The 56881-nt window shown below is 62.8% G+C and carries 55 protein-coding genes and 1 other RNA gene (1 of these 56 only partly in view); 18 read left to right on the top strand and 38 right to left on the bottom strand.

Annotated elements, in window-relative coordinates; all coding sequences use genetic code 11:
- Window positions 1-5: 5 nt before the first annotated feature.
- From argJ to QD172_RS05215, 3 genes are all read right to left on the bottom strand, one after another.
- Window positions 6-1229, bottom strand: a complete 1224-nt coding sequence (argJ, locus tag QD172_RS05205; protein WP_279855178.1) for a bifunctional glutamate N-acetyltransferase/amino-acid acetyltransferase ArgJ — start codon at window positions 1227-1229, stop codon at window positions 6-8.
- Between the two features lie 116 nt (window positions 1230-1345).
- The gene (gene secA, locus QD172_RS05210) at window positions 1346-4108 is read right to left on the bottom strand and encodes a preprotein translocase subunit SecA (RefSeq protein WP_279855179.1); all 2763 of its coding nucleotides are present in this window, start codon (window positions 4106-4108) and stop codon (window positions 1346-1348) included.
- A gap of 170 nt (window positions 4109-4278) precedes the next feature.
- Window positions 4279-4659: a hypothetical protein gene (locus QD172_RS05215; RefSeq protein ID WP_127736140.1), complete on the bottom strand. Its 381-nt coding sequence runs from the start codon at window positions 4657-4659 to the stop codon at window positions 4279-4281.
- A gap of 62 nt (window positions 4660-4721) precedes the next feature.
- Between QD172_RS05215 and QD172_RS05220 the strand changes: the two genes are divergently transcribed.
- A complete protein-coding gene (locus tag QD172_RS05220; RefSeq protein ID WP_279855180.1) occupies window positions 4722-5204 on the top strand; it encodes a DciA family protein in 483 nt (160 codons plus the stop codon).
- Between the two features lie 203 nt (window positions 5205-5407).
- Here QD172_RS05220 and lpxC read toward each other — a convergent pair whose 3' ends face one another.
- The 17 genes from lpxC to rsmI all read right to left on the bottom strand — a co-directional run bounded on the left by lpxC (window position 5408) and on the right by rsmI (window position 25874).
- Window positions 5408-6319, bottom strand: coding sequence for a UDP-3-O-acyl-N-acetylglucosamine deacetylase (lpxC, locus tag QD172_RS05225; protein ID WP_065392615.1), 912 nt, complete (start codon window positions 6317-6319; stop codon window positions 5408-5410).
- A gap of 458 nt (window positions 6320-6777) precedes the next feature.
- Window positions 6778-7947: a cell division protein FtsZ gene (gene ftsZ / locus QD172_RS05230; protein WP_077371697.1), complete on the bottom strand. Its 1170-nt coding sequence runs from the start codon at window positions 7945-7947 to the stop codon at window positions 6778-6780.
- Between the two features lie 40 nt (window positions 7948-7987).
- Complete coding sequence (gene ftsA / locus QD172_RS05235) at window positions 7988-9268, bottom strand: cell division protein FtsA (protein WP_077371694.1); 1281 nt, start codon at window positions 9266-9268, stop codon at window positions 7988-7990.
- 289 nt (window positions 9269-9557) lie between these two features.
- A complete protein-coding gene (locus tag QD172_RS05240; RefSeq protein WP_077371691.1) occupies window positions 9558-10283 on the bottom strand; it encodes a cell division protein FtsQ/DivIB in 726 nt (241 codons plus the stop codon).
- Between the two features lie 3 nt (window positions 10284-10286).
- Complete coding sequence (locus tag QD172_RS05245; protein WP_240704185.1) at window positions 10287-11261, bottom strand: D-alanine--D-alanine ligase; 975 nt, start codon at window positions 11259-11261, stop codon at window positions 10287-10289.
- Window positions 11258-12670: a UDP-N-acetylmuramate--L-alanine ligase gene (gene murC, locus QD172_RS05250; protein WP_084209210.1), complete on the bottom strand. Its 1413-nt coding sequence runs from the start codon at window positions 12668-12670 to the stop codon at window positions 11258-11260. Before murC ends, QD172_RS05245 begins: the two co-directional genes overlap by 4 nt.
- Before the next feature lie 22 nt (window positions 12671-12692).
- Complete coding sequence (murG, locus tag QD172_RS05255) at window positions 12693-13769, bottom strand: undecaprenyldiphospho-muramoylpentapeptide beta-N-acetylglucosaminyltransferase (protein ID WP_279855238.1); 1077 nt, start codon at window positions 13767-13769, stop codon at window positions 12693-12695.
- 95 nt (window positions 13770-13864) lie between these two features.
- Window positions 13865-15082 (bottom strand): putative lipid II flippase FtsW, encoded by a 1218-nt coding sequence (ftsW, locus tag QD172_RS05260; protein WP_077371685.1) that lies wholly within the window; start codon window positions 15080-15082, stop codon window positions 13865-13867.
- Window positions 15075-16562: a UDP-N-acetylmuramoyl-L-alanine--D-glutamate ligase gene (gene murD / locus QD172_RS05265; RefSeq protein WP_279855182.1), complete on the bottom strand. Its 1488-nt coding sequence runs from the start codon at window positions 16560-16562 to the stop codon at window positions 15075-15077. Before murD ends, ftsW begins: the two co-directional genes overlap by 8 nt.
- A 13-nt stretch (window positions 16563-16575) precedes the next feature.
- Window positions 16576-17658: a phospho-N-acetylmuramoyl-pentapeptide-transferase gene (mraY, locus tag QD172_RS05270; protein ID WP_279855183.1), complete on the bottom strand. Its 1083-nt coding sequence runs from the start codon at window positions 17656-17658 to the stop codon at window positions 16576-16578.
- A 9-nt stretch (window positions 17659-17667) separates the two neighbouring features.
- Window positions 17668-19107 carry a UDP-N-acetylmuramoyl-tripeptide--D-alanyl-D-alanine ligase gene (gene murF, locus QD172_RS05275; protein WP_084209212.1) on the bottom strand — a complete coding sequence of 480 codons (1440 nt, stop codon included), beginning with the start codon at window positions 19105-19107 and terminating at the stop codon, window positions 17668-17670.
- Window positions 19104-20720, bottom strand: coding sequence for a UDP-N-acetylmuramoyl-L-alanyl-D-glutamate--2,6-diaminopimelate ligase (locus QD172_RS05280; protein ID WP_279855184.1), 1617 nt, complete (start codon window positions 20718-20720; stop codon window positions 19104-19106). The genes murF and QD172_RS05280 overlap by 4 nt, the downstream gene beginning before the upstream one ends.
- A gap of 103 nt (window positions 20721-20823) precedes the next feature.
- Complete coding sequence (locus tag QD172_RS05285; protein WP_077371671.1) at window positions 20824-22485, bottom strand: penicillin-binding protein 2; 1662 nt, start codon at window positions 22483-22485, stop codon at window positions 20824-20826.
- A 140-nt stretch (window positions 22486-22625) separates the two neighbouring features.
- The gene (ftsL, locus tag QD172_RS05290) at window positions 22626-22949 is read right to left on the bottom strand and encodes a cell division protein FtsL (RefSeq protein WP_077371668.1); all 324 of its coding nucleotides are present in this window, start codon (window positions 22947-22949) and stop codon (window positions 22626-22628) included.
- Window positions 22950-23276: 327 nt separating this feature from the next.
- Window positions 23277-24227: a 16S rRNA (cytosine(1402)-N(4))-methyltransferase RsmH gene (gene rsmH, locus QD172_RS05295; RefSeq protein WP_077371665.1), complete on the bottom strand. Its 951-nt coding sequence runs from the start codon at window positions 24225-24227 to the stop codon at window positions 23277-23279.
- A 305-nt stretch (window positions 24228-24532) separates the two neighbouring features.
- An RNA gene (rnpB, locus tag QD172_RS05300) (RNase P RNA component class A) lies at window positions 24533-24885 on the bottom strand.
- Window positions 24886-25001: 116 nt separating this feature from the next.
- Window positions 25002-25874 (bottom strand): 16S rRNA (cytidine(1402)-2'-O)-methyltransferase, encoded by an 873-nt coding sequence (gene rsmI, locus QD172_RS05305; protein WP_279855186.1) that lies wholly within the window; start codon window positions 25872-25874, stop codon window positions 25002-25004.
- 201 nt (window positions 25875-26075) lie between these two features.
- Between rsmI and QD172_RS05310 the strand changes: the two genes are divergently transcribed.
- The 4 genes from QD172_RS05310 to QD172_RS05325 are packed head-to-tail and all read left to right on the top strand — an operon-like array spanning window position 26076 to window position 29603.
- Complete coding sequence (locus QD172_RS05310; RefSeq protein WP_176502828.1) at window positions 26076-27977, top strand: penicillin-binding protein activator; 1902 nt, start codon at window positions 26076-26078, stop codon at window positions 27975-27977.
- A gap of 1 nt (window position 27978) precedes the next feature.
- Window positions 27979-28371, top strand: coding sequence for a YraN family protein (locus QD172_RS05315; RefSeq protein WP_279855187.1), 393 nt, complete (start codon window positions 27979-27981; stop codon window positions 28369-28371).
- Window positions 28372-28392: 21 nt separating this feature from the next.
- On the top strand, window positions 28393-28986 hold the full coding sequence (locus QD172_RS05320) for a phosphoheptose isomerase (RefSeq protein ID WP_043332512.1): 594 nt from the start codon (window positions 28393-28395) through the stop codon (window positions 28984-28986).
- A gap of 38 nt (window positions 28987-29024) precedes the next feature.
- Window positions 29025-29603 (top strand): BON domain-containing protein, encoded by a 579-nt coding sequence (locus QD172_RS05325; protein ID WP_077371653.1) that lies wholly within the window; start codon window positions 29025-29027, stop codon window positions 29601-29603.
- A 107-nt stretch (window positions 29604-29710) separates the two neighbouring features.
- Here the strand turns inward: QD172_RS05325 and QD172_RS05330 are convergent, their stop codons facing one another.
- From QD172_RS05330 to zapE, 8 genes are all read right to left on the bottom strand, one after another.
- Window positions 29711-30313 (bottom strand): ClpXP protease specificity-enhancing factor, encoded by a 603-nt coding sequence (locus tag QD172_RS05330; protein ID WP_141392248.1) that lies wholly within the window; start codon window positions 30311-30313, stop codon window positions 29711-29713.
- 199 nt (window positions 30314-30512) lie between these two features.
- Window positions 30513-31139: a stringent starvation protein SspA gene (gene sspA / locus QD172_RS05335; protein WP_077371647.1), complete on the bottom strand. Its 627-nt coding sequence runs from the start codon at window positions 31137-31139 to the stop codon at window positions 30513-30515.
- Between the two features lie 215 nt (window positions 31140-31354).
- Window positions 31355-32164 carry a cytochrome c1 gene (locus tag QD172_RS05340; protein ID WP_136938333.1) on the bottom strand — a complete coding sequence of 270 codons (810 nt, stop codon included), beginning with the start codon at window positions 32162-32164 and terminating at the stop codon, window positions 31355-31357.
- On the bottom strand, window positions 32161-33423 hold the full coding sequence (locus QD172_RS05345; RefSeq protein ID WP_077371641.1) for a cytochrome bc complex cytochrome b subunit: 1263 nt from the start codon (window positions 33421-33423) through the stop codon (window positions 32161-32163). Before QD172_RS05345 ends, QD172_RS05340 begins: the two co-directional genes overlap by 4 nt.
- The gene (petA, locus tag QD172_RS05350) at window positions 33423-34019 is read right to left on the bottom strand and encodes a ubiquinol-cytochrome c reductase iron-sulfur subunit (RefSeq protein ID WP_077371638.1); all 597 of its coding nucleotides are present in this window, start codon (window positions 34017-34019) and stop codon (window positions 33423-33425) included. Before petA ends, QD172_RS05345 begins: the two co-directional genes overlap by 1 nt.
- Before the next feature lie 241 nt (window positions 34020-34260).
- Complete coding sequence (rpsI, locus tag QD172_RS05355; RefSeq protein ID WP_043332522.1) at window positions 34261-34650, bottom strand: 30S ribosomal protein S9; 390 nt, start codon at window positions 34648-34650, stop codon at window positions 34261-34263.
- 13 nt (window positions 34651-34663) lie between these two features.
- Window positions 34664-35092 (bottom strand): 50S ribosomal protein L13, encoded by a 429-nt coding sequence (gene rplM, locus QD172_RS05360; protein ID WP_065392477.1) that lies wholly within the window; start codon window positions 35090-35092, stop codon window positions 34664-34666.
- Between the two features lie 251 nt (window positions 35093-35343).
- Window positions 35344-36501, bottom strand: a complete 1158-nt coding sequence (gene zapE, locus QD172_RS05365) for a cell division protein ZapE (RefSeq protein WP_077371635.1) — start codon at window positions 36499-36501, stop codon at window positions 35344-35346.
- A 433-nt stretch (window positions 36502-36934) separates the two neighbouring features.
- On the opposite strand from zapE, the gene QD172_RS05370 reads away from it, so the two are divergent.
- On the top strand, window positions 36935-37387 hold the full coding sequence (locus QD172_RS05370; protein WP_077371632.1) for a DUF1043 family protein: 453 nt from the start codon (window positions 36935-36937) through the stop codon (window positions 37385-37387).
- A gap of 122 nt (window positions 37388-37509) precedes the next feature.
- Here QD172_RS05370 and QD172_RS05375 read toward each other — a convergent pair whose 3' ends face one another.
- The gene (locus QD172_RS05375) at window positions 37510-38286 is read right to left on the bottom strand and encodes a Nif3-like dinuclear metal center hexameric protein (RefSeq protein ID WP_077371628.1); all 777 of its coding nucleotides are present in this window, start codon (window positions 38284-38286) and stop codon (window positions 37510-37512) included.
- A 252-nt stretch (window positions 38287-38538) separates the two neighbouring features.
- Between QD172_RS05375 and QD172_RS05380 the strand changes: the two genes are divergently transcribed.
- Window positions 38539-39858: a Do family serine endopeptidase gene (locus QD172_RS05380; protein ID WP_141392246.1), complete on the top strand. Its 1320-nt coding sequence runs from the start codon at window positions 38539-38541 to the stop codon at window positions 39856-39858.
- Between the two features lie 154 nt (window positions 39859-40012).
- Here the strand turns inward: QD172_RS05380 and hisD are convergent, their stop codons facing one another.
- The 9 genes from hisD to QD172_RS05425 form a co-directional block, all read right to left on the bottom strand.
- Complete coding sequence (gene hisD, locus QD172_RS05385; RefSeq protein WP_077371622.1) at window positions 40013-41317, bottom strand: histidinol dehydrogenase; 1305 nt, start codon at window positions 41315-41317, stop codon at window positions 40013-40015.
- 133 nt (window positions 41318-41450) lie between these two features.
- Entirely contained in the window at window positions 41451-42095 is a 645-nt protein-coding gene (gene hisG, locus QD172_RS05390) for an ATP phosphoribosyltransferase (RefSeq protein ID WP_077371619.1), read from the bottom strand.
- Between the two features lie 86 nt (window positions 42096-42181).
- Complete coding sequence (gene murA / locus QD172_RS05395) at window positions 42182-43447, bottom strand: UDP-N-acetylglucosamine 1-carboxyvinyltransferase (protein WP_077371616.1); 1266 nt, start codon at window positions 43445-43447, stop codon at window positions 42182-42184.
- A gap of 12 nt (window positions 43448-43459) precedes the next feature.
- Window positions 43460-43714 carry a BolA/IbaG family iron-sulfur metabolism protein gene (locus QD172_RS05400; protein WP_077371613.1) on the bottom strand — a complete coding sequence of 85 codons (255 nt, stop codon included), beginning with the start codon at window positions 43712-43714 and terminating at the stop codon, window positions 43460-43462.
- 189 nt (window positions 43715-43903) lie between these two features.
- Window positions 43904-44275 (bottom strand): STAS domain-containing protein, encoded by a 372-nt coding sequence (locus QD172_RS05405; protein ID WP_279855188.1) that lies wholly within the window; start codon window positions 44273-44275, stop codon window positions 43904-43906.
- A 23-nt stretch (window positions 44276-44298) separates the two neighbouring features.
- Complete coding sequence (locus QD172_RS05410; protein ID WP_084209223.1) at window positions 44299-44970, bottom strand: ABC transporter substrate-binding protein; 672 nt, start codon at window positions 44968-44970, stop codon at window positions 44299-44301.
- Window positions 44971-45022: 52 nt separating this feature from the next.
- On the bottom strand, window positions 45023-45487 hold the full coding sequence (gene mlaD / locus QD172_RS05415) for an outer membrane lipid asymmetry maintenance protein MlaD (protein ID WP_077371603.1): 465 nt from the start codon (window positions 45485-45487) through the stop codon (window positions 45023-45025).
- Window positions 45484-46287 (bottom strand): lipid asymmetry maintenance ABC transporter permease subunit MlaE, encoded by an 804-nt coding sequence (mlaE, locus tag QD172_RS05420; RefSeq protein ID WP_077371600.1) that lies wholly within the window; start codon window positions 46285-46287, stop codon window positions 45484-45486. The genes mlaD and mlaE overlap by 4 nt, the downstream gene beginning before the upstream one ends.
- Window positions 46284-47216 carry an ATP-binding cassette domain-containing protein gene (locus tag QD172_RS05425; RefSeq protein WP_077371597.1) on the bottom strand — a complete coding sequence of 311 codons (933 nt, stop codon included), beginning with the start codon at window positions 47214-47216 and terminating at the stop codon, window positions 46284-46286. The genes mlaE and QD172_RS05425 overlap by 4 nt, the downstream gene beginning before the upstream one ends.
- Window positions 47217-47499: 283 nt before the next feature.
- On the opposite strand from QD172_RS05425, the gene QD172_RS05430 reads away from it, so the two are divergent.
- The 11 genes from QD172_RS05430 to QD172_RS05480 form a co-directional block, all read left to right on the top strand.
- A complete protein-coding gene (locus QD172_RS05430; protein ID WP_084209224.1) occupies window positions 47500-48444 on the top strand; it encodes a calcium/sodium antiporter in 945 nt (314 codons plus the stop codon).
- 225 nt (window positions 48445-48669) lie between these two features.
- Window positions 48670-49638, top strand: a complete 969-nt coding sequence (locus QD172_RS05435; RefSeq protein WP_218015045.1) for a KpsF/GutQ family sugar-phosphate isomerase — start codon at window positions 48670-48672, stop codon at window positions 49636-49638.
- Window positions 49639-49764: 126 nt separating this feature from the next.
- The gene (locus tag QD172_RS05440; protein WP_077371591.1) at window positions 49765-50334 is read left to right on the top strand and encodes an HAD hydrolase family protein; all 570 of its coding nucleotides are present in this window, start codon (window positions 49765-49767) and stop codon (window positions 50332-50334) included.
- Window positions 50334-51017 carry an LPS export ABC transporter periplasmic protein LptC gene (gene lptC / locus QD172_RS05445; protein ID WP_279855189.1) on the top strand — a complete coding sequence of 228 codons (684 nt, stop codon included), beginning with the start codon at window positions 50334-50336 and terminating at the stop codon, window positions 51015-51017. Before QD172_RS05440 ends, lptC begins: the two co-directional genes overlap by 1 nt.
- 98 nt (window positions 51018-51115) lie before the next feature.
- Window positions 51116-51694, top strand: a complete 579-nt coding sequence (gene lptA, locus QD172_RS05450) for a lipopolysaccharide transport periplasmic protein LptA (RefSeq protein ID WP_279855190.1) — start codon at window positions 51116-51118, stop codon at window positions 51692-51694.
- Window positions 51691-52437, top strand: coding sequence for an LPS export ABC transporter ATP-binding protein (gene lptB / locus QD172_RS05455; protein WP_077371586.1), 747 nt, complete (start codon window positions 51691-51693; stop codon window positions 52435-52437). The genes lptA and lptB overlap by 4 nt, the downstream gene beginning before the upstream one ends.
- 354 nt (window positions 52438-52791) lie before the next feature.
- Entirely contained in the window at window positions 52792-54240 is a 1449-nt protein-coding gene (locus tag QD172_RS05460; RefSeq protein WP_077371583.1) for an RNA polymerase factor sigma-54, read from the top strand.
- Between the two features lie 598 nt (window positions 54241-54838).
- Window positions 54839-55147, top strand: coding sequence for a ribosome-associated translation inhibitor RaiA (raiA, locus tag QD172_RS05465; protein ID WP_043332555.1), 309 nt, complete (start codon window positions 54839-54841; stop codon window positions 55145-55147).
- Between the two features lie 9 nt (window positions 55148-55156).
- Complete coding sequence (locus QD172_RS05470; RefSeq protein WP_084209227.1) at window positions 55157-55627, top strand: PTS sugar transporter subunit IIA; 471 nt, start codon at window positions 55157-55159, stop codon at window positions 55625-55627.
- Window positions 55628-55723: 96 nt separating this feature from the next.
- Entirely contained in the window at window positions 55724-56638 is a 915-nt protein-coding gene (rapZ, locus tag QD172_RS05475) for an RNase adapter RapZ (RefSeq protein ID WP_077371578.1), read from the top strand.
- Window positions 56625-56881 carry the 5' portion of an HPr family phosphocarrier protein gene (locus tag QD172_RS05480; RefSeq protein WP_077371575.1) on the top strand. The gene runs 13 nt beyond the window's last position, so the window shows 257 of its 270 coding nt (coding positions 1-257); the start codon lies at window positions 56625-56627; its stop codon lies beyond the right edge, outside the window. The genes rapZ and QD172_RS05480 overlap by 14 nt, the downstream gene beginning before the upstream one ends.

Consider the following 56881-nt stretch of genomic DNA (forward strand, 5'->3'; position numbering starts at 1 on the left):
AGGCATCAGCTACGATAATCGGCATTGATCGAGACGTAATCGTGGGACAGATCCGATGTCCAGATACGCGCCTTCTGCTGGCCACGCCCCAGGCGGATACCGATCACCAGCTCTTCCTCGGCCATGGCAGCACTGCCGGCAGCCTCGGTATAGCTGGCGGCTCGTCCGCCCTGCTCGACGATGCTCACGCCGTTGAGCGTGATCGCAACGCCGTCAACCTCAAGATTCTCCAACGGCGCCCGTCCGACGGCCGCCAGAATTCGTCCCCAGTTGGCATCACTGGCGTAGAGAGCCGTCTTGACCAGTGGCGAGTGAGCCACGGTGAAGCCGACCGCACGCGCCTCTTCCACGGAGCGCGCTTCCTCCACCTCGAGGGTGACGAACTTGGTCGCCCCTTCACCATCACGGATGATGGCCTGCGCCAGCTCGAGCATGACGTCGGCCAGCGCAGCCTCGAAGGCGACCAGATCCTCACCCTCGACCCGAGCGGCCCTGGCCGTGACAGCCAGCATGCACGCATCATTGGTCGAGGTATCGGAATCCACCGTGATGCTGTTGAAGCTTCTGACCACGACCCGGCGCAGCATCTCATCCAGCGCAGACTGATCGATGGCGAGATCCGCGTCAGTGGCCACGAAGCCCAGCATGGTCGCCATGTTGGGGCAGATCATGCCAGAGCCCTTGGAAATCCCGGCAATGGTGACACACTCGCCATTGGCCAGCGTCACGCTACGCCAGCTGCCCTTGGGCCGGGTATCGGTGGTCATGATGCCGTGTGCCGCGTCGGACCAATTCCCCTTGCCCAATGCCGCGAAGGCCGTCGGCAGTGCGCCGGTCAGACGATCCATCGGCAAGGGCTCACCGATCACGCCGGTTGAGAACGGCAGAACGGCCTGTGCATCACAACCCGCGACATCGGCCAGGAACTCACAGGTAGCAAGCGCGTCTGTCATGCCCTGCTCACCTGTCCCCGCGTTGGCGTTGCCGGTGTTGATCACCAGATAGCGCGGCCCATCGATCTCGGCCTTGAGATGTCGACGCGCGACATGCACCGGTGCCGCACAGAAGGCATTGCGCGTGAAGGCTCCCGCGAGACGCGATCCTGCATCGAGCGCCATGATCACCAGATCACGTCGCCCCGGCTTCTTGATACCGGCTTCAGCAACCCCGATCTGCAGGCCGGAAATTTCCGGCATGTCTGCGGGGAAAGTGGAAGGCCCTACCGCCATCGTTCACGTCTCCAGTCGCGTTGTCCTGTCACTACACGGCATCGCGGGACAGACGGTGCTGCTCCGCGATGCATTCGATACTCAGTACTGAAAAGCTATGCTCAACGCTGAAAATCTCAGCTCAGCTTGCCATGGCACTGCTTGTACTTCTTGCCGGAACCGCAGGGGCACGGATCATTGCGGCCAACCTTGGGGACATCACGGCGCATCGGCTCATTGTCGCCCTGCGCCTGCGGTGTCGCGCCGTACTGCGCCTCGACGATCTCCTCGGCAGCCTGAACGCTCTCATCGCTGACGGTGTCATCTTCCACGCGACGCGTCTCGGCACTGGCCTGCTCGCGCTCGAGATTGGCACGCCGCTCCTCTTCCAGCGTGTCGACCTCTTCCTGACGACGTACCTGGACGTGACTCAGAATGCGCACCACGTCAGCCTTGATGTTGACCAGCAATGACTGGAACTGTTCGAACGCCTCGCGCTTGTATTCCTGCTTGGGATTCTTCTGAGCGTAGCCACGCAGGTGGATACCGCGCCGCAGGTTGTCCATCGCCTGCAGATGCTCTTTCCAACGCGTATCGAGCACCTGCAGCATGACCTGCTTCTCGAAGCGGCGCATCAGCTCGGGACCGACAGCCTCTACCTTGCCGGCATAGAGTTCCTCGTGTGCCGTCTGCAGTCGTTCGCGCAGAGTCTCTTCATGGAAGTGCTCATCCTCTTCCGCCCATTGCACGAGCGGCAGGTCGAGGTTGAAGTCCGTCTTGAGGTCATTCTCGAGCCCCGGAAGATCCCACTGCTCCGGCAGGCTCTGCGGCGGCACGCGCATGGAAATGGCGTCGTCCAGCACTTCACGGCGAATGCCGGCGATGTTCTCGGCGATCTCGTCGGCTTCCAGAATGTCGTTGCGCTGCTCGTAGATCACGCTGCGCTGATCGTTGGCGACATCATCGTACTCAAGCAGCTGCTTGCGCACGTCGAAGTTGCGACCCTCGACCTTCTTCTGCGCGCGCTCGACGGCATTGGAGACCATCTTGTGCTCGATCGCTTCGCCCTTCTCGAGCCCCAGCGCGCCCATGAGGCGCTGAACGCGATCGGAGCCGAACAGGCGCATCAGGCTGTCTTCCAGCGACAGGAAGAAGCGCGTGGAGCCCGGGTCACCCTGGCGACCGGCACGACCGCGCAGCTGGTTGTCGATACGACGCGATTCGTGACGCTCGGAGCCGATCACGTGCAGACCGCCCGCCGCCAGCACGGCTTCGTGACGCTCCTGCCAGCCATGCTTGATCTCGTTGATCTGCTCTTCGGTCGGCGCTTCCAGCTCGGCAAGCTCAGCTTCCCAGTTGCCGCCCAGCATGATGTCGGTACCACGACCGGCCATGTTGGTCGCGATGGTCACCGCGCCCGGACGACCCGCCTGGGCGATGATGGCAGCCTCACTGACGTGTTGCTTGGCATTCAGGACGTGATGCTTCACGCCAGCCTTGTTCATCATCTGGGACAGCAGTTCGGAGGTCTCGACTGACGCCGTACCGACCAGCACCGGACGGCCTTCGGCGACCTTCTCGCGGGCATCCTCGATGATGGCGTTGAACTTCTCTTCCGCGGTCAGATAGACCAGATCATTCATGTCCTTGCGCGCGATGGGCTTGTTGGTGGGGATCACCATCACGTCGAGGTTGTAAATTTGACGGAATTCGAAGGCCTCGGTATCGGCGGTACCGGTCATGCCGGCCAGCTTCTCGTAGAGACGGAAGTAGTTCTGGAAGGTGGTCGAGGCCAGCGTCTGGCTTTCCTTCTGGATCGCCACGCCTTCCTTGGCCTCGACGGCCTGATGCAGGCCCTCGGACCAACGACGACCTACCATGGTGCGGCCGGTATGCTCGTCGACGATCACCACCTCGCCGTTGTGGACGATGTAGTCGACGTCCCGCACGAACAGATTCTGGGCACGCAGCGCGGAGTGCACATGATGCAGCAGACTCAGGTTCTGGGCGGCGTAAAGAGAGTCTTCCTCGCCGAGCAATTCCTGGGCACGCAGCAGTGACTCGACCTTCTGATGGCCCTGCTCGGTCAGCTCGACCTGCTTCTGCTTCTCATCGAGAGTGAAATCGCCACTCTCCGGGTCTTCTTCGTCGGTGCATTGCACGAGCTCACGCGCCATGCGATCGATGATCTTGTAGAGGTCGGTATTCTCCTCCACCGGACCGGAAATGATCAGCGGCGTGCGCGCCTCATCGATCAGGATGGAGTCGACCTCATCGATGATGGCGTAGTGCAGCTTGCGCTGGACCTTGTCTTCCAGCGCGAATGCCATGTTGTCGCGCAGGTAATCGAAACCGTATTCATTGTTGGTGCCGTAGGTGATGTCGGCCTGGTAGGCGGCACGCTTGTCCTCGTTGTTCTGGCCGGAGAAGATGACGCCCACGCTCAGCCCGAGGAATTCATACAGCGGACGCATCCAGTTGGCATCACGCGTGGCCAGGTAATCATTGACCGTCACCACGTGAACGCCTTCACCAGCCAGGGCATTCAGGTAAACGGCGAGTGTCCCCACCAGCGTCTTGCCTTCGCCTGTCTTCATCTCGGCGATGCGCCCTTCATGCAGCGCGATGCCGCCTACCATCTGGGTATCGAAGTGACGCATGCCCATGATGCGCTTGCTGGCCTCACGCACGGTGGCGAAGGCCTCCGGCAACAGCTTGTCGAGGTTCTCGCCTTGCGCAAGGCGCTCACGGAATTCAGCCGTCTTGCCCGTCAGCGCCTCATCCGACAGTGATTCGAGACTTTCCTCGAGGGCATTGACGGCATTGACCCGCTTGCGCAGTCGCTTCACCTCACGGTCGTTCTTGGAGCCCACTACCTTGGTCAGAAATTTACCCAGCATCATCTATCCCTGTCCGTGCCCGGTGGGCACGCCTTCTAGAATCTTGAGATATACGCGTGCGCTTCACGCGCCAGAAGCATCCCGCAGATGGCAACTGGCAAACGGCACACGCGAAAAGGAAACGACATCACCATCACCGGCGCCGAGGGCCAGGTGACGGACAGATTCTCTCAGGACACCAGAGGTGGTGCGCGCGGGGACATGGCATTCGCCAATCCGCGCAGCAGTACGCGAGCACAGGAGACAAAGCGTCGTTGACGCGAAAGATTGGGACTTCTCTGAGCACCGGGACGGATGAGTCGGCGCAGTGAACGCAGGCTCTGACGGCGGCTCTCGGCGCGAATCACGCCCGGCGCCAGCAATTGGATGCTGGCCAGGGTCAGATTGACGCGCTCGACCTGCGCGGCGCTCAAGCCAGCGGGGAACAGACAGCTGATCAGCAGGCCGGCCAGCAGCCAGCGCGGTGCCGTGCGCACCGACCAGCGACGCGCGCTGCCGCTACCGGAAGCCGGCAACGGTCTCGAGCGTGCTATGGCGTCGTCATGGCTCATGCTGTTGCCGGACTCCTGCTCATGATAGATTGCCGGAAACCACTGAACCGGCATGCAAGCCCATGAGTATAAAGGCTAAGCGTTTCCGCGCCCAGCCCGCGGCGCGCCTCTTGAACGGCAAGGGCCAGCTTGGCAACGTCATGCGCCAGGCGCGAATGCTGGAGCAGGCCCAGTGGCATCTGCGTGAGGCCCTGCCCAAGGACATGCAGGAGCAGGTCTTCGTCGGGGGCTATCACGAAGGAACCCTGACCCTGATCACCAATCGTGCCTCCTGGCTGACCTGGCTACGTTATGAGCAGCGCAGGCTGATCAGCGTCCTGCGCGAGATCCCCGAGCTTGCCGCACTCACGCGCCTCAACTTCAAGGTCCGCCCCGTTCGTCCTGTCTTCGTACCGGCTCAACAGCCCAGGCATCTCCCTGCTGCGGCAGCGGAGCATCTGTTGGACTGTGCCTCCCACACCCGGGATGAACACCTGCGCCGCTCGCTTGAGCGTCTGGCAGCACATGCTGATGATCTGCAGGACACCCCGTCTGGCGACGATTGATGGTTGCGCGACATCCCTCTCTCTTGCGGGCGACCGTCGCGCCGGCGCTATTTCATGAAGACAAACAAGCGCGCCGCCCATGAGGGCGGCGCGCTTGTGATCGTTTCCATGCTTCGGCTGGCAAGGACCGAAGTCTGACATCAGGCTGGACGGGCTAGGTCACAGTCAACTTTCTTCAGGTAGTGCTTGTCACCATCTCGTGATCAGACGGCAAGTGCCGGTGAGGCGTAGGAAATCGGCATCGCTTCGGCATTGTCGAAGGTCACGATCTCGTAGCTGTCTGCATTCTCGAGCAGGGCACGGCACAGCAGGTTGTTCAGGCCGTGGCCTGACTTGTAGCCACGGAATTCCCCGATCAGGCTGTGGCCCAGCTGATACAGGTCGCCGATGGCATCCAGCACCTTGTGCTTGACGAACTCATCGTCATAACGCAGACCTTCGTCGTTGAGGATGCGGTAATCATCCACCACGATGGCGTTGTCGAGGCTGCCGCCCAGCGCGAGGTTCTGGGAGCGCAGGAATTCAAGATCACGCATGAAACCGAAAGTACGAGCGCGAGACACTTCCTTGACGAAGGAGGTCGTGGAGAAGTCGACCGTGGTGGTCTGCTTCTGCTGCTCGAACACCGGGTGATCGAAGTCGATGGTGAAGGACACCTTGAAGCCGTTGTGCGGCAGGAAGGTCGCGACCTTGTCGCCATCACGCACTTCGATCTCGCGCTTGATGCGGATGAACTTCTTGAGCGCGGACTGCTCCTGGATACCAGCGGACTGGATAAGGAAGACGAACGGACCGGCGCTGCCGTCCATGATCGGCACTTCCTGCGCGGAGAGCTCGACGAAGCAGTTGTCGATCCCGAGACCGGCGAAGGCGGACATCAGGTGCTCGACGGTCATCACCTTGTCCTGACCGTTGGAAACGGCAGTACACATGGTGGTGTCACGCACCCCCGTGGCATCGGCACGGATGTGTGCATGCGGCTCGAGGTCGGTACGCACGAAGACGATTCCCGTGTTGACCGGAGCCGGGCGCAGGGTCAGATAGACCTTGTCACCGGAGTGCAGACCAACGCCTGTTGCGCGGATCGTATTCTGAAGCGTTTTTTGTCGAATCATAGGAGATAGCCAGTCAGCCTGAATTTGGAAACAGTGTTCATGATAACAGCAAAGCAGGTATTCAACAAATTGTCACCTACCGCTGATAGGGAAATTCAACATTGCCACGGGGGCACCATTCAACCCTTCAAGACGCTGACTGGAGCCATGTTGACTATGAACGCGCAAACCCAAAACAGTTCTCACTCTCAGCGACATCAATCGATAATCGATGTGCAAGAACTGCCAGAATCCTCCCTCTCTTACGCAGGCAACCGCCGTGGCGGATGCATGCCTTTCCTCTTCAGCCTGCCTGTCATGCCATCCATCTGAATCGCCTGCAATGCCTTTTCGCGCCTCCCAGAACGACTTCACCCACCCGGGTCGCCCCGGGTGGGTGAAGAAAGGCAAAGCGCCTCTATCTGACCGCGCTGTCACCAGAAGATGTCATGGACACCCTGTCGACGTGCGCTTACCTCTCAATCCGCCTGACGGCGCAGGAAGGCCGGAATGTCGAGATAGTCATCCATGTCGCGATTCTTGCGCGGTTCTGGCTTCTTGGCTGCGGCCTGCTGCTGCTCTTCCTTGGCCTGACGGGTGACCGTCGGCGTCTGAAGGCTGCGATAATCAGCCGGCTTCTCCACCGTGCGCTTGGCCGGTGCGGTTTCACGCGCAGCCGGCTTCTCGACACGGCCATCGAGACCCGCCGCCACGACGGTGACACGCAGCTCGTCGCTCATGTCCATGTCGATGGAGGTACCCACCACGATGGTCGCGTCCGGAGAAGCGAACTCCTGCACGGTGGCACCGACATCGTTGAACTCACCGATGGAGAGGTCCGGGCCTGCCGTGATGTTGACCAGGATGCCGCGCGCGCCGTGAAGATCGATATCCTCAAGCAGCGGGCTGCGAATGGCCTTCTCGGCCGCCTCGCGAGCGCGGTTCTCACCGACGGCATCACCGGTTCCCATCATGGCCATGCCCATCTCGGACATGACGGTGCGCACGTCGGCAAAGTCGACGTTGATGATGCCCGGGCTGGTGATCAGCTCAGCGATGCCCTGGACAGCGCCCAGCAGTACATCGTTGGCCGCACTGAAGGCACTCAGCAGGCTGGCGCTCTTGCCGAGGACCGAGAGCAGCTTCTCGTTGGGGATGGTGATCAGGGAATCGACATGCTCGGACAGCTCCTTCATGCCCTGCTCGGCCGCCTTCTGACGACGCGGCCCCTCGAACGGGAAGGGACGCGTCACGACCGCGACCGTCAGGATGCCCAGTTCCTTGGCTACCTGTGCCACGACAGGAGCGCCCCCGGTACCGGTACCACCCCCCATGCCTGCGGTGATGAAGACCATGTCGGCGCCTTGCAGCAGCTCGACGATACGCTCGCGATCTTCCATCGCCGCCTGACGACCCACTTCCGGGTTGGCGCCAGCGCCGAGACCCTTGGTGATCTCGCTGCCGAGCTGAAGGACTGTCTTGGCGGCCACGCGCTTGAGCGCTTGAGCATCGGTATTGGCGCAGATGAATTCGACGCCTTCGATATTGCTCTCGACCATGTGATTGACGGCGTTACCACCGCCGCCACCAACACCGATCACCTTGATGACCGCGCTGCTGGAGGGTGCGTTATCTACCAGTTCGAACATATGCCCTGTCTCCTGGATCACAGTCTTTCTGTAATCCCTGTCAGAAATTTCCCTTGAACCAGCCCTTGATCCGCTCCAGCGTGGAGGTGTCGTGCTCATGGCCGTGAACGCGTCGTGCGGCAGATTCCTCCCTGCGCACCGCGACCGCAGTCGAGGATGGCGTATGCCGCTCCTGTTTCATCCCGTAATGTAGCAAACCCACACCCGTGGAATAAATCGGATTACGGACCACATCTGCCAGTCCACGCACATTCTGCGGGCAGGCAATGCGAACCGGCATGTGGAAGATCTCCTCCGCCAGTTCCACCACACCTTCCATGCGTGATGTACCGCCCGTCAGTACCACACCCGCTGCCACGAGATCTTCATAACCACTGCGACGCAGCTCATCGCGGACCAGGGTGAAGAGTTCCTCATACCTGGGCTCGACCACTTCCGCCAACGCCTGGCGGGACAGATCACGGGCCGGTCGATCACCGACACTGGGCACCTTGATCGTCTCGTCGCTGGACGCCAGCTGTGTCAGAGCACAGGCATACTTGACCTTTATTTCTTCAGCGTACTGGGTCGGCGTACGGAGTGCCATCGCGATATCATTCGTTACCTGATCTCCCGCGATGGGAATCACGGCCGTATGACGAATGGCTCCTTCGGTGAACACCGCGATGTCAGTCGTCCCGCCACCGATATCCACCATGCAGACTCCCAGCTCGCGCTCATCCTCGGTCAATACCGCATGACTCGAGGCGAGCTGTTCGAGAATGATATCGTCGACTTCAAGACCACAACGACGAACGCATTTCTCGATATTCTGTACGGCATTCAACGCCGCCGTGACCAGATGCACCCGCGCTTCAAGGCGCACACCGGACATCCCGAGCGGTTCACGAATACCTTCCTGACGATCGATGGCATATTCCTGCGGCAGCACATGTAGAATCCGCTGCCCCTCGGAGATTGCCCGTGCACGCGCCGAATCGATGACTCGTTCGATATCGGACGGTGTCACTTCACGATCCTTGATCGCGACCACACCATCGGAGTTCATCGAGCTGATATGACTGCCGGCAATCCCCACGTATACCGAGTGGATATCGCAGCCCGCCATCAATTCAGCTTCCTCCACCGCGCGCTGGATCGATTGCACGGTCGACTCGATATTGATGACGACACCCTTCTTCATGCCGCGTGAAGGATGTGAACCGATACCCGCAATTTCGATGCCACCATCGTCGGTCGGTTGCCCCACGATCGCGACCACCTTGGAGGTTCCGATGTCCAGCCCGACCACCATATCCTGTGATTTGGAATGTCCTGCCATAGGTCGGGCCAGCTCCTTGATTCTGGTTCGTCATGAAAAAAATAGCGCGATCGGCGGCGGCAAGAATGCCAGAAACCACCCAGTCAGGTTAACGCTCCGTTTAACCCGAAGATGAATTTGCCTTCATAGTATAGAAGTCACCACTAACGGCACACCAGCCTGAAAATACCAGGAGGCGCAAATCCCCGCTAGAATAGGCGGGATTGTCCCGAAATGAAACTGGAGATAACTCCATTTCACTAATATCAGCGCCTCAAGACCTTCGTTCTGAAGTGTCGCCGATTCTCCCTCAACCGTTGCTTTCTTCCAGTGCTGTCGTCTCGCCATGCCACGCCACGGCTACGCCGTTGGGATAGCGGAGGTCAATGTAGCGAATCTGCGACGCCTGACCACCCAATTGACGCTGCCAGGCTGCCATGAAGCGAGCCAGACGGGCCTCCCTGTCATTGCGACCCAGCATGACCCAGACGCTGTCATTGACCTGAAAACGCCAGGCGCCACGTGGCTCGAGACGCAACTGGGAGACATTGAGCCCCAGACCGCCCAACTGGCTTTGCAGCGCGTCCAGCTCGGCCAGCACCTCGGAACCGCTACCCTTGGGGCCTGCCAGATTCGGCAGATTTCCCAGCTGGGTGACAGGGGCTGCCTTGAAGGCCTCGCCTCTCACGTTGATCAACTCACCGTCATTCCAGTAGGCCACCGGCTGCTGCTCGAACAGCTCGAATTCGAGTGTATCCGGCCAGCGACGCGAAATGCTCACCTCACTCAGCCAGTCGATCGCCAGAGCGCGACGCCGAACTTCCCCCAGCGGGACAGAGAGCCAGCTTTGTCCGCGAATCAACGGCGCGATATGGCGCTGGAGATAGGCGGCGCTCACGTGTTCGAAGTCACCCTTGATGGTGACTCGCTCGATGGGGCGGTCCAGCCAGGTCCACAATGCCTGGCCACCCGCCACCATCAGTGCCGCTCCCAGCACCAGGCCGAACAGTGCACCTGCAGAGCTACGCGCCGCCATGGGTCAGTGTTCGCTCTGTGGGCAGGCGGACGCGGCGACGTCATGACGCTCGGTCAGCGTCGTGTCGAGAATCCGCAGTACCAGCGCCGTGAAATCCAGCCCCACATGCGCGGCTGCCTGTGGCACAAGGCTGTGATCGGTCATGCCCGGCGAGGTGTTGACTTCCAGCAGCCAGAAGGCGCCGTCCGCATCTTCCATCACATCGACACGCCCCCAGCCCTCGCAGCCCAGCACGTTGAATGCCTTGAGCGAGAGAGTCGCCAGTTCGGCTTCGCGCGCAGCCTCCAGACCGCAGGGCAGCAGGTAGCGAGTGGTATCGGTCAGGTACTTGGCATCGTAATCGTAGAAACCGCTGTCCGCTTCGATGCGAATGGCCGGCAACACCTCGCCGTCCAGCACCGAGACCGTATATTCCGGCCCCTTGATGAACTGCTCGGCCATGACGACACCATCGAAACGACAGGCATCCTGCCAGGCGGCCTTGAGAGCGCCAGCCTCCTCGACGATATGGATGCCCAGCGTCGAGCCTTCGTGCACCGGCTTGACCACTACCGGCGTACCGAGCGTCTCAAGCACATTCTGCCAGTCAGTGTCCGCCGCCAGCCGACAGGAGCGTGGCGTCGGCAAGCCTTCGACATCCCATAGCTTCTTGGTGCGCAGCTTGTCCATCCCCAGCGCGGAGGCCAGCACGCCACTCCCCGTATAGGGGATGCCCAGAAGCTCAAGCGCCCCCTGCAGAGTGCCGTCCTCGCCACCACGTCCATGCATGGCGATGAAGACGCGGTCTGCGCGCAGCGCCTCCAGACCGGCCAGGCCATGGGCCATGTCGTACCCCTGCACATCGAGGCCGGCCCCTTCCAGGGCCGCAAGCACCGCCGCACCACTCTTCAGCGATACCTCACGCTCGGCACTCACGCCACCGAACAGCACCACGACGCGACCATAGCGTGTCGCCATTTCCGGCTTCACCGCGGTCATAGCGCCACCTCGGAAAGCTTGAGATCCGCACCGGCCAGTGACAGGGCGATGCCACCGACATCACCCGCCCCCTGGGTGATCAGAATATCGCCCGGGCGCAGCACATTGTTGAGCAGACTCGGCAACGCACGCTTGTGCTCGACGAACAGCGGATCCACCTGCCCACGCTGACGGATCGAGCCGGCCAGAGAGCGGCCGTCAGCCCCCGGAATCATCGCCTCTCCTGCGCTGTAGACATCCAGCAGCAGCAGGGTATCGACCTCGGACAGCACTCGCACGAAATCCTCGTAGAGATCATGGGTGCGCGAGTAACGGTGAGGCTGGTAGGCCATCACCAACCGACGCTCCGGCCAGCCGGCACGCACGGCACGGATCACCATTTCCACTTCTCGCGGGTGATGGCCATAGTCATCGACCAGCATCACGCTCTGCTCGCCATTGGGTGCCGCGAATTCACCATGCACCTGGAAGCGACGACCCACACCGGCGAAGCTGGCCAGCGCACGCGCTATCGCGTCATCGCTCACGCCGACATCGGTGGCGATCGCGATGGCCGCCAGAGCGTTGAGCGCGTTGTGCTCACCCGGCATGGCCAGCGTGATCTCCAGTGGCGCATGCCCCTCCGGACGCAGCGCAGTGAAGCTCAGCTGACCGCCGCCCTGGCGGAAGTCGCTGATGCGATAATCGGCATCCTCGCTGAAGCCATAGGTCACGAACTGGCGCTGCACGCGCGGCAGCAGCTCGCGGACATTGGCGTCATCGAGACACAGCACCGCCAGGCCGTAGAACGGCAGGTTGTGCAGGAACTCGATGAAGGTGTCCTTGAGGCGATTGAAGTCACCCTCATAGGTCGCCATGTGGTCGGCATCGATGTTGGTGACCACCGAGATCAGCGGCTGCAGGTGCAGGAAGGAGGCGTCGGACTCATCCGCCTCGGCCACGAGGTATTCCCCTTCCCCCAGGCGTGCATTCGTGCCGGCGCTGGTCAACTTGCCACCGATGACGAAGGTCGGGTCCATGCCGCCCTCCGCGAGCAGCGTGGCCGTCAGGCTGGTCGTGGTGGTCTTGCCATGCGTGCCGGCAATCGCGATCCCCTGACGGAATCGCATCAGCTCCGCCAGCATCTCGGCACGACGTACCACCGGCACCCGATGGTCACGCGCCCAGGCCACTTCCGGGTTGCTGGTATCCACTGCCGTCGAGACCACCACCACATCGCTGCCTTCCGCGTTGACAGCCGCATGACCGATCGCCACGCGCACACCACAATCCCGCAGGTGCGCCGTCACGGTGGACTCCTTGAGGTCACTGCCGCTGACCTCATACCCCATGTTGCTCAGTACTTCAGCGATACCACACATACCCACGCCGCCGATGCCGACGAAGTGGATGCGACGGATGCGGCGCATGCCGACACCACGATCAGAATTCCTAGCGTTCAAGGCGAGTCTCCATGCAGCCTGCCAGCATGGTCGCTACCGCGTCGAGTTCCGCACTTTCGCGGGCGCGAGCGGCCATGCCAGTGAGTATCTTGGGATCCAGCAATTCCCCCAGCGTCTCGGCGAGACGCTGGGCATTCAGCGTATTCTGGGGAATCAGACGCGCCGCGTCGGCCGTGACCATCACCGCCGCATTGACGGTCTGGTGATCATCCACGGCATGCGGAAACGGCACGAAGATGGCGGGTCGTCCGGCGGCGGCAAGCTCAGCGACCGTCAAGGCACCCGAGCGACACACCACCAGATCCGCCCAGGCATAGGCTTCGGCCATGTCGGTGATGAACTCGCTGACCTCGGCCGTGACACTGGCGGCCTGATAGGCGGCAACGGTCGCCTCCTGCTTGTCACGCCCGGCCTGATGGCGCACCAGGGGGCGCGAGGACGCCGGCAACAGTGCCAGCGCCGGCGCCAGCTGCTCGTTGAGTGCCTGGGCGCCCAACGAGCCCCCCATCACCAGCAGGTGAAGCGGTCGCGCGCGCATGGCCTGCTCCCGGGAAGCGCCCTTGGTGTCTGCCGTCTGACCGACGGCGGCGATCTCGTCGCGCACCGGATTGCCCACCACCTGCGCAGCGATGGCGGCAGGGAAGGCGCCGGGAAAGGCGGCGTAGACCCGCGTTGCCATCCGGGCCAACACCTTGTTGGTCAGTCCGGCGATGGCATTCTGCTCATGGATCACCAGCGGAATGCCCTCCAGGCGTGCCGCCAGTCCGCCAGGACCGCTGGCAAAGCCTCCCAGCCCGACGACCAGCACCGGCTTGAGTTCACGGATGATGCGTCGCGCCTGCAGAACGGCGCGGGTCAGGCGAAACGGGATCGCCGCATAGCCGGCAAGCCCCTTGCCACGCAGCCCAGCCACTTCCACTCGATGCAGCGGATACCCCGCCTCCGGAACCAGTCGGTTCTCGATGCCACGCGGACTGCCCAGCCAGTGGATTTCATGTCCCTGGCTGGCGAGAGCACGCGCCAGCGACAACGCCGGTATCACATGCCCCCCCGTCCCTCCTGCCATCATCAGCACGATGCCGGCAGAGGGCGTGTCAGCAGGGGCGTCAGAGGTCTCGGGGCGCGAGGCATCAGCCGCAGGCACTGCAGAAGAAGATGACGTCATGCCTTGGCTCCTTGCGTGGTCTCGGGCGACTTGCCGGTCTTGCGCCGCGCGGGACTCTTGCCGCGCGTCAGCAGACGAACTTCCGTATCGATTCGCATCAGAATGGCGATCTGTATGCAGCTGACGATCAAGCTGGAGCCCCCATAGCTCATCAGCGGCAGCGTCAGCCCCTTCGTCGGCAGCAATCCACTGGCGACCCCGATGTTGATGAAGGCCTGGGCCCCCAGCACGAGGGCGATACCGTAGCCGAGGTAGGCGCTGAACGGCAAGCCGGCAAGCTCGGCACGTCGGGCGATCTTGAAGGCCCGATAGATCAGGAGCGCGAACAGCCCGACGACCGCCGTGGCACCGATCAATCCCAGTTCCTCGGCCAGTACCGCGAACACGAAATCGGTATGCGCTTCGGGCAGATAGAAGAGTTTCTGCACGCTGTTGCCCAGCCCCATGCCGCTCAGGTGTCCTCGCCCGAAGGCGATCAGGGCCTGGGTCAGCTGATAGCCGCTGTCGTACATGTTCGCCCACGGGTCGGTATAGGTGGTCAGGCGCTCCCAGCGATAGGGTTCGGCGATCGCCAGCGACCAACCGCCGCCGATGGCCGCTGCCAGCAGGACGATGAAGCCCCACCAGGCGACCCCCGCCAGCAGCAGCATGCCCATCACCGCACCGCCCATCACCACGATGGACCCGAAGTCAGGCTCCAGTGCCAGCAAGAGAATCATCAGCATCAAGGGCATGCAGGGCAGTACGAGACCATTGACGACACTGGCGCGCACCTTGTCGAGACGCCGATCCAGATACCCCGCCAGCCACATCATCAGGCACAACTTGGCGACCTCGGAGGCCTGCACCCCGCCGATCACCGGCAAGGGAATCCAGCGCTTGGCGCCGTTGATCTCACGCCCGACCACCAGCACGACCACCAGCAACACGAACCCCAGCATCAGCATCGCGAAACTGCGTTGCTGCCAGGCCGACATCGGTATGCGCAGCGTGCAATAGGCCGCCACCAGTCCGATCAGAATGAAGATGCCGTGACGCATGCTGTAGTAGAAGGCGTTGCCGTCAAAGCGCTCGCTGGAGATCTCGCTGGAAGCCGAGGTGACCATCACCCAGCCGATACACAGAATCGCCAATGCCGCGAAGACCAGCCAGCCATCCACTGGCTGCTGCTCGGTACTCATCGCCTGACGCACTCGACTGGCCTTGTCACCCATCCGCTTCGCCCTCGTTGCCCGCGTCCATCACATGCTCCGACACCCAGTCACGAAACGCATCGCCGCGCACCATGTAATTGGGGAACTGATCGAGACTGGCGCAGGCAGGTGACAGCAGCACGCAATCTCCCGGCCGAGCGACTCGCTGAGCATGCGCCATGCCTTCCGCCAGCGTCGCGACCCGGCTGACGCGAAGGCTATCCTCCAGCGCCAGCGACAGGCGTTCTGCATCCTGTCCGAAAAGCACCGCCTCACGCGCAAAGCGTGCCAGCGGCGCGGCCAACGGCGTGAAGTCCGCGCCCTTGCCCTGCCCACCGGCCAGCAGAATCAGCTTGCCATCGAGTGTCGGACCGAGACCGGCGATCGCCGCCAGCGTCGCGCCGACGTTGGTGCCTTTGGAATCGTTGATCCAGCGCACGCCTGCCACGTCAGCGATCAGCTCGCCCCGGTGCGGCAGCCCCGCGAAGTGCTCGAGTTCGGCCACCATGGCCTCCTGCGCGAGACCGATCGCCGTGCCCATCGCCAGCGCCGCCAGCGCGTTGGCCTGATTGTGACGCCCGGCCAGACGCACCTGCGCGGCAGGCATCACGCCATGCAGGCCTTCGGATGCCACGTGACACAGCATGAGCGTGCCGTCCTGCTCTGCCAGACGCCATTCAGCCCCTTCACTCAACTCCTCGCTGTCATCACCAGAGTCGCCCTCATCCAGGCGTACGCTGAAGCTTGCGCGCGCCACTGCATCCTCCTCGGCCGGCCAGCACCAGGCATCGTCGGCATTGATGACCGCCAGGCCCGCCCCGCGGAAGATGGCACGCTTGGCGGCCTGATAGCCGCGCATGCCGTCATGGCGATCGAGATGGTCTTCGGAGAGATTCAGGAAGCAGGCGACATCTGCCTTGAGCTCGGGCGTGGTCTCGAGCTGAAAGGAAGACAGTTCCAGCACATACAGTTCGGCATCGGGCTGCTCGCGCAGCAGCGTCAGCGCGGCGGTGCCCAGATTGCCACCGACCGCCACGTCACGGCCTGCCCGCTCGGCCATCCTCGCCACCAGCGTGGTGACGGTGGACTTGGCGTTCGAACCGGTGATGGCGATCAGCGTCGGCCGCCTGCCCTGCGCATCCCGGGCCTGGCGTTCATCGAGTGCCCGCACGAACAGCGCGATCTCGCCGACCAGGCGCTCGCGTACCGGGTCAAATACGGCCTGACGCGGGTCGATGCCCGGACTGAGCACCACCTCACCAAAGCGTGACAGATCCAGCGCTTCCAGCGGCCCGAGATGGACCTCGGCCTGCGGTGCATGCTCGCGCAGATTCTCGAGCCCCGGCGGTGCACTGCGGGTATCGGCGACGGCAAAATCGATGCCACGATCACTCAGATGGCGAGCGATCGCCTGTCCGGAGACACCAAGACCGACCACCAGGGTCGGTCCTTCGGCAGGCACCGGCGGGGCCGGTGCGTGGGAGGTGACAGAGAGGGTCATCGCGAAAGCGTCCTCAGCGAACCTTGAGTGTGGCCAGGCCAAGCAGCACCAGCACGACGGTGATGATCCAGAAGCGCACGATGACGCGCGGCTCCGGCCAGCCCTTGAGTTCGAAGTGGTGATGCAGCGGCGCCATGCGGAAGATGCGTCGTCCGGTCAGCTTGTAGGAGCCGACCTGCAGGATGACCGAGACGGTCTCCATCACGAAGACGCCCCCCATGATGAACAGCACGATTTCCTGACGCACGATGACCGCGACCACGCCCAGTGCCGCACCGAGAGCCAAGGCGCCCACATCGCCCATGAAGACCTGGGCGGGATAGGTGTTGAACCACAGAAAGCCCAGGCCGGCGCCCGCGATGGTGGCACAGAACACCGCCAGCTCGCCGGAACCGGCGATGAACGGAATGTGCAGATACTCCGCGAACTTCAGGTTGCCCGAGGCGTAGGCGAAGATCGCAAGCCCCATGGCCACCAGCACGGTCGGCATGATCGCCAGCCCATCGAGGCCATCGGTCAGATTGACGGCATTGGAGCTGCCGACGATCACGAAATAGGTCAGCACCATGTAGAACATGCCCAGCGGGACGACGACATCCTTGAAGAACGGCACCAGCAGTGCTGTCTCGGCAGGCGTGGAAGCCGTCAGGTACAGCACCACGGCCGCCCCGATGCCCACCACCGACTGCCAGAAATACTTCCAGCGCGCCGGCAGGCCACGGGGGTTCTTCTCCACCACCTTGCGGTAGTCATCCACCCAGCCAACCGCACCGAAGCCCAATGTGACCGCCAGCACCACCCAGACGTACAGATTGGTCAGGTCGCCCCACAGCAGGGTCGAGACGGCCATCGACAGCAGGATCATCACGCCGCCCATGGTCGGCGTACCGGCCTTGGACAGGTGGGACTGAGGGCCATCATCACGCACGGCCTGGCCGATCTGGCCATCCACCAGCTTGCGGATGACCCAGGGGCCGAGCCACAGGCACAGCAACAAGGCCGTCAGCGTGGCCAGCACCACACGCAGGGTCAGATAATTGAAAACCGTAAAGGCGCCATTGAATTGGGCCAGAAACTCAGCAAGCAGCAGCAGCATGACTCACATTCACCTTGATGCGTCGACCTTGAGCGCGGCAACGACATGTTCCATGCCTGCGCTACGAGACCCCTTGACCAGAACACTGGCCCCGGTGGGTAGATGGGTACGGGCGTAAGCTTCAAGCTCCGCCCGCTCCTTGAAATGCATGCCACCTGCGCCGAAGGCCTCGGCAGTCGCTCTGGCCTTTTCACCACAGGTGGCAACGAAATCGATACCGAGCTTGCGGGCGTAGGCGCCCACCTCGGCGTGCAGCCGCTCGGCGTCCTCGCCCAGCTCGCCCATGGCGCCCATCAGGCACCAGCGCGGAGCAGGAAGACTCGCCAACAGCTCCAGCGCGGCCAGCATGGCCCCGGGGTTGGCGTTGTAGCTGTCATCGAGCAGACGAGCCCCATTGTGCCCTTCCACGACCCCCAGGCGACCCGGAACGCTCTCGGCGCTCTCGAGTCCCTCGATGACCAGCTGGCTGTCCACGCCCAGCGCCAGACAGGCAGCGGCTGCCGCCAACGCATTGGCGACATTGTGCCGTCCCAGCAGGGCAAGCTGGACCCGCCCCAGCGAGTGGCCGTCAAACGTCAGTTCGAAAGCATAACGCCCGAGCTCATCCGCGCCTAGCTTGCGTGCCTGCAGGCGTGCCGAACTCTCCGCCAGGTCCGCGACGCTGAAGTCGATGATATCCACTGCCTGCCCCGTCACTGCCAGCGCCTGCCAGAGCGTGAAATAGACATCATCACGATTGAGTACCGCCACCGGACGGCGCCCCCCCAGCGGACTGAGTCCGGCAAGAATCTCGCCCTTGGCCTGGGCTATCTGCCCCATGCCACCGAATTCCCCGACGTGAGCACCGGTGACATTGGTGATGACCGCCACCTGTGGCCGTGCCAGCGCGGTGGTCCAGGCGATCTCACCGAGATGATTGGCGCCCAGCTCGACGACGCCATGCTGATGCGCATCGTTCAGGCGCAGCAGCGTCATCGGCAGACCATAGTCATTGTTGAGGTTGCCCTGTGTGGCAAGGCTCTCGGCGTCGAAGCGCGCGGCATCACGCACCAGGATGGCATGCACCAGTCCCTTGACGCTGGTCTTGCCGCTGTTGCCGGTCACGGCGATCAACGGCCGCCCCCAGGCTCGCCGACGTGCCGCCGCCAGCAGACCGAAGGCGAGCCGCGTGTCAGGCACCACGATCTGCGGCAACGGGTCATCCACCGGATGCTCGACCAGCGCCGCGATCGCGCCATTGTCACGAGCCTGAGCCAGGAAGTCATGGGCATCGAAACGCTCGCCCTTCAGCGCCACGAAAAGCGGCGACCGCTGGCTGGACAGCTTGCGGGTATCCGTCTCGATGGCCCCCAATGACCGGCCGACCAGCGCCGAAGGCAGCCGAGCCGAGAGCAGCTGAGCCACCTCATCGAAGCACTCCAGCCCAGGAGACTGCACTGACGCACTCATGCGTCGCTCTCCAGACCTTCCTGAGTGGAGAGCGCGCGACGCTCGAGCGCCGCCACCGCATGTGCGACATCCGAGAACGGCAGACGCTCGCCCGCCACTTCCTGGTAATCCTCGTGGCCCTTGCCGGCGATGAGAATCACGTCATGTTCGCCTGCATCACGGATGACCTGGGCAATGGCCTCGGCGCGCCCGGCGATTTCCCGGGCGCGCTCCCGGGCCTGGATGCCATCCATCATCTGCTGACGAATGACAGCGGCCTCTTCACTGCGCGGATTGTCATCAGTAATGACGACGCGATCGGCGCCCTGCTCGGCGGCCGTCGCCATCAGCGGGCGCTTGCCGGTATCGCGATCACCGCCACAGCCGAGCACGCACCACAGGCGCGCATCATCACGCGCCGGCAGATGGGCACGCAGTGCCGTCAGCGCGGTCTCGACCGCCTCCGGGGTGTGGGCATAGTCCACCACCACCACGGGCGCGCCCTCGCGGGTCAGGCGCTGCATGCGTCCCGGCACCGGCGTCAGACGCGGTGCCGCCGCGAACAGGTCCGCCAGCGAATGGCCGAGACCATGCAGGATCAGCATCGCCAGCAAGGCATTGTCGAGGTTGAAGCGCCCCATCAGGTTGAGGCCGAGCTCACGCTCACCGTCAGGCGTCGCGATCACGGCTACCTGCCCCAGCGGCTCGGGGAAGACGTCCAGCACGCGCAGGGTGGCCACCTCGTCACGCCCCATCGCCAACACGCGCACACCGCGCTGCATGCCGGCCAGCATCAGACGCGCCAGCGCATCATCGGCATTGAGCACCGCAAGCTTGAGCTCCGGTCGCTTGAAGAGCTTGGCCTTGGCCGCGGCATATGCCGCCATGCTGCCGTGGTAATCCAGATGATCACGCGACAGATTGGTATAGCCCGCCACCGTGAAGCGGCAGCCGTTGACACGGTCCTGGTCCAGCGCATGGGAAGAGACTTCCATCGCGACCAGTTCCGCACCGGCCATGCTCAGGCCCTTGAGCGCCGCCTGGACGGCGAGTGCATCCGGCGTGGTGCGCTCACCGGCGACCAGCGCGCCAGGGCAGCCGATCCCCAGCGTGCCGATCATGCCGGAGGGGATGCCGAGCGCTTCGGCAAACTCGGCAATGTAATGGGTCACGGAGGACTTGCCGTTGGTGCCGGTCACGCCGACCAGCGTCAGTGACTCCGGCACGCCAAAGGCCTGTCGTCCCAGCTCGCCGAGCTGCGCGCCGAGCCCCTCGAGCCAGACGACACGCTCGTCTGCGTGAGACTCAGGCGGGGCTTCCCCCTCGGAAGACTGCTGTGCCACTACCAGCGCCGCGCCCTTCTCGAGGGCGGAGGCAATGTAATCGCGACCATCGCTGCCGATACCGGGTACCGCGATGAACAGCGACCCCGGCGTCACGTGGCGACTGTCGATCGTCAGATGCCAGTCGTCTTGCGCCATCACGAGTGCGGTCAGGCGACTATCGCTGAACACGCCGGGCCACAGCGCCATGAGCGCGCCAAGCAGCTCGCTGGCTGTCGCCAGTGGCCGTGCCAGAAATTCGCCCAGCGGCTCTGCCGAGGCCTGCTCGGCCAGATCTTGCGATGAAGTCATGCTGGAAGACCTTCCTTGTTGCTGAAGCTGGGACGTATTCGCTACACGAAAGAAATGGATGTCACGCGCCGTCTCCGGCATGCATGGCGGCAGATGTCACCGCTCACTCGCCGACGGCGCTGTCAGGTGGCACATCCAGAAGACGCAGCGCCTTGCCGACCACGCGACCGAACACCGGCGCCGCGACTAGGCCCCCGTAGTATTCCTCGCCCTTGGGATTCTCGATCATCACCACGGTCACGATGCGCGGGTCGGACACCGGCGCAATGCCGGCGAACAAGGAGCGATAGGCCGTCTTCTGATAGCCACCGGAGGTCACCTTACGCACCGTACCCGTCTTGCCCGCGATACGGTAGCCCTCGACCACGGCACGCTTGGCGGGTCCATTGGGCTGGACGATCTTCTCCATCATCCCGAGCAGGGCATGGGAATTCTCGGGCGAGATGATCTGATCCCCCACCGGCGGGGTATTCACCTTGAGCAGCGACGGCGCCAGCCGGCGACCATCATTGGCCAGCGCGGTATAGGCGCTGGCCAGCTGCAAGGCCGAGACACTGATCCCGTACCCGTAGGACATGGAGGCCCGCTTGCTGCGCGACCAGTTGGTCGGGGCCGGCAGAACGCCCGTCGTCTCGCCTGGGAAGCCGGTACCCGGCGCCTGCCCCAGACCCAGCTCATAATAGCGATTCCATACCGCGTCATCCTCGAGGCTCAGCGCCATGCGGCTCATGCCGATGTTGGAGGAGTGATAGAGAATGCCGGCCATGTCGAGCTTGCCGTAATTGCGGAAATCGCGAATCGTGAAGCGGTCGACCCGCATGTAACCCGGCGTGGTGTCGATCACCGAGTCCGGCTGATACTTGCCGGAGGCCAGACCTGCACTCATCGCCAGAGGCTTCATGACCGAGCCCGGCTCGAAGGCATCGGTGATCGCACGGTTGCGCAGACCGGCAGGGTCAAGCCCCGCACGATTGTTGGGGTTGTAGGACTTCTGATTGACCATCGCCAGCACTTCCCCCGTGCGAGCGTCCATCATCACCAGGGTGCCACCGTCGGCACGGTGCTCGGCCACGGCGGCCTTCAGCTCACGGTAGGCCATGTACTGAAGACGCAGGTCGATGGAGAGGGTCAAATCACCACCAGGCTTGGCTTCGCTGATCAGGTGCAGGTCACGCACCAGGCGCCCCTTGCGGTCCTTGAGCACGCGACGCTTGCCCGGCGTACCGGAGAGGTAGGAATTGTAGGCAAGCTCAAGCCCCTCCTGGCCCTTGTCATCGACATTGGTCACGCCGACCAGCTGCGCGGAGACCTCGCCCGAGGGGTAGTAACGCTTGTATTCCTGCTTGTGGTGGACACCCGGAACATCCAGGTCGATGGCGGGTTGTGCCTGAGGAGGGGTCATCTGACGCTTGATGTACATGAAGCCCTTGCCGGCATCACGATATTGGCGCACACGGCGGATCAGGTCGTCAGGCTGCTGGCCGAGCGCGCGTGCCAGCAGTGACAGGCGCACCGGATCATCCGGCACCAGACGCGGGTCCGCCCACAGCGTGATGACCGGCGTCGAGATGGCCAGCGGCTCGCCACTGCGATCGGTGATCATGCCACGGTGCGCGTTGATGCTGTCGACGCGCAGGGTGCGCGCATCCCCTTGATCCTGAAGGAACTGCTGATCGAAGAGCTGCAGATAGCCGATACGCCCCACCAGGGCCAGGAGCCCTGCGAACACGATACCCAGCATGATGCGATAGCGGGCGGACCCCATGGGCCCACGCGCACTCTTGCGCGCCCCGGCGGCGGCAGAACCAGCCGTCTTGCCGCGACTGGCCGCGCCGGGTGGCGCAGTGCGTGCGCCGCGGGAGCGAGAGGCCTTGGGGTCCGAGGAAGGAGGTCGACGTGTGGCCATCAGCGAATGACCTCGACATCATGGACATCCGGTACGCGCATCTCGAGACGCTCGGTACTGATGCTCTCGATACGCGCAGGGGCGGACCAGGCACTTTCCTCAAGCAGCAGACGCCCCCAGCGAGCACGCGCATCATCACGCGCCGCCTCGAGCTTCTGGAGTTGCGCGTATTGGCCGCGCGAGAGATGGGAGCTAACGACGACAGCAGCGGCGGATCCCAGCAGGCAGATCATCAGCACCACGAAGCACAGATGACGCCAACGCATCTGGAACCTGATCGGCCAGTTCCCTCTCCAGCTGCCCTGCTGCTTGCGTCCCGCCATGCTGACTCCCTTATCACTCTGAACGCGGTGATCTGCACCACGATTTATCCCTGCGGGACGACCCGTCAATCCATGCATGTCAGGCATACAACACCCGATGGCTGACGGCTTGTCCTGTTCATCGCCGCAACATGCCGGCCACTCATCACTCGTGATGACCAGCGGTACCATCAGGCGACGACCGGCGCATTATGTCAGCTTGTGGCGTTGGTCGTTAAGCGTTGCGAGGCACCGACACACATGTCGCACAACGCTACGTCCCCTTGCGAGCGCGCCTGCCAAAAGGCAGGCGCTGGGATGACCACGATACACGCCACGAACCGGGCGTTATTTCAGCTTCTCGGCGATGCGCATCACGGCGCTGCGTGAGCGTACGTTCGCCTGCACCTCGCTTTCGGAGGCCTTCTGAGCCTTGCCGACCAGCTTGAGGCGCTTGTTGAGCTGATCTTCGCGAATGGGCATGCCACGCGGCGCCTGATCGCCACGCGCCTTGTCGCGCATGAAGCGTTTGACGATACGGTCTTCCAGCGAATGGAAGCTGATCACCACCAGCCTTCCCCCCGGTTTCAGGGCTTCCAGGCCAGCATCCAGGGCGCGGGTCAACTCATCCAGCTCGCCGTTGACATGGATGCGGATCGCCTGGAAGACACGCGTCGCCGGGTGCTTGTGCTTCTCCCAGTTGGGATGCGCGTCCTTGATCAGGCTGGCGAAGTCACCGGTCCGCGTGATGGGACGCTCGGCGCGACGCTCGACCACCGCACGTGCAAGACGCTTGGCATAGCGCTCCTCACCGTAGGTCTTGAAGACCCACGCCATGTCCTCGGCACTGGCACGTGACAACCACTCAGCGGCACTCTCGCCACTGGTGGGGTCCATGCGCATATCCAGCGGACCATCATTCATGAAGCTGAAGCCACGCTCGGCATCATCCAGCTGCGGCGAGGACACGCCGATATCCAGCAGAATGCCATCGAGCTGACCATGCACGCCTTCCCGCTCGGCATATTCGCCCAGGCGGGCAAATTCACCGGCGTGAATGGAAAAACGAGAATCCTCGATGGTGGCGGCTTCCGCCAATGCCTGGGGGTCGCGATCACAGGCGATCAGACGTCCACCGTCATCGAGACGCGACAGGATCAGGCGTGAGTGACCGCCGCGCCCGAAAGTACCGTCGAAATAGACACCGGAGACGTCCTGAATCAGCCCATCCACCGCGCCATCGAGCATGACACTGACATGCGCGAAGCGATCCGCAGCTTCGGATTCGGCGGCTGACATGGCAGCGGCTGATTCGGGAACGGAGGGAGCGCTGGGCTTGGACATGACGAAATTCGGGACCTTGGCACGCGTTGCGGGCAGTAAAGGCGGACGCCAGTCGTCTGGCGGTAGACCGCAGGAAAGCAGAGACATTCGCATGATTATCGATGGCACAATCGACAACCGGCGCCGGTCACGACTTCATGTCCGCCGCCATTGCAAATGGCCAGCCACGGAGCACGGAGCGGACGGCGCCGGTCATGCGGTGTCACATGTCAGCCCTGAACTGCGCGTTTCGCATCACAGGGCTGACATCTTCAATATTAGGCGGGAGACGGCCGATAAGCCGGGTCTTGTCGTGGACAGTCATTCATCTAGGCCCTGAATCACTTCAGGGCTCAAGCAACCAACCCGCCCCCACTGCGGGCAGCAGCATAGGGGGCCTATTTGGTCTTGCTCCAGGTGGGGTTTACCTCGCCGCGAACTGTTACCAGACGCGCGGTGCGCTCTTACCGCACCCTTTCACCCTTACCGGCCAGCCGAAGCTGACGTAGGCGGTCTTCTCTCTGCTGCACTTGCCGTCGGCTCACGCCGCCCAGACGTTATCTGGCACCTTGCCCTATGGAGCCCGGACTTTCCTCCCCCAGCTCACGCTGGCGGCGACTGTCTGGCCATCTCCCAAGCGCGCAAGACTATCAGTGTCACATCGTTTCCACAAGCTGGCGCTGCAGTGCACCTGGCCCGGAGGAACGCCGAAAAGCCAGATACGCCAAGCACTTGGAAAACACCTCTCGCTTACGCTTCTCGTGGTTCCGCCGCATCCTTCAGGGCTTGTGCCTTGGCATACCAGGCCTTCTTGCGCCCGCCGACCAGACGAGTGGCGATCGCCGCCATCTGCTTGACGCCGACCCCCTCTTCCCACAGCACCTTGAGAAGCTCATCACCCTCGACGCTGGCAGCCTCGTCGCCCTCACGTGCCGGAGCCCCTTCGATCATGACCACGAATTCACCGCGCGTCTGATCGCCATCCGCCTCCATCATCGCCAGCAGCTCAGCAGCCGTCCCGTCCAGGAAGGTCTCGAAGGTCTTGGTCAGCTCACGTGCCAACACGACTCGGCGCGCCCCGAGAACGTCGTGGATATCCTTCAACAACGCCTGGATACGGTGAGGCGACTCATAAAGCACATGCGTCGCGCCATCCTCACGCAGTGCCGTGAGGCGCGCCTGACGTGGTCCACCCTTGTGAGCGAGAAACCCCTCGAAAGTGAAGCGATCCGTCGGCAGGCCAGCAGCGCTAAGCGCGGTAATCAACGCGCAGGGGCCGGGAAGCGGGACTACCTTGAATCCGCGCTCCCGCAGCGCCCGCACCACGATGAAGCCGGGATCAGAGATCAGCGGCGTCCCGGCGTCGGAGACCAGCGCGACACGCCGCCCCGCCTCCAGGGCCTGGCACAGCTGATCGACCCGCCCGCGCTCATTGTGGTCATGCAGTGACATCATGGGGACTTCCAGCCCCAGATGGCGCAGCAGACGGGCACTGTGGCGGGTGTCCTCAGCCGCGATCAGATCCACTTCGCCCAGCACCCGCGCGGCACGTGGGCTGAGGTCATCGAGGTTACCAATCGGCGTGGCGACCACGTACAATACGCCTTCAGAAGACTCAGACATTCAATGCTTCGACTCGTTGAACTCAGTGGTAGATATGGACGTCAGAGACAGCCGAGTGGCCTAACCACATGCGGCAGACATGCCCGCACGAGCAGCCACTCCGAGACCCGTCTCATTCGTCATTGCAGTATTCATCCGTCATTACAGCAGCGGCGACGCGGGCCACGGCCTCCTCGCCCATCAGCCAAGGGACCGTCGTACATGGGCCAGACATGGAATCGTGCGCCTGACAACGTGCTGCGCACTGCGTCAACCATTCGGCACAAGAGCTTGCGCCTCCCGCGCACCAGCCTGCGCGGACTGGCCGGCATGGCCATCGCGGCACTGCTGCTGGCCGGGTGTGCCGGGCAGTCCTCCCGTCCCAGCGGACCGGGGGCGGACGCGCTGCTGGCTCAAGCGGAGCAACAACAGGGCCAACAGGCCGCCGGCACCCGACTGCAGGCCGCCGATATCCTAGCACGCAGCGGCGACAACGCGCAGGCGATCACCATCACCTCGGACATCGACCCCGCGAGTCTGGAACCCCAGCAACGCGTGCAATGGGCCCTGTTGCTGTCGCGCATCGCCCTCGAGCAACAGGATGGCTGGAACACGATACTCGCCACGTCCGTGCTGGAAGACGACATCACGATGTCCAGCGACGATCAGCGCACGCTGCGCAAGCGTCGCGGACTGGCGCTCGGCATGGTCGGCGAACCTCTGGCCAGTGCCCAGACGCTGATTGCCCTGCAGGCGGACACTGATGACCTCAGCATCAATGACACCCTGTGGGAACAGCTCACGCGCCTGTCTCCCAGCCAGCTCGGCGAGCTGGCCAGCGCCAACGCCATTGCCAGCGGCTGGACGGACCTGCTGCGTCTGCAGCGGCGCTTCGGCGGCAACATCGACCAGATGTTTTCCGCCATCAACGACTGGGCGGATGCCAATCCGCAGCATCCGGCCGCACGCCAGATGCCGCAGGGCATCCTCGATCTGCGCGAGCTCTCCGGCCAGGAAGTTCGCAAGATCGCGGTCTTCCTTCCGCAGTCCGGCCCACTCAAGCGTATCGCGCAGGCAATTCGTGAAGGCATCGAGGCACGCCATCGCAGCGCCATCGACAATGCCGAAGCCACGCCGCAGCTGAGCTTCTTCGATACCTCAAGCGCCGATCTCAAGACATTGTATGCCCGCGCGACCATGGAGGGAGCTCAGGTCGTGCTAGGCCCGCTGGACAAGCAGCTGGTCAGCCAGCTCGAGACCCAGAACAGCCTGCCGCTGCCGACCCTGGCCCTCAATTACGGCACCCATGAGCGCAATCAGGCCGACAACCTCTTCCAGTACGGCCTGTCCGCCGAAGACGAAGCTCGCCAGGTCGCCCTGCGCGCCTCACTTGACGGCCATCGTGGTGCCGCGGCCATGATTCCCGACAATGCCTGGGGTCAGCGCGTCTACAGCGCCTTCCGTGATCGCTTCGAGCAGGAAGGTGGCGACATCGTTTCCATCGAGCGCTACAACCCCAAGGGCCCGGTCAGTGAAGCGGTCAAGGATCTGCTTTCCGTCTCCAGCCAAGATCAGGCGCGCATGAAATCCGCCAAGAAATCCGGCAGCAAGTATGGCCGCGCCCACTCCGGCAACATCGACATGATCTTCCTGCTGGCGCTGCCAAGCTACGCTCGTCAGGTGCCGCCGATGCTGGACTTCTACTACGCGGGCAACCTGCCGATCTACGGCACCTCACACCTTTATGAAGGCTCCCCCCAGCCCGCTCAGGATGGCGACCTCAATGGCGTCAATTTCGTCGACATCCCCTGGGAAGTGCCGCAGGCCTCCTCCGGCGGCAAGGCCACTCTGCCGGAAGCCGATACCTATCGCGCCCTGTCGGATGCCTCTCCGCGCATGCTCAAGCTCAATGCCATGGGCGTCGATGCCTATCGCCTGGCACAGCGCGTTCCGCTGATGCTGGCCGGTGCCGGCGGGGAACTCTTCGGAGCGACCGGCAGTCTATTCCCGCGTCATGATGGACGCATCGAACGCACGCTGCCGTGGGCGGAGTTCAGAGGCGGCGTACCACGCCCGCCGCTGAAAGGCGCCAGCAGCCGCACCGTCGAAGCCTATACGCCCTGACATGGCGCGCCCTGGAACGGCCGGGCAGGAGCCACCACAGCGTCGCGCGAGAGCGCGCGGCGCCGTGATCGAAGCCGAGGTCGAGAAATGGCTGTCAGCCAGAGGTCTCGTGCCTGTCACGCGCAATTCGCATGCCAAGGGCGGCGAGATCGACTTGATCATGCGTGATGGTGACACCCTGGTGTTCATCGAAGTGCGTTACCGCGCCAGCTCCCGGTTCGGCAGCGCACTGGAAAGCGTGACCGCCACCAAGCAACGCCGGCTGATCAAGGCCGCGCGTTTTTATCTGGCCCATCACGGGCTATCATGTTCCTGCCGCTTCGACGTGGTCGGCGTGGAGGGTCCTCCCCCTCTCGCCATTCACTGGATACGCCACGCATTCGAAGCGTTCTGAAGCCAACGACCAAGAGCCATCATGGATTTCCAATCTCGTATTCTCGGCCACTTCAACGCCAGCATCGACACCAAGACATACGCCAGTGAAGTGCTGCCGCCCTTCATCGAAGCGGCGAGTCAGATGATGGTCCAGAGCCTGGTCAATGACGGCAAGATTCTGGCCTGCGGCAACGGCGGCAGCGCCGGTGACAGCCAGCACTTCTCGTCAGAGCTGCTCAATCGCTTCGAGCGTGAACGCCCGAGCCTGCCGGCCATCGCCCTGACCACCGACACCTCGACGTTGACGTCCATCGCCAACGATTACAGCTACAACGAGGTGTTCTCCAAGCAGATTCGCGCCCTGGGCCAGCCCGGCGACATCCTGCTGGCCATTTCCACCAGCGGCAACTCCGCCAACGTGGTACAGGCCATCCAGGCGGCCCATGACCGCGACATGCGCGTGGTGGCACTGACCGGTCGTGACGGTGGCGACATGGCTTCCCTGCTGGGCAGCGAAGATTGCGAGATCCGCGTACCGGCGACCTCCACCGCGCGCATTCAAGAAGTCCATCTGCTGGCCATTCATTGCCTGTGTGATCTGATCGATCACCAGCTGTTCGGCAGCAACGAATAACGCCTTGCGACACACGGCGCTCACCAGGAGATTACGGCATGACGCCAAAGTACCTGCTTTCCCTCATGGCCACCGCCGGCTTTCTATCCCTTGCGGGCTGTACCACCGTGGCCGACCTGACTCACAGTGGTCCCATTGACGAGGACTACGGTGATCGCACTCTGGGCGCTCAAGTGGAAGACGAGAGCATCGAGACCAAGATCGAAGTCAATCTCGGCAAGATCGATGCGCGCTTCAATGACGCCCATGTCAACGTGAATGCCTACAACGGCATGGTCCTGCTGACCGGGCAAGTGCCCAGCGATGAGCTCAAGCAACGCGCCGCGGAAGTCGCCAAGGATGTCCGTCGCGTACGCCAGGTACACAACGCCCTGGAAGTCAGCGCCAATGCGCCTACCAGCCAGCGCGTCCAGGACACCTGGCTGACCACCCGCGTCAAGGCGACTCTCGCGGCCGATGCCAACATCGATTCCGGGCGCATCATGGTGCTGACCGAGAATGCCAGCGTCTACCTGATGGGCATCGTGACCCGTTCGGAGGCCGACCAGATCGTCAGCAAGGTCTCGGAAGTCGGTGGCATCCAGCGTATCGCCAAGGTCTTCGAGTATCTTGATTGACGTAGACCGCACTCCCTGACGTATGGGTGAAAACGACGACGCCCCACAGACCTGGCCTGTGGGGCGTCGTCGTTATCAGCCCAAGAGGACTAAAGAGGAGTGTCCGCTTACTTGATGACTCGCAGCGACGGACGCCCCTTGCGGGGAGGCTTCGGCTGATCATCGCCGCCTTCCTCATCGGAGGAGGAGATGCTGCCGCCCTCCTGCTCCTCGGCACTCGCGACCTCATCGGCCGCCGCATCACCCCGTGACGCCTCCTCACCCTGCTCATCATCAGCAGCGCTGCTGGCACCACCGACACTGGCCAGAGTCGGACGTGAAGGCGCCTGAGCCTCCTCACCGGAGGTCGCCTCATCCGAGGCTGCCTCACCGAAGGCCAGGTCATCCGCACCCGGCATGACAGGCTCATGCCCGAACACCATGCCAACGCCATTCTCGCGAGAGTACAGCGCCACCAGCGCCGGCGTCGGCACGCTGACGTGCATCGGCTGACCACCGAAACGGGCATTGAAGCTGACACCCTCATTGGCGATGAGCAGATCACGCACGGCACCCGGCGCGATGTTCAGCACGATCTGGCCATTCTGCACGTGTTGACGCGGCACCTGAACGCCATCCTGCTCGGCATCCACCACGATGTACGGCGTATTGTCGTTATCCAGCAGCCACTCGTAGAGCGCACGTGCCAGATAAGGGCGACTGGAAAGCATGAGAGAACCTCTTGAACTGCAATGGATGTCACGATGACCGACGTCCTGAGACGCCGAGCTACAGCTTGCGGGCACTGACACCACGTGACGGTCGAGACACCTGACCTCGGCCCCTCCCCGCCTCATGATCCGAGCCCGGAACCCACCCCGGGGTGGGTTCCAGCGACTCAAGCACCCCTTTCGGGATTGCTCAAGCGAATCAGATACGCATCTCGCGCTCTGCCTCGGAGAGAGACGCCTTGAAGGCATCACGATCGAACAGACGCTCCATGTAGTTCAGCAGCGGCTTGACCTGCTTCTCCGGCAGCTCGATGTTCAATGTCGGCAGACGCCACAGAATCGGGGCGATGCACGTGTCGACCAGAGAGAACTCGTCGCTCATGAAGAACGGCATGTCATCGAAGATCGGCGCGATTCCGATCAGGCTCTCGCGCAATTCCTTGCGCGCCTTGTCGGCTTCCTTCTTGGTGCCGTTCTGGATGGTTTCCATCATCGGCACCCACTCGCGCTCGATGCGGTGCATCCACAGACGGCTCTGGGCGCGCGCCACCGGATACACCGGCAACAGCGGCGGATGCGGGAAGCGCTCGTCCAGGTACTCCATCATCACCTTGGACTCGTAGAGGACCAGGTCACGGTCCAGCAACGTCGGCACACTGTTGTACGGGTTCAGATCAGCCAGCTCGGCCGGACGGTTGTCATCATCTACATCAATGACATCGACTGCTACACCCTTCTCGGCCAGCACGATCCGTACACGGTGGCTGAAGTGGTCGTCACCACCGGAGTAGAAGGTCATCGATGAACGCTTGGCCACAACACCCATGAAACTGTCCTCGCATCTGTTCGAGCCATGCCCGCGTCAGCTTTTGGCCTGACGAACGGGAATAAGTTTCCTCTGGGCGCCTCATCAACTGCGTGACGCGCCCAGAGGGTCAACCTTGCGTCACCCGCAAGCGACGCAAGCGGGCGCACGACCGATCAGCCGTGCGCCCGTCACTGCCTGCACGCCATTATCAATGAGCGCCACTCCGGGAGCCATCAATGAATGTCGCGCCAGTATTCCTTCTTGAGAAGATATGCCAGCAGAGTAAAGATCAGGATGAATATTAACACCTTGGGGGCCATGCTCTCAGCCTTGAGTCGCGATGGTTCGCCCACATAGGCCAGAAAGTTGGTCAGATCCCACACGGCCTGGTCGAATTCCTCTGCTGTCATGCTGCCCGGCGAGGTGATCTCCAGCACGTCGCAGGAGTCATAGTGCCCCGTTGCCGGGTTCAGCTCCGCGCCCGGAGGCACCAGGTCGCTCTGGGCGCAGACCTTTTCCTGAACGCCCTGCAATGTCTCCAGCACATTGGGCATCGCCACCAGCGGATAGACAGCATTGTTGACACCCCAGGGGCGCTCGGGATCGCGATAGAAGCTCTTCAGGTAGGAGTAGATCCAGTCCGTCCCGCGCAGACGCGCCTCGAGAGACAGATCCGGTGGCGGCGTACCGAACCAGCTCGCGGCGTCCTCAGCCTTCATCCCGATGCGCATGGTGTCATTGATCTTGAGTTCTGGCGAGAAAATCAGATATCGCTCGACCAGATCCTCGGGCATCTCCAGGTCCTCTGCGGCACGCGAATAGCGCTGATACTGCAGGCTGTGACAGCCGAGGCAATAATTGGTGTAGAGCTGCATGCCGCGCTGCAACGAGGGCTTGTCATGCAGATCCGGCTGCATCGACTCACGCACTGCCTCGCCCCCTGCCGCGCTGACAGCTCCCGCCCCCAGCAGGCCGGCCACCACCACGCCTGCAGCCAGTACATGCTTCAGCCAGTCCCTTGACCCACCCTTTTGCCCGCTCATCGGCCTGTCACCCTGTCCGGCACCGCTCGCGTCTTCTCGAATCGCGTATACAGCGGCATCAGTATGAAGAAGGCGAAGTACGCCACCGTCGCGATCTGCGCGATGATCGTGCGCTCGAACGTCGGCGGCATCACGCCAAGCACCCCCAAGGTCACGAAGCTGACCACGAACACGAGTATCGCGATACGCGATAGCCAGCCCTTGTAACGGATGGAGCGCACAGGAGAACGATCAAGCCATGGCAACACGAACAGGATGGCGATCGCCAACCCCATCACCACCACGCCCCAGAACTTGGCATCGACCCCGAACAAGGGATAGTTCACGGCCCGCAACATCGCGTAGAACGGCGTGAAATACCAGACAGGGGCAATATGCTCAGGTGTCTTCAACGAGTTGGCCGGTTCGAAATTGGGCGTCTCGAGGAAGTAGCCGCCCCCTTCCGGGAAGTAGAAGATCACGGCACAGAACACGAACAGGAACACACCGACACCCACCAGATCCTTCACCGTGTAGTAGGGATGGAACGGAATGCCATCCAACGGCTGGCCCGCCTCATCCTTCCTGTCCTTGATCTCGATGCCATCCGGATTGTTCGACCCCACCTCATGCAGCGCCACCAGATGCAGCACCACCAGCCCGACGATGACCAGTGGCAAGGCGATGACATGCAGGGCAAAGAAGCGATTCAAGGTAATGCCGGACACCAGGTAGTCGCCACGGATCATCTGCGCCAGATCCGCTCCGATGACCGGGATCGCCGTGAACAGCGAGATGATCACCTGCGCCCCCCAGTAGGACATCTGCCCCCAGGGCAGCAGATACCCCATGAAGGCCTCGGCCATCAACGCCAGATAGATGCACATGCCGAAGATCCACACCAGCTCACGCGGCGCTCGGTAGGAGCCGTAGATCAGCCCCCGGAACATGTGCAGATAGATGACGACGAAGAATGCGGACGCCCCCGTGGAATGCATGTAACGGATCAGCCAGCCATATTCCACATCGCGCATGATGTATTCGATCGAGGCGAAGGCCCCTTCGGCGGTCGGGGTATAGCTCATGGTCAACCAGATACCGGTAATGATCTGATTGACCAGCACCAGCAGCGCCAGCGAGCCGAAGAAATAGAAGAAATTGAAGTTTCTGGGCGCGTAGTAGCCTGTCAGATGGTCCTGCAGCATCTGGGTGGCCGGAAAGCGATCATCGATCCAGCGCATGATGCCTCGCGACGCCTTGGCACGTTCTGGATTCCCCATCACACAGCCTCCTCATCGACGCCGATCACCAGCACCTGCTCGCTTTCATAATGATGCGGCGGCACCTCGAGATTCGAGGGCGCCGGCACTCCGGTGAACACGCGACCCGCGAGGTCGAATTTCGAGCCATGACAGGCACACAGATAGCCACCCGGCCAGTCAGCGCCAAGATCCGCGGCACCCATCTCGGGTCGATAACCCGGCGAGCAGCCCAGATGGGTGCAGATTCCCACCAGTACCACGTACTCAGGCTTGATGGAGCGCAGGACAGCATCCACATAGGCTGGCTGCTGGGGACGGCGTGATTCGGGGTCCTGCAACTCGGCGTGCGGGATGGCCCGGATGTCATCAATCATCTCGGGGGTGCGACGCACCACCCATACCGGCTTGCCGCGCCACTCGATGGTCATCTGCTGACCCGGTGCCAGGCGCGAGATATCCGCCGTGACAGGTGCACCTGCCGCTCTTGCCCGTGCGCTCGGCTGCCAGGAAGCCAGAAAGGGCGTCGCGATGCCAACGGCGCCTATCGCCCCCACGACACTGGTCGCACTGACGAGGAAGCGGCGCCGCCCTCGATTCACACCTCGATTAGCCATATTGTTATTGTCTCCCGAACACCACCGCATGCTGCCAGACCATTCCCTTGCCGGGCACTTGACGCTTGACTGTATTAAAGGGCAAGAACCCACCGCTCACAACTCAAGAAAATCACTTTACCAGAAGCGGCTTTCTTCAATTGCGCTCGCACCATGCGCTTGACGCCCCTATCAAGATCGCAAAAAAAACGCCCAGTACCCTTTCGGGTACTGGACGTTCTTGTGGTCGACGCCTGTTCTCTTAACGCTTGGAGAACTGCGGACGACGACGGGCCTTGCGCAGGCCGACTTTCTTACGCTCGACTTCACGAGCATCACGAGTGACGTAGCCGGCGGCACGCAGTGCCGGACGGAAGTCCTCGTTGTAAGCCATCAGGGCACGAGTGATGCCGTGACGGATGGCGCCAGCTTGAGCGGAACCACCACCACCGGCGACAGTGACGTAGACGTCGAACTGTTCGGTAGTTTCGGTCAGCTCGAGCGGCTGGCGAACAACCATGCGACCTGTCACACGACCGAAGTAGTCGTTCAGGTCACGCTGGTTGACGGTGATTTTGCCGGTGCCCGGCTTCAGGAAGACGCGCGCGGTAGAAGTCTTGCGGCGCCCGGTACCGTAGTGCTGCTGTGTCATGGCGATGCTTCCCTCAGATGTTCAGTTCTTGCGGCTGCTGCGCAGCGTGCGGATGCTCGGCGCCAGCATAGACTTTCAGCTTGGACTGCATGGCACGACCCAGCGGGCCCTTCGGCAGCATGCCCTTCACCGCCAGCTCGATCACGCGCTCAGGCTTGTGCTCGATCATCTGGTTGAAGTTCATGGAGCGCAGGCCGCCCGGGTAACCGGTGTGACGGTAGTAGGTCTTGGCTTCTGCCTTGCGACCAGTCACAGCGACTTTCTCGGCGTTGATGACGACGATGTAGTCGCCAGTGTCAACGTGCGGAGTGTACTCGGCTTTATGCTTGCCGCGCAGGCGACGAGCAATTTCGGTAGCCATACGGCCCAGCGTCTTGCCGGCTGCGTCGACGACGAACCAGTCACGCTGGACGGACTGCGGCTTGGCAGTAAACGTCTTCATGGATGAATCACCTATAGTCGGGTCTTGCACTTGAGTGCGCGACCAATCCCTATTTTTCTTGGTTGTCCGACGCCTGGCAGTCAGTGGCAGGCCGCTTGCGCGGTCACCGCCGACTCGACTCCAGACTGCCCACGCCCATCAAGGGTGATTGACCCAGGACGACTCGTGGACCGGACAACAATTCGAGCGAGCGCGCATTGTACATGCCAGACGCCCGCACCACAAAGGCTATTTCGTCTTCCGACATCGCCTCATGGCTTGTGAGGCAGCGCCAGGTATTCACGCGACTGCATTTCCTGCAGGCGTGACAGGGTGCGCTCGAATTCGAAGTCGAGGTTGCCGCCGGTGTAGAGCTGCTCGACCGGTGTCTCGGCACTCATCAGCAGCTTGACGCCACGGTCATAGAACTCATCGACCATATTGATGAAGCGGCGCACCTGATCATCGCTGTCACGCCCCATCTGCGGCACCTCCGACACCAGCACGGTGTGGAACTCGCGCGCAAGCTCGATGTAGTCATTCTGGCTGCGCGGGCCATCGCACAGCTCATCGAAATGGAACCACACCACATCCTCGTGGCGACGCAAGGCATGCAGCACGCGGTGATTGATGCTCAAGCCTTCATCGGCATGACCTTCGGCTCCGGCAATGGAGCGGAACTCACGCGCCAGTCTGGCACCGCTCTCGTCACCCAGCGGACTGTGGAACAGCTCGGCATGCTCCAGAGCGCGCAGGCGATAATCGATACCCGAATCCACATTGACCACGGTGCAATGGCGCTTGACCAGGTCGATAGCCGGCAGGAAGCGCGCACGCTGCAGGCCATCCTTGTAGAGATCATCCGGCACGATGTTCGAGGTCGCGACCAGTACCACGCCCTGCTTGAACAGCTCCTCGAACAGGGTGGCGAGAATCATGGCATCGGTGATGTCCTTGACGAAGAATTCGTCAAAGCAGATCACGCGCGCTTCCACGGCAAACTTGGCCGCCACCAGCGTCAGCGGGTTCTTCTCGCCCTTGTAATGGCCAAGCTCGTTGTGGACGCGCTGCATGAAGCGGTGGAAGTGCGTCCGCATCTTGTCCGCGAAGGGCAGGCTCTCGTAGAAGGTATCGACGAGATAGGTCTTGCCGCGCCCCACGCCACCCCAGAAATACAGCCCCATGATGTCCGGGGTCCTGTCGACGGCGGCCGGCCGCGACGGCTTGCCGAACAATCGACGCACCTTGGAGCCAAGCCCGCCATTGCCCGTGACATCTTCGACCTTGTCAGGCGTCTGGCGCGGAGTACGCACCAGATCATCATATAGGCGCTGCAGGTGACGAACGGCATCTTCCTGGGCGGCATCGTAGGCAAAGTCATCACGCTTGAGGTCTGCCTGGTACTTCTCGAGGGGCGTAGGTGCTGGCATGGAGAAACCCGGTGCAGGCCAGATTCAGCACTGGGCTGCATCTGGCGCGAAGTGAAACGAGGTCACGCCTGCGCCAGCATGGCTGACAATCAGGCAAGAACGAAATTGCGCGGCATTATACGCCCTGAGTGCAACTTTACCCACCACACCCGACGGGAAGTCCTGCTTCCCAGGCCCTTCAGTGCCATGACGCGCCTCGATGGCGAATGGCGCCCTTGCTTCGGGGCGACCAAGGTCTCTCTCATGACGAATTGACGTGACGCGCCAACCCATCGATATAATGGAGTGCGTACGCTTTTGAAATACAGGCACTCTTTGCCTCATGGCCAGCGTCGCTGGACACACTGCAAGAGTCTGGACATTGGCAGCACATCATCGTGATGGCCTGCCCCGGCGGTGAAGATCACCGCAGTCGTGACACAAGGAGAGCGACGTGAACGAGAGCAATATTGACTGGATCCTGGCCATCGCCTGTTTTCTGGCTGGCATCGGTATCGGCGCCTTGTGCTACCACCTCCTGAATGCCAACGTGGCCCGCAATCAGAAGACCCGCCAGAAGCTGGCGGAGCGTGAGCTGGAACTGACCCAGTTCCGTGACGCCCTGAATGATCATTTCTCCAAGGCCAGTGATCTGACGGATCAGATCCAACGTGCCGGCAACGAGCTGCGCCAGCACCTGGCCAGCGGTGCCTCTTCACTGTGCGATGACAGCCAGCTCAAGCGCCGCCTGCTGGATACTGACACCACGCTTGAAGAAGACATGGGCGAGAAGGTCGACCTGCCACGTGACTATGCCGACAATCGCGGCACGCTGTCAGAGGATTTCGGTCTCAAGCCACAACCCGCGGAAGGCGAAGCGCAGAGCGCCAACCCGCCGCGCATCTGAGCAACCTCCTTCTGCCGTGAGTTCCCTCACGGCCATTGGACACGACAACGGCCACCTTCCAGGGGTGGCCGTTGTCGTTGGCAAGGATCGCTCAGGCCGTCACAGGGCGACCATGAGCTGACTCAAGCAGGGTTGTCGATATCCACGAAGCGATGCTCGACGCCATGCTCGGCCGCCAGCCACTCGCCCAGCGCCCGAACCCCATCGCGCTCGGTCGCATGATGCCCTGCCGCCAGGTAGGTCACCCCCTCTTCGCGCGCACTGTGCGTGGTCCGCTCCGAGATCTCACCGGAGAGGAAGGCATCGACTCCCGCCTCGATGGCCAGACCGATATAGTCCTGCGCCCCTCCCGTGCACCAGGCAATGCGCTTGATCGGCCGATCATGCCCGGCGATCACGAGCACCTCTCGCCCCAGACGGCGACTGAACTCGGCCCCCAACGCGGCACTGTCCAGCTCACCGCCTGCCGCAAGCTCATCTGCGAGACGCCCGACATGCACCAGTCCACGCCCGGGGACGCCATCCAGGCATCCTTCACTGACCAACCCCAGGCGCTCGGCCAGCTGGGCATTGTTGCCCAGCGTCGGATGGGCATCCAGCGGCAGGTGATACGCCGCCAGATTGATGTCGTTCGCCAGCAGTGTCTTGAGGCGACGGCGCTTCATGCCCGTGATCCGAGCGGGTTCGTTCTTCCAGAAATAGCCGTGATGCACCAGCACCATATCCGCCTGCCATGCCACGGCTTCATCCAGCAGCGCCTGATTGGCGGTAACGCCCGTCAGCACTCTGCGGACCTCGCGCCGCCCCTCGACCTGAAGTCCATTGACGGTGTAATCCTTGAAGGCCTGCGCCTCCAGACAGCCATCCAGCGCCTCGACCAGCACGTCACGATCAGCCATTGAGCCTCCAGCAGTCAGATTCATCGAGTGTTACACTGGCTGCCATTGTAACGGCGCAGCCTCACCATGTAAGCGCATGGCAGCTTCGCCGGGTACCGAGACATGGGTGACACGTCTTGAGCACGTCATCAATCTTCCTCTTCACCCTCCGCCTGCCAGCAGCAACCCTGCGGATGGCGACCGCCCCACGGCGGTTGCCCTCAGGAAAGCTGACGGCCCGGCAGGACCACGGATCATTCACCAGGACTCCTGATGCCTCAGACGCGACGCCCCCTTCGCAGTTCATTGCTCCCCCTTCTCTGGCCAGTGGTCACCGGGGTATTGCTTGCCATCGTGGTGCTGGATCGCTTCCCTGAACTTGGACATTCCGAGCCGGCGCCCGAGATTGGCCAACAGGGCGGCCAACAGGGCGGCGCGATCGTCTCTCGAGATCAGCAGGTGCTGCCATCTCCCGCCTTGACCCTCTCCGCCGAGCAGCGCGAGGAATCCGCCAATCCGGTACTGCGCGAGGCGCCACCACTGCAGCGCAACAGCGGGCCGGCCAGCTACCAGACCGCCGTGGACGCCGCCGCCCCCGCTGTCGTCAACATCTACTCCTCGCGCAAGATCGAGGACGACAGCAAGCACCCGCTGATGTCCGACCCCTTCTTCAACCAGTTCTATGGAGAAAATGCCTTGCGCAGCCAGCGCATGCTGTCGAGCCTGGGCTCCGGCGTCATTCTCTCGAGCGACGGCTATATCCTGACCAACAACCATGTCATTCAGGGCGCGGATCAGATACAGGTCGCCCTGCGTGATGGCCGCGAGACACTGGCCAAGGTGGTCGGGGTCGACCCCGAATCCGATCTCGCGGCGCTGAAGATCGATCTTGAAGATCTGCCGACGGTGGCGATCGCCGACTCGACCCAGGTCCACGTCGGGGATGTCTCGCTGGCCATCGGCAACCCCTTCGGAGTCGGTCAGACCGTCACCATGGGCATCATCTCGGCCACCGGACGCAACCATCTTGGCCTGAATGCCTACGAGGACTTCATACAGACCGATGCCGCGATCAATCCCGGCAACTCCGGTGGAGCGTTGATCAATACCGATGGCTCACTGGTCGGCATCAATACTGCCATCTACTCCCGCTCCGGTGGCTCGCAGGGCATCGGTTTCGCCATCCCCGCCAACCTGGCACGTGACATCCTCGAATCACTGGTCGATCACGGCCGGGTGATTCGCGGCTGGCTGGGCCTGGAAGTGCAGGAGCTGACGCCGTCGCTGGCGCACTCCTTCGGCTTGAGCGCTCCGCAAGGCGTGGTGGTCGCCGCCGTGCTGCGTGATGGCCCCGCGGCGCAGGCCGGCCTGCGTCCCGGTGACATCCTGACGGCAGTCGCCGGCAAGCGCCTGATCGATGCACGCCTTGCCATGGCCGACATCGCCGCGGTCAAGCCGGGCGACACCCTGCAACTCAATCTGTTGCGGGATGGCAAGCCCATGGAGGTCAGCGTCAAGGTCGGTGAGCGGCCGATTCCCGACAGCACGCCCTCTCCTGCCGCCGCAGCTCCGGGCGTCTCATCCCCCGGCTGACAATGGTCGCCGGACTGGCAAACGTCTTTCACGCACGAACGCACGAACGCACGAACGCAAGAACCAGAGCCAGAACCAGAAAAGCCCGCCACGGAAACCGTGGCGGGCTTTTTCATGCTCATGAACTACACCATGCTCATGAACTTCACCATGCTCACTCGATGATGCGATTCTCGGCACTACGGGCGTGAGCGGTCAGCGACTCACCCCGCGCCAGCACCGATGCGGTACGCCCGAGGATGGAGGCACCTTCGGCCGAGCACTGGATCAACGAGGAGCGCTTCTGGAAGTCATAGACCCCCAGCGGCGAGGAGAAGCGCGCGGTACCGGACGTCGGCAGCACGTGATTCGGGCCGGCACAGTAATCGCCCAGTGCCTCGGAGGTGTGGGAGCCCATGAAGATGGCGCCCGCATGGCGGACACCTTCGACCCACGCTTCCGGATCCGCCACCGACAGCTCCAGGTGCTCCGGCGCGATACGGTTGGTCAGTTCCAGCGCCTGCTCCGGCCCGCTGACGCGAATCAGGGCGCCACGCTCGCGCAGCGAGGTCTTGATGATCTCGGCACGTTCCATGGTCGGCGCGAGACGTTCGATTGATGCCTCGACCGCAGCGAGGTGCTCATCATCCCAACTGATCAGGATCGCCTGGGCATCCTCGTCATGCTCGGCCTGCGAGAACAGGTCCATCGCCAGCCAGTCCGGATCGGTCACGCCATCGCTGACCACCAGAATCTCGGACGGTCCGGCGATCATGTCGATGCCGACCTGACCGAACACCGCCCGCTTGGCAGTGGCCACATAGATGTTGCCGGGACCGACGATCTTGTCGACGCGCGGCACCGTCTCGGTGCCATAGGCCAGTGCCGCGACGGCCTGGGCGCCGCCGATGGTGAAGACCCGATCGATACCCGCCAGGTGAGCCGCGGCCAGCACCAGTTCATTGACCACGCCATCGGGGGTCGGCACGACCATGATGATCTCGCGCACACCGGCGACATGCGCGGGGATCGCATTCATCAGCACGGAAGAGGGATAGGCGGCCTTGCCTCCCGGGACATAGATGCCAGCGCGATCCAGCGGCGTGACCTTCTGCCCCAGCAAGCTGCCATGCTCATCCTTGAAGGACCAGCTTTCCGGCTTCTGATGCTCGTGATAGACGCGCACACGCTCCGCCGCGACCGCCAGTGCCTCGCGCTGATCCGCCGGCAGATCGGCGTAGGCCTTTGCCAGACGTTCGGCGTCGATCACCAGCTCCGACATGCTGGAGACACTCAGACGGTCGAAGCGATTGGAAAACTCCACCAGCGCGGCATCGCCTTCCTGCTTGACGCGCGAAAGGATGTCGGTGACACGATGCTGTACCTCGGCATCGGACACCCCCTCCCAGGCCAGCAATGCATCCAGGCGGGCAGTGAAATCGGTATCGCGGCTATCGAGCCGGTTGATCAGGGTATCCATGCGAACCTCTTGTCATGTCATTGGCAGTGAGGGCTGAGCCGGACGGGCGCTGCTGCCAGATCGTCTCTGCGATCTTGAGTGATGTCGTTGCTGACGAGTCCCGCCGCGTGACACGAGGCCGGGACCTGGTCATTCATGCGTCGCGACGTGCTTCCACCGCCTGACGCAGGCGGTCGATCAACGGCTTGAGGCGATCATGCTTCATGGTCATGGCGGCCTTGTTGACCACCAGACGCGTGCTGATGTCGGTGATCAGCTCACGCGGCTCCATGCCATTGGCACGCAGGGTATTGCCGGTATCGACGATATCGACGATCTCATCGGCCAGATTCATCAACGGGGCCAGCTCCATCGCGCCATACAGCTTGATGACTTCAGCCTGGATGCCCTGTTCCGCGTAGTAGCGACGCGCGACATCGACGAACTTGGTGGCGACGCGACGTCGCGCGCCCTGCTGCTGCTGACCGACGACCCCGGCCGTCATCAGACGGCAGGCCGCGATCTCCAGATCCAGAGGCTCATAGAGACCTTCGGCGCCATGCTCGAGCAGCACGTCCTTGCCGGCGATGCCCAGATCAGCCGCTCCCAGCTGCACATAGGTCGGCACATCGGTGGCGCGAATGATGACCAGCTTGACGTCAGGCAGATTGGTATCGAAGAGCAGCTTGCGGCTCTTGTCCAGATCTTCCAGCGGTTCGATCCCGGCATCCGCCAGCAGCGGCAGGGTTTCCTTGAGGATACGCCCCTTGGAAAGGGCGACGACCAGTTGCTTGCTCATGGGGTATTCGCCCGTGCTTGTGCGTAAGAATTCAGCAGACGCTGCCGACCTGCGATGGCCGGCAGCGCATGGAGGCAGGACTCGGCTCAACCGGCGGAGCGGCGGATGATCACGCCCAGCCCGGAGAGCTTCTCCTCGATGCATTCATAACCACGATCGATGTGGTAGATGCGATCCACCATGGTTTCGCCATCGGCGACGATGGCCGCGATCACCAGCGAGGCCGAGGCACGCAGGTCCGTGGCCATCACCGGGGCGCCCGACAGGCGCTCGGTACCGGTCACCACCGCCGTGTTGCCTTCCAGGGCGATGTGCGCGCCCATGCGGTTGAGCTCCTGCACGTGCATGAAGCGGTTCTCGAAGATGGTCTCGATCACGGTACCGGTGCCTTCGGCCACGGCATTCAGCGCCACGAACTGGGCCTGCATGTCCGTAGGGAATGCCGGATACGGCGCCGTGCGGATATTGACCGCCTTCGGACGCTTGCCCTGCATGTCCAGCTCGATCCAGTCATCCCCCGTGGTGATGGTGGCACCGGCTTCTTCCAGCTTGGCAAGCACCGCATCGAGGGTATCGGCGCGCGTACGGGTGACGCGCACCTTGCCACGCGAGGCCGCTGCCGCGACCAGGAAGGTACCGGTCTCGATGCGATCAGGCATCACGGAGTATTCGCAACCGTGCAGTCTCTCGACCCCTTCGATGACGATGGTATCGGTGCCGTGGCCGGTGATCCTGGCGCCCATGGCGATCAGGCATTCGGCCAGATCGACGACTTCCGGCTCGCGTGCCGCGTTCTCCAGCACGGTGCGCCCATCGGCCAACGTCGCGGCCATCAGCAGATTCTCGGTACCCGTGACGGTCACCACGTCAAAGACGATGCGAGCGCCCTTGAGGCGGCCACCCGGCGCCTTGGCACGGATGTAGCCGTTCTCGACCGAGATCTCCGCGCCCATGGCTTCCAGGCCGCGGATGTGCAGATCCACCGGGCGCGAGCCGATGGCGCAACCGCCCGGCAACGAGACTTCGGCACTGCCGAAGTGAGCCAGTAGCGGGCCCAGCACCAGGATCGAGGCGCGCATCTTCTTGACCAGCTCGTAGGGCGCATGACAGTGCTCGACCTTGGAGCCGTCCAGCTGCACGGTCATGTTGTCGCCCATCACCGGCTCGACTCCCATGCGCCCGAGCAATTCCAGGCTGGTGGTGATGTCTTGCAGGTGCGGCAGATTGCTGATGGTCACGGGACCTTCGGACAGCAGTGTCGCTGCCAGGATGGGCAGGGCCGAATTCTTGGCACCACTGGCCCAGACTTCCCCGTTGACCGGCCCGTTGCCGGTGATAATCAGCTTGTCCATGAAATGTTCCGATCAGCTCTGGGCGTTGCCGACGGCAGCATCGTACTGCGCCGGGGTATAGGTACGAATGCTGATGGCGTGAAGCGCGCCAGAGCGAATCTCGTCATTGAGTGCGGCGTAGACCAACTGCTGGGCCTTGACGCGACTGAGGTCAGCGAAGACCTCGCCCACGGCGACGACCTGGAAGTTGCATCCTTCACCCTGGATATGAAAATCGACGTTCTCGATTCGAGCCTCGAGCAGGGCCTTGACATCATTCGGTTGCATGACGGGCGATGACTCCTTCGCGGTACATGTCCGGGCCAGGCACATTACGCTGCGCTTCGACCTGGGAGATATGACCGCACATGGTAATCAAAAGCGCGCGGGAACGCGATTGGCGGCAGCCTCCTGCCTCCCACGTTCCCGCGCGCAGTGGTGGTGATCGAGCGGCTGGGCAGCCTGGCCGGAGCACGATCAGACAGCATCGACCTCAGGGCGAGGCGCCGAATCCGACGCCTGACCCGTGGCCTCCAGTCCCGGCAACAGGACATCGAGGCCAGAGACGGAGGCCAGACGCTTGAGCGCAGGCGATAGACGCAGATGCGTGACATGCCCCGAATGGCGCGCCAGATGACGCTGCCACTCCAGCAGGACACTCAACGTGGCGGTGCTTGCGCCACCGACGCCACAGAGATCGATCTCGATGCCCTCTGCATGCTGCCCGAGCCACTTGCAGCCCACTTCAGCGAGCTCGGAGGCGTGATCGAAATCCGGCTGACCGCTCAGCGTCAGGCAGCCATCGCCGGCGCTCAGGGTCACGTCATCATCATCGAAGAGTGTTTTCATGGTCATATCGCCAGTGGTCAGGCTCAGCTGTCGCTGTCGCCCGCGCTCTCCCCGCTGTCCTTTTCCAGGTCGACATCCGGCTGCCAGCCCTTGATGACGGCATCGATATCACGGCCATTGTCACGCATGGCCTGGTCGAACTGATTGCGGAAGGTCAGGCCCAGATTGACGCCATTGACGATCACGTTGACCACTTTCCACTCGTCATTGCGCAGACGCATGGAATAGGCCACCGGGTACACCTTGCCCTTGGTGTCGATCACGTCCATGTAGACGGTGTCCTGATCTTCATAACGACGCTCGCCTTCACTGTCCTTCACTTCGAGCTTGGCGTAGTCAAAGCTCACCAGGCCCTTCGCGTAGGTACCGATCAGGGTGTCATGGAAGACCTTGGAGAATTCGGTACGCTGCTCAGGAGAGGCACCCTTGAAGTACTTGCCCATCACGCTTGCCGCGATGTAGCGGTAATCCACGACCGGCTCGAGGGAGTTGTCGACCAGCGCTTCCAGCTCGTCGACGTGATCCTTGTAATAGCTTTCGCGGCTATCGATCTTGGTGGTCAGGCCTTCGACGGTATCACGCAGCAGCACGTCCGGCTCCTGGGAAGCGGCAGAGGCCAGCGGGCTCATCGCCATCATGGCAGACAGGCTCAATACGCTCAGTGGACGAATCAGCTGCTTGAGGATATGGGTCATCGGATTTGCTCCTTGAAAATGTGCATCGCGCCAACGGCGAGTCAGGCCTGCGTCAGCTCTTCGAGAAATTGGAGACGAACTGCTGAATCAACTCTTCCAGTACCAGTGCCGACTGGGTATCCCGGATGGTGTCGCCATCCTCCAGCGTTTCCGGATCCCCCCCGGTGGTCAGGCCGACATATTGCTCGCCCAGCAGACCGGAGGTCAGGATGGCAGCCGTGGTGTCCTTGCTCAACTTGCCCTTGAGGCTGCTGTCCAGCTTCATCGTGACACGGGCGTCAAACCACTTGGGATCCAGCTCGATCTTCTCGACACTGCCGATCGCCACGCCCGCCATGGTCACCTTGGACCGCGGCTTGAGGCTTCCTATCCCTGAAAAGTTGGCATTGAGCACGAAGGTGTCATCCGCCTGCTGGAAGGTGACGCCACTGACGCGCAGCCCGAGGAACACCATGCCCAGAAAACCGGCAAGTACGAACAGGCCCACGCCGAACTCGACCATGCGGGTACGTTTCATCCAATATCTCCAAACATGACGGCTGTGAGGACGAAATCGAGTCCCAGCACCGCCAGCGATGAATAAACCACAGTACGTGTGGTCGCGCGTGAAATGCCTTCCGAGGTCGGGATCAGGTCATAGCCCTGGAAGACAGCGATCCAGCTCACCACCAGCCCGAAGACCAGTGACTTGACGACGCCGTTCATGACATCCCCGACGAAGTCGACATTCGATTGCATGCTGCTCCAGTAGGCCCCTTCGTAGATGCCGAGCCAATCGACACCCACGAGCTTGCCACCCAGAATCCCCACGACGCTGAAGCCGATGGTCAACAGCGGCAGGGACACGAAACCGGCCCACAGCCGCGGAGCGACGATCCGCTTGAGGGGATCCACGCCGATCATTTCCATGCTGGTGAGCTGCTCGGTCGCCTTCATCAGGCCGATCTCGGCCGTCAGGGCAGAGCCGGCGCGCCCGGCGAACAGCAGCGCCGCCACGACCGGGGCCAGCTCGCGCAGCAGCGACAGCGACACCATCTGGCCAAGCGCCTCCTCAGCACCGAACCCGACCAGAATGGTATAGCCCTGCAGGGCCAGCACCATGCCGATGAACAACCCCGACACCAGCACGATCGCCAGTGACAGCACGCCGACGAAGTGCATCTGACGCACCCAGAGGGAGAACCCCTCACGGGATGGCAGGCCGACGCCCGCCTGCGCCAGCAGCATGCCGGCGCGTCCGATGGCAGAGATCACCTCGATGGTGCTGCGCCCCAGCGAGGTGATGGCCCCCAGCGGGCCACGATTCAGACCGCTCATGCTGATTGCCCTCTCTGTGAAGTGCCACTGGCCGCTTCTCTGCCATCGAGAATGTCGCCGGCGAAATCCGGCGCGGGATAGTGGAACGGCACCGGTCCATCCGGCTTGCCGTGGATGAACTGGGCCACGCGCGGGTCCGCCTCGGCGTTCAGGGCTTGTGGCGTACCCTGCGCCATGACCTTGCCATCGGCGATCACATAGACGTAATCGGCGATGGTCAGCGTCTCCTTGATATCGTGGGAGACCACCACCGCCGTCATGCCCAGCGCATCGTTGAGGCGACGGATCAGATTGACCAGTACGCCCATCGAGATGGGGTCCTGACCGGCGAAGGGCTCGTCGTACATGATCAGGTCCGGATCCAGTGCGATGGCGCGTGCCAGCGCGACACGCCGCGTCATGCCACCGGAGAGCTCGGCGGGCATCAGTTCACGCGCCCCACGCAGCCCGACGGACTCGAGCTTGATCAGCACGATGTCGCGGATCATCGCCTCGGGGAGATTGGTATGGACTCGCAACGGGAAGGCCACGTTCTCGAACACGCTGAGATCCGAGAACAGCGCACCACTCTGGAACAGCATGCCCATGCGACGACGCATGCGGAACAGCTCGCGCCTCGACAGGGCATGCACATGGTGACCGGCGATATCCACACGCCCGGCGGACGGGGTCAACTGCCCCCCGATCAGCTTGAGCAGCGTCGTCTTGCCGGTACCGGAGGGCCCCATGATGGCGGTGATCTTGCCACGCGGAATCTTCAGGTCTATCCCGGAGAAGATCTCGCGCTCTCCACGGGTGAAGCGCAGGCCTTCGACACGAATCAATGCGTCGTCGAGGTCGATGTCAGCGGAGCCACGGCGAGAGGATGGCGATGCATCAGCGCCGGCCGCAGCGGTCGCTGTAGCAGCCTGACCGGGTAATTCAGTCATAGAAGCATCCGCTGTGAGGGAGTCACGACACTGGCCATGGGCAATCCGTCGCCTGGCACTGTGCCGCGAGTCCGAATCTTGGAGTTCATGGATCACGTCATTCGGGAATCAAGTTAGTTAGCGAACATCGTATCCGAACCCGCCCCCTCACTACCAGTCCGTTGCAGGGTCCATCGCATCCCGCAGATGCGATCCCTTGCCTTGCAATGCCTTGGGGGGATGCGTTTAATGGCGCGGTCACTGGCGACAAGCCGCTGCCCTGCCTCCTGCCCCGAGAGTTCCGATGCTATATCCCATCCTCGCTGTCATCCTTGGCCTGATAGGTCTTGTCTGGAGCGCCGATCGCTTCGTCGAAGGCGCCGCCGCTACCGCATGGCGAGCTGGCATGAGCAAGCTGCTCATCGGGATGACCATCGTCTCCATCGGCACTTCGGCGCCGGAGATCGTGGTCTCGATCATGGCCTCGCTTGACGGCACCCCCGACATCGCCACCGGCAATGCTCTGGGGTCCAACATCGCCAACATCGGTCTGGTGCTGGGCGTCACGGCGCTCATCGCTCCCATCCCGGTGCATTTCGGCCTGGTGCGCCGTGAACTGCCGCTGCTGCTGGCCGCGACGGCACTGGGGGGCTACGCCCTCTCCAACAGCGGGCTCGAGCGTCTGGATGGCATCCTGCTGCTGGCACTGCTGGTGTTCACGCTTGTCTGGCTGTTCAAGGTCGACTCGCCGAGTGACGCCGAGAGTCAGGATGACGTCCCCGAGATGAGCGCCGGACGCGCCATCTTCTGGCTGCTCTTCGGTCTGGCGGTGTTGATCGCCAGCTCACGCGCGCTGGTCTGGGGCGCCACCGATATCGCCCAGGCACTCGGCGTCCCCGAACTGATCATCGGGCTGACCGTCATCGCCATCGGCACCAGCCTGCCGGAGCTCGCGGCCAGCGTGGCCAGCGCACTCAAGCGCCATCACGACATCGCCATCGGCAACGTCATCGGCTCCAACCTCTTCAACATCCTGGCCGTCCTGCCGGTACCGGGCCTGCTGGCACCGGGGCCGGTGGATGGCAGCGCCATCAGTCGCGACTACCCGGTGATGCTCGGTCTGACCCTGATGCTGGCCGCCCTGCTCATCTGGCAGCGTCGCGGCCGCATCGGCCGTGGTCCGGGGCTGGTGCTGCTGGCCTGCTACCTCGGCTACACGGCCTGGCTTGCCATCAGCCTGACTCGCTGACGCCTGTGGGCGGACAGGCCGGAACGATCAGGCCATCCGCCCCGTGTCAGCATCACGCCCGAGCCGTTGCAGCGCGTGAGTGACGCCTCTCTCACGTACCTTGAGTCCTGGCCACACACAGGCAACAATCTGAACATGACCAAGTCCTCCAGAATCCAGCCCGCCACCTCCGACATGTCTTCCACTGCCGATGATTCGCCCTCCAGCGGCCGCGATCACGCCGCCATGCAGGCGGATTTCCGCGCCAGCGCCCGACGCACCTTCGCGATCGAGGGCGCCGCCATCGCGGCACTGGAGCACCAGCTGGATGCAGAGTTCGATCGTGCCTGCCAGCTGATGATGGCGACCAAGGGTCGGGTGATCGTCACCGGCATGGGGAAATCCGGCCATATCGCCAGCAAGATCGCGGCGACTCTGGCCAGCACCGGCACGCCGGCGTTCTTCGTGCATCCCGGCGAAGCCAGCCATGGGGATCTCGGCATGATCACCTCGTCGGACACGGTGCTGGCACTGTCCAATTCCGGTGAAACCGCCGAAGTCACCGCCCTGCTGCCACTGCTCAAGCGCATGGGGACGCCGCTGGTCTCGATGACCGGCAAGCCCGGCTCGACGCTCGCGCGTGATGCAGACGCACACCTGGACACCAGCGTCGCCCAGGAGGCCTGTCCGCTGAACCTGGCACCGACGGCCTCCACGACCGCCGCACTGGTGATGGGGGATGCGCTGGCCGTGGCACTGCTGGAAGCCCGCGGCTTCACCGCCGAGGAGTTCGCACTCTCTCATCCCGGTGGCAGTCTGGGGCGGCGACTGCTGCTGCGCGTCCAGGACGTCATGCATCAAGGCGATGCCCTGCCACGCGTGGCGCTGGGCAGCCCGCTGCGCGATGCGCTGCTCGAGATCACCCGCCAGGGCATGGGGTTCACCTGCGTGATCGACGAGGACGAGCATCTGGTCGGCGTCTATACCGATGGGGATCTGCGCCGCACCCTGGACCAGCACGGCGATCTGCGTGCGCTCAAGGTCGATGACGTCATGACGCGCGGTGGCAAGACCATCCGTTCCAGCATGCTGGCCGCCGAGGCGGTGCGCATCATGGAAGAAAACCGCATCAGCGTTCTGGTAGTCTGTGACGAGGATGAGCACCCGATCGGCGCCATCCACATGCACGGCCTGCTGGCCAGCGGCGTGATCTGAACTCCCCCGCGGGATTGCTGTCTCTGCACGACAGTCCCGTGAGTCTGGCGAGGGCAGCACGCAGCCGTTGGCGGTCGTCGCCTACAGGAATGCGTCACGCATGCACGGAATGCGAGGAGAAAGACCATGAATGACATCACTTCCCTGGCGGAGGACTACCCCCAGGACATCATCGACCGCTCACGTCGCGTGCGCCTGCTGGCGCTGGATGTGGACGGCGTGCTGACGGACAACCGGCTGCACTACGATGCCAATGGCGTGGAAACCAAGAGCTTCCATGTCCAGGATGGCCACGGCCTCAAGCTGATCCTGCGCAGCGGTATCCGGGTCGCCTTGATCACGGGTCGCAGCTCGCCGATGGTGGAACGTCGCGCCAAGGAGCTGGGTATCCAGGACGTCATTCAGGGCCGCGAGGACAAGCTGGTCGCGCTGACCAACCTGTGTCGCGAGCACGATATCGCGCTGGATGACGTGGCCTACTGCGGAGATGACCTGCCGGATCGCGAAGCCATCCGTCGCGTCGGTCTGGGGGTCAGCGTTCCCAACGCCATGCCCTATGTGATGAGTGAAGCCAATTGGGTGACCACGCGTCAGGGCGGTGATGGTGCCGTGCGCGAGATCTGTGATCTGCTGCTCAAGGCACAGGGCCACTGGGCCTCGGTGCTGGATACCTATCTGCAGGAGTCGCGCGCCTGATGCCACGTCTGCCCCGTCCCTCTCCGCGCCTGTGGCTGATGCTGCTGCTCCTGCTGGTCGGCGGCGTCATGGCCCTGATCGAGCAGCGCAACAGTCTGGAGTCGACAGTGGATGTCGACGCCAGCAGTGATGAGCCGGATTACTATCTCGAGGGGGCTGACATGACGCGCTTCGATGCGCGGGGAGTGTCGATCCAGTCGATGACCTCCCCGCACATCGAACACACGCCAGGCGATGACGTGACGCGTGCGCAGGCACCGAAGATCCGGACCAACGACAGCGAAGACCGTCGCTGGTACGCCACGGGTGACAGTGGCGTGTTGAGCGCCGGCGGCGACACCTTCACTCTCGAAGGCAATGCCCGACTGCGCCAGCCTTCGGATGCCTGGACACTGGACACCGACGTGCTGCATTACAGTCGTGAGCAGAACCGTGCCTGGAGTGACGTGCCGGTGGTGATCACCCAGAATGGTCAACGCGTCGAGAGTGACCGCTTCAGCGCTGACCTCTCTCAGGATTCCGCCCAGCTGGAAGGCCGCGTCCGCAGCACCCTGCAACCCGGCAAGGGCAAGAGCGATGCCGCTCGGGAAGCCGAGACTCTCGACACCGGCAATGACACCACCCGTGACGATGATGGCCGCGTCTCCAGCACCTTCGATGCCGCGCCGGCCCAGGATCAGTGAGCGCGCCCCTGCATGCGCCGAATCCTCTCTCCCCGATTTCCGCTTCACGATGGCCTGAGTGATCGTGAAGCCTTACCAGTTCTGCCAAGGAGCACTCCATGACTTCAACGACTCTCACGCCCTTGACGGTCTGGCGCCAGACACTCAGACCCGGTGTCATGGCCCTTGGCCTGGCACTTGGCATGACGACGCTTTCCCCGACCGCACTGGCGCTGGACAGCGATGCCAACCAGCCGATCAACATTGCCGCCGACTCACTGTCACTGGATGACAAGGCCGGCACGGCCACCTATACCGGTCGCGTGGAAATGCGCCAGGGCAGCATGAAGCTGGATGCCGCGCGCGTGGACATCAGTCGCGCCGACAGCGGCGAGATTTCCCTGGTCAAGGCCACCGGCCAGCGCGCCTACATGGAGCAGAAACCCGATACCGACGAGCGACTGGTCAAGGGCTGGGCGAATACCATTCGCTACCACGCGCTGGAGCGTCGGGTGGAACTGGTCGGCGATGCCCGTCTGGAGAAAGGCGACGACACCTTCGAAGGTGGCTACGTGGAATACTTCCTGGACAAGCGCCAGGTCAATGCCAGCAATGGCAGCGATGCCTCATCCTCCGAGGGGTCACGCGTCCACATGACCCTGACGCCACGTGGCGCCAATGCCAGCAAGGATCAATGAGCATGACTGCTGCCAGCCCACGTACTCTCAGCGCTCGTCATCTGGCCAAGGCCTACAAGGGTCGCAAGGTCGTCAAGGACATCTCGCTGGAAATCCGCCAGGGTGACATCGTAGGCCTGCTGGGCCCCAACGGGGCCGGCAAGACGACCTCGTTCTACATGATCGTCGGCCTCGTGCGCTCGGATGCCGGTAGCGTGACCATCGATGACCACGACCTGTCCGGCGCCGCCATGCATCAGCGGGCTCGCGCCGGCATCGGCTATCTGCCCCAGGAAGCCTCGATCTTCCGCAAGCTCTCGGTATCCGACAACATCATGGCGATCCTCGAGACGCGCAAGGACCTGGATCGCAACGGACGCAAGGCACGCCTGGAGGAGCTGCTCAACGAGTTCAGCATCACGCATATTCGTGACAGTGCCGGCATGAGCCTTTCCGGCGGGGAGCGCCGCCGCGTGGAGATCGCTCGCGCACTGGCCACCGAGCCAGACTTCGTGCTGCTCGATGAGCCGTTTGCCGGCGTGGACCCCATCTCGGTGGGCGAGATCAAGAGCATCGTGCGCCAGCTGCGTGACCGCGGCATCGGGGTGCTGATCACCGATCACAACGTGCGCGAGACACTCGACATCTGCGATACCGCCTACATCGTGGGCGATGGCCAGATCATCGCGCATGGCGACGCCGACACCATCCTCGCCAACCAGCAGGTGCGTGATGTCTACCTGGGCCATGAGTTCAAGCTCTAGCCCGAGAGTGCCGTCAGCCTGGTAAGAGCCGTCAGCCTGGTAAGAGCCGTCAGCCTGACGAGAGCCGTCCGACCTCTTCTGCTCTCACCAGCACCCTCCAGCACCCGCCACTTCCTGCTTCACTGTCGGGGCCTCGTTCCCCGCCCCCTCACGCAAGCGCCTCGACAGGCGCTTGCGTGATCTCCCCGTGAACCCTCCTGCTCTGCCACACCTCACTCGAATGCATGACGTCCATACCACCTTGGTGGCAACATGGCATGCAAGTTGCTTGAATATTCTCGACTGCCCCTTGTCAGTGCCCCGACCCACGGTATAGCGTAGATGCACGTTCCTTTGCCGTGAATGACAGACCCCATGAAACCCACCTTGCAGCTTCGACTCGGCACTTCCCTGACCATGACCCCGCAACTTCAGCAAGCGATCCAGCTGCTGCAGTTGTCGACGCTGGACCTGCGTCAGGAGATACAGCAGGCGCTTGAGTCAAACCCCATGCTGGAGCTTGACGAGGAATACGAGTCGCTGGATGTCGCGGAGACACAGGACAAGAGCGAGATCTCCACCTCCGAGACCAACAGCGAGATTCCTGAAGAATACCCTCTCGACAGTGACTGGTCGGACCTCTACCAGGATCACGCAGGCAGCCTGACCAGTTCCGGCAGCGGAAGCTCGAGCGAGGACGGGCCGGACTTCGATCGCAACACCAGTGTCGAAAGCCTGCAGGACCATCTGCGCTGGCAGCTGGCGATGACGGACCTCGATGCGCGTGAACGGCAGATGGCGGAGAGTCTGATCGATGCGGTGGATGGGGCCGGCTACCTGAGCATGAGCCTGGACGAACTGGTCGATGGCCTGCGAGGTCAGGGACTGCCCGGCCTCAAGGCGTCGGAACTCGAGCAGGTCCTGCTGCGCCTTCAGCAGTTCGATCCCACCGGTGTGTTCGCTCGAGACCTGCGCGAATGTCTGCTGCTTCAGCTGGCCCTGCTGCCGGACGATCTGCCGCTGCTGGCCCAGGCCCGCCGTCTGGTGCGGCAATTCCTCGAGGCACTGGGCAATGACGATCGCAAGCTGCTCAAGCGTCGCCTGAGCCTGGATGATGATGAGCTGGATCACGTCATTCGTCTGGTACGGGCGCTCGACCCGCGCCCGGCGTCCGCCTGGGGCGAGCCTGCCAGTGATTACGTCATCCCGGACCTGCTGGTCCGTCATACGCGTCACGGCTGGCAGGTCGAACTCAACCCGGAAGCGCTGCCCAAGCTGCGTATCCAGCCGGAATATGCCGCCCTCATCAAGCGGGCCGACAAGTCCGCGGACAACACCTTCCTCAAGGACAATCTTCAGGAAGCCCGCTGGCTGATGAAGAGCCTGTCCTCACGCAATGACACCCTGCTCAAGGTGGGCCGCGAGATCATGGCGCGCCAGATCGACTTCCTCGAGCAGGGGGAAGAAGGCATGAAGCCGCTGATCCTTGCCAACATCGCGGAAGTGGTCGAGATGCACGAATCCACCATCTCGCGGGTGACCACCCAGAAATATATCCACACCCCGAGAGGCGTGTTCGAACTCAAGTTCTTCTTCTCGAGTCAGGTGGGTGGCAGCGGCAACGGTGACGCGCACTCCAGCACCGCGATCCGTGCGCGCATTCGCAAGCTGATCTCGGAAGAACCGGCGCGCAAGCCATTGTCCGACTCACGCCTGGTGGATCTGCTGGCCAGTGATGGCATCGAGGTAGCGCGCCGGACGGTCGCCAAGTATCGCGAGGCCATGGGCATCCCCTCCTCCAGCGAGCGCAAGCGCTTGGCGTGAGTCTCGACAACGGATACCCGCAGGCCAGCGGGCTCCACACGTCGGAGCGCTGAAGCTCGCCCCCTTGCACCTGCCATCCTGGCATCATCTGCCAATCGGTCGTCTGAATACCGGTTGGCAATGCCTGTCCTTGCGACTGCGTGAGTGACTTCACGCCCCAATTGCCTATTTTTCCAGCCACTTTTCTCCAGAGTGCTTTCTTTTTCCCTCACATCCCACGGACAGATAGCCAGGGGTCGCCACCGACTCCTGCCACACGAACGTCGACGTAAATGCTGACATTGGCCACAAACGGCCGGTTTCTCGAGCCCCATTCCGTCCGTGATGCGAGGCGATGCTCATGAAGAACCTGCTGATATCCCTCGCTGGGTTGAAGACAAGCCTTGCCCCACGATGCAGCGCAGCGTTGATCTTTGTTCAAAGCTTGGGCATTGTCGGGGTAGACGCTCGGTACACCGGCACCGCCGCTCTCGCCAGCAGATGATCGCCACGAGACCATGGCCGGAGTCAGAAAGTGGCCGCGCGTTCAATCAGGGTTTGCTCGCAGTCAAAAAGGGTTACAATTCAAAGGCAACCCGCTGGATAAAGGAGCGTGTCCATGCAAGTGAATATCACCGGGCATCATGTGGAACTCACCGATCCTCTCCGCGATTATGTCAACGAGAAGCTCGCTCGCCTCGAACGGCATTACGACAACATCACCAATGTTCAGGTGACACTGTCGATCGAGAAGGAACGCCAACAGGCTGCCTGCACCCTGCACGCCGCTGGCGCCGACCTCCATGCCCTGGCAGAAGACCCCAACATGTACGCTGCCATCGACGCGCTCGCCGACAAGCTGGACCGCCAGCTGGTCAAACACAAGGAAAAGTCCCAGGCTCGCTCTCAGGGCACCGGGACCCGTTGACCTTCTGCCATGACACTTGATCAGATCCTTCCCCCCGAGCGCACGCTCTACGGCGTCCCCGGGGGGAGCAAGAAGCGGGTGCTGGAATTCTTCAGCACCTTCATTGCTCAGAACATTCCCAGCCTGGACAGCCAAGAAGTCTTCTCGCGCCTGATCGGGCGCGAGAGACTGGGTTCGACGGGCATCGGCCACGGCGTGGCCGTGCCACATGCACGCAGTCCACACTGCAAGACCCCCATCGCGGCGTTCATGAAGCTCGGTGACCCCATCGACTTTGACGCCATCGATGGCGAACCCATCGATCTGCTGTTCGTGCTGCTGGTCCCCGAGGAGGCAGATGACACCCATCTCACTCTGCTCGGCCAGGTGGCGGAACTGCTCAACTCGCCCACCAACCGGGCAGCATTGCGCCAGGCAGACAGTCAGCGAGCATTGTTCGATGCCCTGACCTCGGCCATCGCCGAATTGCCGGCGCGCTGAACCTGCAAGCCCGGACTCGCTCCGGGCTTGTCGCTGACTGGCCTCAGGCACCCTCCGCTTTCACCTCATGCTGACCTCGCCCTGGGAGAGCACTCCATGAAGATCGTGATCATCAGTGGTCGCTCCGGTTCCGGCAAATCGATTGCCCTCCAGGCGCTGGAAGACATTGGCTACTATGCCATCGACAATCTGCCCGGCATGCTGCTGGCACCATTGGTCGAGCAGCTGGAAAAGGACAGCCCCACCCGCCGGCGCATCGCGGTCTCCATTGACGCGCGCAACCTCCCCGATGCCCTGAGTCGCTTCCCCGAACTGCTCGACAGCGTTCGTCAGAGCGGCATGGATGTGCAGGTCGTCTACCTGACCACGGACTCCCGTGTCCTGCTCGAACGCTATTCCGCGACCCGCCGCCGTCATCCGCTGACCCGCGACAATGACCGCACGCTGGCCGAGGCCATCGAGATCGAGCAGCAGACACTGGCCCCGATTCGTCAGAAGGCGGATCTGGTCATCGACTCGACCAACCTCAGCGTGCATGACCTGCGCTCGCGCATCACCGAACAGGTCGCACAGCATAGCTCTCGTCATCTGACACTCACCTTCGAGTCCTTCGGCTTCAAGCATGGCGTGCCGACCGATGCCGACATGGTGTTCGATGCCCGCTGCCTGCCCAACCCCTACTGGGACATCAATCTGCGCAGCGATACCGGTCGTGATGACAGCGTGGCGGAATTCCTGCAGCGCTACCCGGACGTCAAGGCAATGCAGGATGACATCGCCGGCTGGCTGGAACGCTGGCTGCCCGCCTATCAGGCCAGCAATCGCAGCTACCTGACCGTTTCGGTGGGCTGTACCGGCGGCCAGCATCGCAGCGTCTATCTCTGCGAGCAGCTGGCCGAACATTTCGCCAAGCAGCTTCCGGAAGTGCGTCTACGCCACCGGGAGCTGGGGATCCATACGGCCCTAGCGATCAGCGATACCCGTCAGGAGTCACACGATGCCCAGTCGTGAACTGGTTCTGACCAACAAGCGCGGGCTGCATGCTCGCGCTGCCACCAAGCTGGTCAACTGCTGTGCGCCCTTCGAGGCCACGGTCATGGTCAGTCACGGTGAGCGACGCGCCAACGCGGCCAACGTCATGGCGCTGCTGATGCTGGCAGCCCCGTGTGGCACGGCGCTGATCATCGATGTCGAGGGCGAACAGGCAGATGAGGCCCTGTCTGCGATCGAGTCCCTGTTCGAGGCGCGCTTCGA

This window comes from Cobetia sp. 10Alg 146, assembly GCF_029846385.1.
GTDB lineage: Bacteria > Pseudomonadota > Gammaproteobacteria > Pseudomonadales > Halomonadaceae > Cobetia > Cobetia marina.

Excerpts from the sequence above, each read along its gene's own strand:
- mlaD (WP_077371603.1), bottom strand. The coding sequence starts at position 45,487 with ATGAAACGTACCCGCATGGTCGAGTTCGGCGTGGGCCTGTTCGTACTT.
- QD172_RS05325 (WP_077371653.1), top strand. The coding sequence starts at position 29,025 with ATGACGCCAAAGTACCTGCTTTCCCTCATGGCCACCGCCGGCTTTCTA.
- ftsZ (WP_077371697.1), bottom strand. The coding sequence starts at position 7,947 with ATGTTCGAACTGGTAGATAACGCACCCTCCAGCAGCGCGGTCATCAAG.
- zapE (WP_077371635.1), bottom strand. The coding sequence starts at position 36,501 with ATGCCAGCACCTACGCCCCTCGAGAAGTACCAGGCAGACCTCAAGCGT.
- ftsA (WP_077371694.1), bottom strand. The coding sequence starts at position 9,268 with ATGGCAGGACATTCCAAATCACAGGATATGGTGGTCGGGCTGGACATC.
- raiA (WP_043332555.1), top strand. The coding sequence starts at position 54,839 with ATGCAAGTGAATATCACCGGGCATCATGTGGAACTCACCGATCCTCTC.
- QD172_RS05470 (WP_084209227.1), top strand. The coding sequence starts at position 55,157 with ATGACACTTGATCAGATCCTTCCCCCCGAGCGCACGCTCTACGGCGTC.
- QD172_RS05330 (WP_141392248.1), bottom strand. The coding sequence starts at position 30,313 with ATGCTTTCCAGTCGCCCTTATCTGGCACGTGCGCTCTACGAGTGGCTG.
- ftsL (WP_077371668.1), bottom strand. The coding sequence starts at position 22,949 with ATGGCGGGACGCAAGCAGCAGGGCAGCTGGAGAGGGAACTGGCCGATC.
- murG (WP_279855238.1), bottom strand. The coding sequence starts at position 13,769 with ATGGCAGGAGGGACGGGGGGGCATGTGATACCGGCGTTGTCGCTGGCG.
- murA (WP_077371616.1), bottom strand. The coding sequence starts at position 43,447 with ATGGACAAGCTGATTATCACCGGCAACGGGCCGGTCAACGGGGAAGTC.
- murF (WP_084209212.1), bottom strand. The coding sequence starts at position 19,107 with ATGAGTGCGTCAGTGCAGTCTCCTGGGCTGGAGTGCTTCGATGAGGTG.
- hisD (WP_077371622.1), bottom strand. The coding sequence starts at position 41,317 with ATGGATACCCTGATCAACCGGCTCGATAGCCGCGATACCGATTTCACT.
- ftsW (WP_077371685.1), bottom strand. The coding sequence starts at position 15,082 with ATGGGTGACAAGGCCAGTCGAGTGCGTCAGGCGATGAGTACCGAGCAG.
- QD172_RS05245 (WP_240704185.1), bottom strand. The coding sequence starts at position 11,261 with ATGACCGCGGTGAAGCCGGAAATGGCGACACGCTATGGTCGCGTCGTG.
- QD172_RS05320 (WP_043332512.1), top strand. The coding sequence starts at position 28,393 with ATGGATTTCCAATCTCGTATTCTCGGCCACTTCAACGCCAGCATCGAC.
- sspA (WP_077371647.1), bottom strand. The coding sequence starts at position 31,139 with ATGGGTGTTGTGGCCAAGCGTTCATCGATGACCTTCTACTCCGGTGGT.
- QD172_RS05310 (WP_176502828.1), top strand. The coding sequence starts at position 26,076 with ATGGGCCAGACATGGAATCGTGCGCCTGACAACGTGCTGCGCACTGCG.
- QD172_RS05460 (WP_077371583.1), top strand. The coding sequence starts at position 52,792 with ATGAAACCCACCTTGCAGCTTCGACTCGGCACTTCCCTGACCATGACC.
- QD172_RS05375 (WP_077371628.1), bottom strand. The coding sequence starts at position 38,286 with ATGGCTGATCGTGACGTGCTGGTCGAGGCGCTGGATGGCTGTCTGGAG.
- rapZ (WP_077371578.1), top strand. The coding sequence starts at position 55,724 with ATGAAGATCGTGATCATCAGTGGTCGCTCCGGTTCCGGCAAATCGATT.
- lpxC (WP_065392615.1), bottom strand. The coding sequence starts at position 6,319 with ATGATTCGACAAAAAACGCTTCAGAATACGATCCGCGCAACAGGCGTT.
- lptB (WP_077371586.1), top strand. The coding sequence starts at position 51,691 with ATGAGCATGACTGCTGCCAGCCCACGTACTCTCAGCGCTCGTCATCTG.
- lptC (WP_279855189.1), top strand. The coding sequence starts at position 50,334 with ATGCCACGTCTGCCCCGTCCCTCTCCGCGCCTGTGGCTGATGCTGCTG.
- QD172_RS05345 (WP_077371641.1), bottom strand. The coding sequence starts at position 33,423 with ATGGGGAATCCAGAACGTGCCAAGGCGTCGCGAGGCATCATGCGCTGG.
- QD172_RS05435 (WP_218015045.1), top strand. The coding sequence starts at position 48,670 with ATGCAGGCGGATTTCCGCGCCAGCGCCCGACGCACCTTCGCGATCGAG.
- QD172_RS05430 (WP_084209224.1), top strand. The coding sequence starts at position 47,500 with ATGCTATATCCCATCCTCGCTGTCATCCTTGGCCTGATAGGTCTTGTC.
- QD172_RS05315 (WP_279855187.1), top strand. The coding sequence starts at position 27,979 with ATGGCGCGCCCTGGAACGGCCGGGCAGGAGCCACCACAGCGTCGCGCG.
- QD172_RS05280 (WP_279855184.1), bottom strand. The coding sequence starts at position 20,720 with ATGACTTCATCGCAAGATCTGGCCGAGCAGGCCTCGGCAGAGCCGCTG.
- secA (WP_279855179.1), bottom strand. The coding sequence starts at position 4,108 with ATGCTGGGTAAATTTCTGACCAAGGTAGTGGGCTCCAAGAACGACCGT.
- QD172_RS05440 (WP_077371591.1), top strand. The coding sequence starts at position 49,765 with ATGAATGACATCACTTCCCTGGCGGAGGACTACCCCCAGGACATCATC.
- argJ (WP_279855178.1), bottom strand. The coding sequence starts at position 1,229 with ATGGCGGTAGGGCCTTCCACTTTCCCCGCAGACATGCCGGAAATTTCC.
- murD (WP_279855182.1), bottom strand. The coding sequence starts at position 16,562 with ATGACCCTCTCTGTCACCTCCCACGCACCGGCCCCGCCGGTGCCTGCC.
- rpsI (WP_043332522.1), bottom strand. The coding sequence starts at position 34,650 with ATGACACAGCAGCACTACGGTACCGGGCGCCGCAAGACTTCTACCGCG.
- hisG (WP_077371619.1), bottom strand. The coding sequence starts at position 42,095 with ATGAGCAAGCAACTGGTCGTCGCCCTTTCCAAGGGGCGTATCCTCAAG.
- QD172_RS05240 (WP_077371691.1), bottom strand. The coding sequence starts at position 10,283 with ATGGCGGCGCGTAGCTCTGCAGGTGCACTGTTCGGCCTGGTGCTGGGA.
- QD172_RS05405 (WP_279855188.1), bottom strand. The coding sequence starts at position 44,275 with ATGAAAACACTCTTCGATGATGATGACGTGACCCTGAGCGCCGGCGAT.
- lptA (WP_279855190.1), top strand. The coding sequence starts at position 51,116 with ATGACTTCAACGACTCTCACGCCCTTGACGGTCTGGCGCCAGACACTC.
- QD172_RS05285 (WP_077371671.1), bottom strand. The coding sequence starts at position 22,485 with ATGGGGTCCGCCCGCTATCGCATCATGCTGGGTATCGTGTTCGCAGGG.
- QD172_RS05380 (WP_141392246.1), top strand. The coding sequence starts at position 38,539 with ATGCCTCAGACGCGACGCCCCCTTCGCAGTTCATTGCTCCCCCTTCTC.
- rsmI (WP_279855186.1), bottom strand. The coding sequence starts at position 25,874 with ATGTCTGAGTCTTCTGAAGGCGTATTGTACGTGGTCGCCACGCCGATT.
- QD172_RS05425 (WP_077371597.1), bottom strand. The coding sequence starts at position 47,216 with ATGACTGAATTACCCGGTCAGGCTGCTACAGCGACCGCTGCGGCCGGC.
- rplM (WP_065392477.1), bottom strand. The coding sequence starts at position 35,092 with ATGAAGACGTTTACTGCCAAGCCGCAGTCCGTCCAGCGTGACTGGTTC.
- mraY (WP_279855183.1), bottom strand. The coding sequence starts at position 17,658 with ATGCTGCTGCTGCTTGCTGAGTTTCTGGCCCAATTCAATGGCGCCTTT.
- murC (WP_084209210.1), bottom strand. The coding sequence starts at position 12,670 with ATGCGCCGCATCCGTCGCATCCACTTCGTCGGCATCGGCGGCGTGGGT.
- QD172_RS05400 (WP_077371613.1), bottom strand. The coding sequence starts at position 43,714 with ATGCAACCGAATGATGTCAAGGCCCTGCTCGAGGCTCGAATCGAGAAC.
- mlaE (WP_077371600.1), bottom strand. The coding sequence starts at position 46,287 with ATGAGCGGTCTGAATCGTGGCCCGCTGGGGGCCATCACCTCGCTGGGG.
- QD172_RS05410 (WP_084209223.1), bottom strand. The coding sequence starts at position 44,970 with ATGACCCATATCCTCAAGCAGCTGATTCGTCCACTGAGCGTATTGAGC.
- QD172_RS05215 (WP_127736140.1), bottom strand. The coding sequence starts at position 4,659 with ATGAGCCATGACGACGCCATAGCACGCTCGAGACCGTTGCCGGCTTCC.
- rsmH (WP_077371665.1), bottom strand. The coding sequence starts at position 24,227 with ATGTCAGCCGCCGAATCCGAAGCTGCGGATCGCTTCGCGCATGTCAGT.
- QD172_RS05220 (WP_279855180.1), top strand. The coding sequence starts at position 4,722 with ATGAGTATAAAGGCTAAGCGTTTCCGCGCCCAGCCCGCGGCGCGCCTC.
- QD172_RS05340 (WP_136938333.1), bottom strand. The coding sequence starts at position 32,164 with ATGAGCGGGCAAAAGGGTGGGTCAAGGGACTGGCTGAAGCATGTACTG.
- petA (WP_077371638.1), bottom strand. The coding sequence starts at position 34,019 with ATGGCTAATCGAGGTGTGAATCGAGGGCGGCGCCGCTTCCTCGTCAGT.